Below are 55091 nucleotides of genomic sequence, written 5' to 3'. Positions count from 1 at the left end.
CTTCTTGCTCACAAGCGAACTCCGGATCGGGGAACAGCAATGATCGATGATGTAGCACTCATCCGCCTGCTCGCCAAACAGGCTGCTTTGACCATTTGATCGGTATCAAGGCGCGGCCCTTCGCAGAATGCAAATGACGAGGCATTCCGCTTCCAGGCGAGGTGCCCGAATGTCCTACAAAACGATGGTCGTCAACCTAGCCGTTGATGCAAACCCCGCGGCGATCCTCAATCTGGCAACAGAGCTCGCGCAGGGCTTCGATGCTCACCTGATCGGCCTCGCTGCCGCCGACGTTCCGCCGTTGGTCGCAACGGGGGAAGGCATGGTCCACGAAGGCAAGGTGATGCAGATCCAGCGCCTCGAGATCGAGAAACGTCTCGCCGAATTGCGCGAGCTATTCGAGAAGCTTGTCCCGCCCTCGGTCAGCAGCGAATGGAGACAACACGTATGCGGCCCGACGCGCGCTCTGGGCCTGGCAGCTCGTTCAGCCGATCTCATCGTAACAGCGGATGGCGGGGAGGATGTCTACCGGGAGGTTGATATCGCGAGCGTTGTGCTCGGCGCCGGCCGGCCTGTACTGGTCACTGCGGCCAATGCCGAGCATTTTTTGAGCAAGACTGCCCTTGTCGCCTGGAAGGACAGCCGGGAAGCACGTAGGGCCCTGTCTGATGCCTTGCCCCTCCTGGCTAAAGCAAGCGAGGTAGTCGTCGCCACCATGGAATCCGACTTCGGAGAGGATGTTCGAAACAGCCTCGCCGACATCGTTGTTTTCTTGGAGCAGCACGGCATCACCGCACGAAGCGAGGTGATCATAGGCGACGCGGACGGCGGCAAGCTCGTGACTTTTGCGTTCTCGATCCATGCCGACCTGATCGTTTCAGGGGCCTATGGTCACAGCCGACTGAGGGAATGGGCTTTTGGCGGTGTCACGCGCTCGCTAATCGACGAGAGCGGCATCAGCCGCCTCCTGTCGAACTGACGGATGGCCATCGGGCAAAATCTTGGACAGGAACCAACTCGTCACAGAGCACTGGGATTGACGATCATGGTCTGACGGGAGTCAACGCAAGCGAGACCTCCGCGATCAATAGGTCGACATCCACGGGACGAAACAGCTTGAACAGTCTCCATCTTCTTGAAGCATTTCTGCTTTTTGCCGCGCCGGGGCCGACCAATGCACTCTTGATGGTGGGAGCGGTCAAGCGAGAGAAAGCGATCGCCCTGTTGATCGCCCAGGCATGCGGGTACGGGGTCGCATCCGCCTGCTGGTTTTCGCTTCGTCCTTTGGTGTCGCCCGGCGCCGTCCTGATGATCAAGCTGGTTGCAGCCGGATGGCTGGTTGTTCTTGGCCTGCGTCTGATGTCTGGCGTTGGCGCCAACACATCCAAAAAGGCCGACGCCATTTCAGTTTTCGCGACAAGTGCCATCAATCCGAAGGGATTCATCTATTGCCTGGCAATGGTGCCGACGGACGCCGAGCCCCAGGCGCTGGGTGTGTACTGGGTCGTGCTGCTGGCGACCACGGCTGTCACGGGAACCTTTTGGATCCTGCTTGGCAGCAGGTTCAGCGGGGGCCGAACCACGGTTGACTGGGTTGCTGGCGCAGCGCTGATAGCATTCGCCGTCTTGCTTCTTGGACCACTGATCCCGTTGGCGCCTAGCCCCGGCAGAACCGGAACCGCGGTGTGGCTCCGGCAGGCGTTCTTCTAGGAGACAAGCACCACCGAAAACGGTTCCGCACAGAACAGGCTGTCCTTGACCGCCTTCACGCCGTCGACGTTTTCGGCCGCCACGACCGCCGCCTTGCGCTGGCGCTCGTCAAAGATCGCGCCACTCAATTCGACAGCCCCGTTGTCCACCGTCACGCCGATCAAGTCGCCACCACTCCAGGATTGGCTCTGCAATTCAGCGACGACGCTCCTGCGGATCAACTCGTCATCGGCGGTCGTCGCGCCCGATTTCGGCAGGACACGAGCCAAAGCGCGCAAGAGGTCCGAGCGCGTGATGATGCCGAGAATCTCGCCAGCTTCGACGATTGGAACGTTCTTGATGTTGTGGCGGGTCATCAGTTCAACGATTTCGGCGAGCGAGGCACGAGGCGACGCCGAGACGACATCCGTTGTCATCACCTCGTCGACCCGCCGTCCGTTGGCGCGAACATATTCGTCTGCGATCTTGCCGGGGCCCAGGAGGAACTGCAGCCAGCGTGCGCGGGCGCGCTGGGTGCCAAGCTCCGCTCGACGCAGGAAGTCGCCTTCGCTGACCATGCCGGCCAGCGTTCCGTCAGCGCCGACGACCGGCAGACAGCTGATCTTCTTAGACAGCATCAGTTCGACCGCGCCGGCGACGGGGGTTGCCGCGTCAATCGTGATCACCGGGGTTGTCATTATGGCACTGGCCTGCATGTACGCCTCCATCGTTTCTCGCATGTTTAGAGGCTTCCAGGCGGGCTGCGCCTTGATCTGCCTCATTTTCGGCGCGCGATTTCGTTCTCCATGTCGTCCGGGTCGATCAGGATCCGCTCGGCAGCCCCATCAAGGTCCTCGTACTGTCCGCTGCGCAGCGCCCACAGGAAGCCCGACAGGCCGAGCGCGCCCAGGAAGAGGGCCACAGGAATGAGATAGACGAGCGTGGTCATTAACGGGCCGCTTCCACGATGTCGGTGCGGTGCTGACGACGGTCACGTTGCTGGGGAGCGGCCGTCGTCGCGGCTCCCCTCAGCCGCATCGCGTTCGCGATCACGATCAGCGAGGACGCTGACATTGCGACGGCTGCGATCAGCGGCGTCACATATCCGAGGATGGCGATCGGCACGGCAAAGGCATTGTAGACGATCGCGATTGCGATGTTTTGGCGGATGAGCCGGCCTGCCTTGCGCGACAGGTCCAAGGCAAGCGGCACCGCCAGCAGGCTTTCGCGTAGGAATACGAAGTCGGCCGCCTTGCGGCCGACGTCGGCCGCGGTGGCAGGCGCCATGGACACATGCGCCGCCCCAAGCGCGGGCGTGTCGTTGAGCCCGTCGCCGACCATCACAACCTTGTGGCTGGCGCGGGCCAGCGTCTCGATCCACTCGACCTTGCCCGAAGGAAGGAGCGCCGGCACAAAGCTGTCGATGCCCAGTGAGCTGGCAACCTCGCCGCAGGCTCTCTCCGTATCGCCAGAGAGCATTTCGACCGACACGCCGGCGCGCTTCAAGCTCTCGATAGCCGCATTGGCATCGCACCGGGGCGCGTCCTCGAAGGCAAAGCACGCGACGATCGTGCCGTTTCTTGACAGAACAGTTCCGCCATAACCGCCGAGCTTGCCTTCACCTCCGGTCCCGGCCTTCCATCCGGCCCAGCCGCGCCGGCCAAGGCGCCAGATGTCGCCGCCGGCTTCGGCCTCGATGCCGAAGCCGGGTTCTTCCCGCACCGAGACAAGCCCCGGCTGGCCGGAAAAGCCGGTATGGATCGCCAGGGCCTTTGAGAACGGATGACGCGAATGCGCGGCCATGCCTGCCGCCATCGAGAGCATCGTCGGATCGATCGATGACGCATTGATGAGCCGCGGCCGACCCAGGGTCAGTGTTCCGGTCTTGTCGAAGACAGCCGCATCGATTGCGGCCAGGCGCTCCATGGCTGAGCCGTCCTTGACCATGATCCCGGCCTCGAACAGGCGCCGGGCCGCCACGACCTGCACGATCGGCACCGCAAGACCGAGCGCGCAGGGGCAGGTGATGATGAGCACGGCAATGGCGATGGTCATGGCTCGGTGCCAATCACCGGATGCCATCATCCAGCCAAGGAAGGTCGCGAAAGCCGCGATATGGACCACCGGCGCGTAAAGCGCCGATACCCGGTCGGCAATCCTTCGGTATTGCGAGCGCCCGCCTTCCGCGGCTTCCATCAACCGGACCATTTCCGCCAGGAAGGAATCCTTCGCCGCGGCGGTCGCCTTCATCGTCAGCGGGCCGGTGAGGTTCAGCGTGCCGGCCTGGACATGCGTTCCGGAGCTCACGGTTTTTGGCGTGCTTTCACCCGACACGAGCGAGCAGTCGAGGTCGGAATTGCCGCTGACTATGGCGCCGTCCACCGGTATCCGCTCTCCAGCCGCGATAAGCAGGCGCATTCCCGGCTGCAGCTCGGCGACCGGCACGTAGTCGCGCGCGCCGTCGTCGCGCAGGACCACCGATCCCCGTGCCGCAAGGCGCGATAGGCCGTTGACGGCCGTCCGCGCCCGTTCCCGCATGACGTGATCCAGCGTGCGGCCGATCAGCAGGAAGAAGAGGAGCGATGTCGAGGCATCGAAATAGGCGTGCTCACCGTGGGTTATGGTTTCGTAGAGGCTCATCGCATAGGCAAGCGACACGCCCACCGCTATCGGCACGTCCATGTTCATGCGGCCGTGACGCAAGGCGTTCGCGGCGGAGCGGAAGTAGATAGCTCCGGCGAAGACCAGGGCAGGGGTGGCGATCAGCGCCGACAGCCAGTGGAACAGGTCCCGCGTCGGGCCCTCGGCGCCAGACCAGACCGAAACGGACAAAAGCATTATGTTGCCAGCGGCGAAACCGGCGACTGCGACGGCCCGGATCAGTTCCGAGAGGGCCTTGTCCTTCTCGTGTGTTTCCGGATCGAAAAGATGTGCTTGGTAGCCCAGCCGACCGAGCACGGGAAAGAAAGGTGGGACCCTGCCGCCATGCCAGCGAACCGTTGCGCGTTTCGTCGACAGGTTGACGCGCGCGGAGTCGACGTTCTCGATCTTTGCAAGGGCGGCTTCAATCGTCTTGATGCAGGCCCCGCAGTGAACGGCCGGCACCGACAGTTCGGTTTGGTGTACGCCACCGCCCAGGCTGCGGCTGGCGAGCTTGATCTCGTCACTCGAGGGCGAAGCAGACGCCGCATCGGCGATATCCAACGCCATTTCGGCACCCGGTGCGCAGCAGCTCATTGCAGGGCTCCTTTCGAGATCATGAGGCGACGAACATCGCGAAACGGCAATGTCAGCCCGGCGTCGGCATCGATCTCGACGATCCAGACGCCGTCCTTCGGTGTATGCCGGGCGGCGAATCCCCCGGTCTTGGAAGCAGCGCCACCAGCGGCCGCGGCGAGCGTCATGGCTTCGTCCTCGGTCTCGTAGGCCGGATGCCGGAATAAGACCTTGACGCCGTGAAGCGGCACCGGATTTCCCTGTGCATCGGCAAGGCTGTAGCGGACCTCGCCGGAGGCGATGGTCAACTTGCCTTTCCAGCCGAGCGCGGCTTGTGCGCGTCCTTCCCTGGCCCGCTTGTTGAACTGCTGGCTGGCAACATAGGTGTTCTCGACGACCAGACCGGTCCAACTCCGGCGGGCGAGAGTTGCCATGGTGAGGTTCACGCCGATAACGACCGCAAAAAAAGCGAGGATCGAGGCCAGCATGTGCCTGCCAGTGAACTCGCGCGGCTTTCGTGTATCGGTGTTCATTTGCGGTTCTCGGGTGCGTTGAAACTGGCGGTGTATCGGGCGGATTCGGAACTCGCGTTGTCCGCGATGCGGAATTCGAAGCTTTGCACGGGCTCTTTGATCAGCTCGGTTGGTTGGCGGACGAAGACCTTGAGAACTTTCAACCGGTCGGGCTCGACCGCGACCGCAAATGAGCGGCTCGGAGACTGGTCGATGCCGACGATGCTCATCTCGCCGCCGTCCAGCCCTTGCAGCATGACTTCGATCGTTCTCGGCTCGGGGATCATGTTGAGCAGCTTGACGGTGTAGCCGTTGCGGATCGAGCCGTCTGACAGCGTCACGAATTGCGGATTGCGGTCGTGCAGCACATTCAGATCGAGCCGCTCGCGGGTCAGCAGCGAATAGACGAGGACAATCCCGATCGCCAACCAGGCGCCCAGATAGATGTAGGTGCGCAGGCGGAAGATCTTGCTCAGGTGGAAATGCGCCAATCCGTCGGCGAAGCTGCCGCTCGGCGTTCTCACCAGCGCCGGATTGACCGGACTAGTGCCGCCCGCGTTCGCCACCGCCATGTTGGCATTGTAGTCCGCCAGCGTGGCGTAGGAGATCAGGCCGCGTTCGCGGCCGAGCTTGTCCATGACACCGTCGCAAGCGTCGATGCAGAGCGCGCAGGTGATGCATTCCAGTTGCTGGCCGTCGCGGATATCGATGCCCATCGGGCAGACGGCGACGCAGGCGTTGCAGTCGACGCAATCGCCGACCAGCTGTCCGGCGGCCAGTGCCTTCTTGGCGTGACGCGAGCGAGGTTCGCCGCGCCAGTCGTTATAGGTCACGGTCAACGAGTTTTCGTCGAGCATGGCGGCCTGTATGCGCGGCCACGGGCACATGTAGGTGCAAACCTGCTCGCGCATCAGCCCGCCGAACACATACGTAGTGCCAGTGAGGACAGCGATCGTGACATAGGCAACGGGGGCGGCCGTGCCGGTGAAGACTTCAGCGAGCAACGTCGGCGTATCAGCAAAGTAGAAGATCCAAGCGCCGCCGGTGGCCATGCCTATGGCCAGCCAGATGACGTGCTTGATGGAACGCAGGAACAGCTTGCGCGCCGTCCAGGGAGCGGCGTCCAGCTTCATGCGGGCATTGCGGTCGCCTTCGATCGCGCGCTCGACCACGAGGAAAAGGTCGACCCAGACGGTCTGCGGGCAGGCGTAGCCGCACCAGGCTCGCCCGACCGTGGAAGTGACCAGGAACAGGCCGACGCCCGCCATCATGAGGAGGCCGGCGACGTAGTAGAATTCCTGCGGCCAGATCTCGATGAAGAAGAAGTAGAAGCGGCGGTTCGCCAGATCGACAAGCACAGCCTGGTCGGGAGCGAAGGAGCCGCGATCCCAGCGCAGCCACGGCGTCAGGTAATAGATGCCCAGCGTGATCGCCATCACCAGCCACTTGAACTGGCGGAAACGGCCCGAAGCGCGCTTCGGAAAGATCTTCTTGCGCGCGGCGTAAAGAGGCTGGCGCGTCTTCGCGGAATTCACCGCTTCGGCCTCGAGCCGTTCTACCTGCGTCTGGTCGAGCACATGCATCTCCAACGGCGGCAAAGGACGGAGCCGCTCTCATCGGGCAGTCTTGCCGGATGTCTCATCGCAGCGCGTTGACCCAGGTCAAAAACCGCCGATGGAACAAGTCGAGGCCCGGCTCGGCCGGGCCTCGTCGCTTGCACGCCGAGGGCCGAGAATAGGCCCCGCTTCCTATTCTCCGCCGCCAAGCGAATGAACGTAGACTGCCAGTTCCTTGACCGTCGCCTCGCCCAGGCGCCCGCCCCAAGCGGGCATCACCCCGTTGTGCGGCGCGCGGACCTGCGCCGCGATCGCCGCTTCGCTGGACCCATAAAGCCAGATGGCGTCGGTAAGGTCGGGCGCTCCAAGCTCCCGGTTGCCCTTTGCATTCTCGCCATGGCACGCGGCGCAATTGTCGGCGAAGACCTTGGCGCCGGGGCCGACCAGGTTCTTGTCCTGGACAGGGCCCGAGAGGCTGGCGACATAAGCGCTGACCTCAGCGATCTGGTCAGGCTTCAGCACATCGGCGAAGGCGGTCATCTCCGACTGGCGAGTATCGGCATCGGTGGCGAAGCGAACGCCGTGCGTGATCGTCTGCTGGATCTGGTCGGTCTTTCCACCCCAGAGCCAATCGTCGTCGTTGAGGTTCGGAAACCCTGTCGACCCTTGCGCGCCGGAGCCGTGGCATTGCACGCAGTTGACCCTGAACGCAGCGCCGCCCGCGGCGACGGCGAACTCGCGCAACGCGTTATCGGCGGCGATCTCGGAGACGCTCTTGGCCTGGATCGCCGCGACATACTGGGCCTTGGCCGTTTCGGCGGCGGCCATCTCGTTCTTGACGTCGTTGCGGCTGGAGAAGCCCAGAACACCCTCGGTGGCAGAGCTGATCATCGGCCACGCCGGATAGGCGATCGTGTAGGCGAGAGCCCACGCGATGGTGATGTAGAAGGTGATCACCCACCAGCGCGGCAGCGGATTGTTGAGCTCCCTGATGCCGTCCCATTCGTGACCGGTCGTCGCGATGCCCGAGATTTCGTCGATATGCTCGCTGCTCATGATCAGCCGTCCTTGAGTGGAATCTGTGCGGCCTGGTCGGCGTGCGCCTTGCCGCCGGGGCGGAGCGCGAAGGCAACGCAGCCGACGAAGAACAGCGCCATGGCGAGCAGGCCCCAGCTGTCGGCAAACTCCCGCATCAAATTGTAGTCCATCGGTCACTCTCCTCAGCGATAGCCGGCGGCTTCGTCATAGGTCTTGAAGTCGACCAGCGTGCCGAGCATTTGCAGATATGCGACGAGCGCATCCATCTCGGTAACCTGCTGCGGATTGCCGTCGAAGTCGCCGATCTTGGCCTTGGGATAGCGCGCTTCCAGGCCCGACGTGTCGGCGCTGGGATCGGCCTGCGCCATCAGGTCCGCATTGGCGTTGGCAATCATTTCGTCCGTATAGGGAACGCCGACGCGCCGGTTCGCGACCAGATGTGTGGAGAAGTCCTTCACGTCGACCGGCGTGTCCTTCAGGAAGGCGTAGCCGGGCATGATCGATTCCGGCACCACCGAGCGGGGGTCGGCAAGGTGCTGGACGTGCCAGTTGTTGGAGTAGCGGTCGCCGACGCGGGCAAGGTCCGGTCCGGTTCGCTTGGAACCCCATTGGAACGGGTGGTCGTACATCGACTCGGCCGCCAGGCTGTAATGGCCATAGCGCTCGACCTCGTCCCTGAACGGCCGGATCATCTGGCTGTGGCAGAGGTAGCAGCCTTCGCGGACATAGATGTCGCGTCCCGCAAGCTCGAGCGGCGAGTAAGGCCGCATGCCTTCGACCTTCTCGATCGTGTTATCGAGGTAGAAGAGCGGCGCGATCTCGACGATGCCGCCAATGGTCACGACCAGCAGGGACCCGACGAGAAGAAGCGTGGCGTTCCTCTCGATGAGCGCGTGTTTGTCCATCAAGCCCATGTCTGGCTCCTTATTCGGCAGGCTGGAGGGCGGGCGCGGAGCCCTGCTGGGATTGCTCCTCGCGCTGGTACCCTAGAATGGTCATGGTGATGTTCCATGCCATGATCAGCATGCCGGCAAGGTAGAGAGCGCCGCCCGCGGCGCGCATGACGTAGTAGGGGTGCATGGCGGCGACCGTCTCAGCGAAGGAATAGACGAGGAAACCCTGCTCGTCGTACTCGCGCCACATCAGGCCCTGCATGATGCCGGAGACCCACATGACCGCGGCGTAGACGACGATTCCGAGCGTCGCCAGCCAGAGGTGCCAGGTGACGAGCCGCAGCGAATAGAGCCGCTGACGGTTCCACAGCTTCGGCACCATGTAGTAGATGGCGCCGAACGAGATCAGCCCGACCCAGCCAAGCGCGCCCGAATGGACGTGGCCGATTGTCCAGTCCGTATAGTGGGACAGCGAGTTGACGGCCTTGATCGACATCATCGGGCCTTCGAAGGTCGACATGCCGTAGAAGGCGATGGCCGCGACCATCATGCGCACGATCGGATCGGTGCGGATCTTGTCCCAGGCGCCTGACAGGGTCATGAGGCCGTTGATCATGCCGCCCCAGGACGGCATCCACAGCATGATCGAGAACACCATGCCGAGCGTCTGAGCCCAGTCGGGCAGGGCGGTGTAGTGAAGGTGATGGGGGCCCGCCCAGATGTAGAGGAAGATCAGGGCCCAGAAGTGGATGATCGAGAGGCGATAGGAGTAGACCGGCCGGTTCACCTGCTTCGGCACGAAATAGTACATCATGCCGAGGAAGCCGGCGGTGAGGAAGAAGCCGACGGCGTTGTGGCCGTACCACCATTGCGTGAGCGCGTCCTGGACGCCGGAGAAAGCCGAATAGCTCTTCGATCCAAGGAAGGAGGCCGGCATCGCAAGGTTGTTGACGACGTGCAGCATCGCGATGGTGATGATGAAGGACAGGTAGAACCAGTTCGCGACGTAGATGTGCGGTTCCTTGCGCTTCAGGATAGTGCCGAGGAAGAGCAACAGATAGGCGACCCAGACGATGGTCAGCCAGATATCGACATACCATTCGGGTTCGGCGTATTCATGGCTCTCGGTGATGCCGAGCAGATAGCCGGTCGCGGCCATGACGATGAAGAGCTGGTAACCCCAGAAGACGAACCAGGCGAGATTGCCGCCGAACAGGCGGGCGCGGCAGGTGCGTTGCACCACGTAGAGGGAGGTGCACAGAAGCGCGTTGCCGCCGAAGGCAAAGACGACAGCAGAGGTGTGCAGCGGGCGCAGACGGCCGAAATTGAACCATGGCGCGACATTCAGGTCGGGATAAGCGAGCTGCAGCGCGATAATCACGCCGACCAGCATCCCGACACCCCCCCAGAATATGGTTGCGATCGCGCCGTAGCGGACCGGACCGTCCATGTACGCGCTGGGGTCAACGGGGATCGCCGGCTTGAAGTCCGTCGTGCGCAACAGGATCGCGGTGAAGCCAACCAAGACGAAGAACAAGACCCACATATGCTGGCGAAAGGGTTCGTCCACGCCGAAGCCGGCGGCCACAAGCGCCGCAAAAGCAAAGAGGCTTAGAAGAACGAGCTCCGTGCCAAATCTCATCGCAAGTCCCCGATCTCGAATTCCGGCGGATGCCGACGGCCGCATGAGTTCCTCAATCGGGGACTGTCGGCTTTGATCTAGGTCAAAGCCCTGTCGTTTCGGTTTGGGCAGCCTCGATGCCAGTTCGGTCAGGAGGCGGATCGTTGGGCAGGAAAAGGCACGCCGGCACGGCGCCTTGGCAAGACTGCGGCCAACTGTCCCAAGCCGCTGGGTTCGGTGATGAACCAGTGCCGGGCGCCATGATGAGACGGGCACATCGGGAAAAGCTGCGGCTTTGCGATACGCTCGAGCAATTGGCCGACGCCCTGCCGCATGTGGATCGCCTGCAATGCCTTGGCGTGGCCAACAGCATCGTTCCGCTGCTACGCGCCATTCACCGCTATGAGGAAACGGTCGTCTTCCCGGCCTATGAGGCGGCTCTCACCCTGGCTGAGTCCAATCTTGCCTCCATCAGCCGGCTGCGCGCGGAGCATATCGAGGACGAATGCTACGCTGACGAATTGACCGAGGCCCTGCTGACGATCGGCCACGGAGACAGGATCGAAAACGCTGAAGCCGTCGGTTTCATGCTGCGCGGCTTCTTCGAGAGCATGCGGCGCCATATCGCGTTCGAGCGCGAGCACATTCTTCCGAGGATCGGACTGAGCGACTCTTAGAGCGCTCCGCCAACCGCGCTGGCGCGATCAGTCACCACAGCGTTGTTGCAGGCGGCTGAGGCTGTCCACCGTGACATGGCGGTTGCTCTCGATCCGGATCACATCGTCGGTGCGCAGTCGCGTCAGCTGGCGGCTGACCGTCTCGATGGTGAGTCCGAGAAAATCAGCGATGTCGGCACGCGTCAGCGGCAAGTCGAAGCTGGCCGACCTGGCTGCCGGATCGGACGCCGGGTCTATATTCCTGGCAATCAAAAGAAGGAAGCTGGCGACCCTTTCGGACGCTGTCTTGCGCCCCAGCGCTACCATCCAGTCTCGCGCTTCATCGAGGTCGTTCAGAGCCTGCTTGAGCAGGCGGTGTTCGAATCCCGGAGAAGCCCTCATCATCCGTTCGATCACCGTCCTTGGAAACGAGCATAGTGATACTTCCGTAGCCGCTTCGGCATTGATTGCACTTTCGGACTTGAACGGTCGCCCCAGGAAATCCGGAGCGAACTGCAGGCCGACGATCTGCTGGCGCCCGTCCGAAAGGCTCTTTGTCAGTTTGACAACCCCGGAGAGGACGTTCGAATAGCGTTCTACGACTTCGGCATCGCCCATCAGCTCAGCACCCGGTGACACGCCGTGCCTTAAGGCTGTCTTGGATAGCTCAACCAGCTGATCGGGTTCGAGCGCACCACATAAACCACGGTGCCGCGCTTCACAGGACTGGCAAAGCACAGGGATACCGGCACTATGGATGTCCTGTCGAACGTTCATCGCATCTGAAGCCAAAACAAAGTGGGGCCGAGCCCAACAAGGTTGGCAGGGTATCACCTTTGCATTGTGGGATTGTTGCGTCCTTTTGTCCTTTGGTCCGCATTGATTGAAATCAAGGCTTCACGAGACGAGCGCGGCTAGGTTGCGGCATGCAACAGAAAACGGCGAACGATATCCGCATGGCCTTGGCCAACAGCTCGGCCGAGAACGTGCCGCGGTATACGAGCTATCCGACGGCGCCACACTTTCACCCTGGCGTCGACCCAGTCGTCGTTCGGGGCTGGCTGGATGGGCTGGAAGGCGATGACGAGATATCGCTGTATCTGCACATCCCCTACTGCGACAGGCTGTGCTGGTTCTGCGCCTGCCATACCAAGCAGACACGGCACTATGCGCCGGTGGCCACCTTCCTGCGCTCGCTGCACAGGGAAATCGAAACCGTCGGTGGCCTTGTCAGTGGCCAGGGCAGGGTGCGCGCCGTTCATTTCGGCGGCGGCTCCCCGACGATGCTGAAACCGGACGACATCCTGATGCTCGGAAGAGCGTTGCGGGATCGGTTCGACTTTCTCGATGACGCCAGTTTCAGCGTCGAGATCGACCCGAGCGACATGGACGAGGGGCGGCTCGATGCTTTCGCCGCGATCGGCATGACGCGGGCGAGCCTCGGCGTCCAGGACTTTGATCCCAAAGTGCAGAAGGCGATCAATCGCGAGCAGAGTTTCGCGCTGACCAAAAGCATTGTTGATGCTGTGCGCGCGCGGGGCGTGAGATCCGTCAACCTGGACCTGCTCTACGGTTTGCCGCATCAGACCTGCGAGAGCGTCGCCGCGACAGTCACCCAGGCGCTGACGCTGGCGCCGGACCGGCTTGCCCTATTCGGCTACGCGCATGTGCCATGGTTCAAGAAGCACCAGACGATGATCGATGAGGCCTGGCTGCCCGATTCAGCCGCACGTCTGGCGCAGTCGCAGCTTGCCGCACGAATGATTGTCGATGCCGGCTACGAGGCGCTGGGACTGGATCATTTCGCAAAGCCGCATGATGCGCTGGCGGTTGCCGCGCGCGGCGGCAGGATCCACCGCAATTTCCAGGGCTACACCGAGGACCCGTGTGAAACCCTGATCGGTCTTGGGCCCTCCGCGATCAGCCGGTTCCGCCAGGGTTATGCCCAGAACATTGTCGCAACTGGTGAATACGCAAAGGCTGTCGATGCCGGACAACTGGCAACGGAGCGCGGCATTGAGCTTAGTGTGGATGATCAGGCGAGGGCCTGGCTCATCGAGCGCCTGATGTGCAACTTCACTTTCTCAGCGATAGAACTTGTCGAACGCTTCGGGAATATCGGCCAAAGGCTGCTCTGTGAGGCGAGCCGATTGGCCATCAGCGGAGCAGGCCAGCTTCTTCGGCTCGATGGTGAATACTTCATCGTGCCCGAAGAAAGCCGTCCGCTGGTCAGGACGGTGGCGGCGAAATTCGACAAGTATTTCAGAAACGGAACCGGCAGGCACTCGTTGGCGGTCTGAGCGCAAAGCTGGGCCTAGCACTCAAAAGTGCTCGCCCGCCTTGAACGGACCGATACGGGTTCCGGCCGCAATCAGATAGGCTGTTGACCAGCCGATCAGCAGAAACCCGTTCACGCCTTCCAGAGCAGCCAGGACACGCCAACCGTGGGCGGGTATGACGTCGCCATAGCCGACCGTGGAAAAGGTGATGGTGGAGAAGTAGAGCGCAGTCTCGAAGTCCGGGAGGACGCCGAGTAGTCTGTACATTCCGGCCCAGAGCCAAACTTCCGCTGTCATGACAGCGAAAAGCCCCATCACGACACTGATCATGGCGAGGATGCGGCTGCGGCGGCCGTGCATGCGAAAATGCGCCACGAGGTGCGCCATCACGTGAGTGATCGCGATCAGGCCGAAGGTGTGAATCAGGACCGTCAGGCTGATGACGCTCGTGCCGACGCAGAGATTGAGGATCATTCGACGAAGCTATGACCCCCGACGGGCCTAGTCTTTGCGTAAAATCAAGTCGGGATCAGCCTGCCAAGGTTCCAGGACAATCAACCAGCCGGGCCCGACTATGGCCTACCTGCACGCTGCCGCCCGATCCAGGCGAAGGAACATGGCGAGCTTCAGGCTCGCTGCTATTCGCTCCGCGCGCTCGATGAACGCCGCCGCGGTTTCGGGCTCGAACTGGTCCGATGCCGTCGCCCGGAAGAGAGCCAACCAGGTGTCGAAGTCGACTTCTGTGACATCCTCCAGTTTCAGGTGAGCCGGCACCTGACGTCCATGATAGTCGCCGCTCTTCAACATGACGGAGCACCAGAAATTCGTGCATCTTCTCGAGGTGAGGTCCCCAGTCGCCAGTGATCTCCCGGGTGAAGATGGGTCCGAGCCGCTCGTCCTCTCTCACTCTGGCATAGAATTTGCGCACCAGTGCACCTATCGAAGCACGATCCACACCGGGGCGCATCAGAGGCTGTTCGGTGACAGGGCGAATCCTGTCAGTCAAAATTGACTTCGATGTCATTCATATTCCTTGTCAGCAGGCAGTCAGGTCAGGCCAAGGCGACGAACCACGGCCCTCAGGAAGCCTTCGCGGTCGCGGACAAGCCGGAAGCCCAGATTGTCTGGTGGTGTGCCGACCGCGCAGCCGCCGCTTTTGCCATCGCGGATGAAGTTCGACATGTAGGTGCGGTGGAAACCTTCCACAACATGGACACCGCAATAGGTGACCACACTGGCTACGACCTCGCCGGACACACGCGCGTGTGTGTAGCAGGTCGATGTCCACTCCCAGACATTGCCGGCAATATCGGCAACGCCCTTTGAATTGAGACCAAAGGATCCGCTTGACCGCGGTTCGGGATCCGGTTTGCGATCGAGCGCGGCCTCATTGCGATAGCGGGTGAGCCATCGCCTTGCCGGATTGGCCGGGTCGCCTTCACCGCCTTCTATATCTGCCCGAAATCGCTCCGCCGCCGCGTAAGCCCATTCCACGTCAGTCGGCAGCCGCCACACTTCGCCCGTCTTTGCCGACAACCAGTTCGCATAGGCCTGCGCATCGAGAAAGCTGATCCCAGTTGCTGGAACATTGCCGGCAAGATTTGACTCAGCAGGCCTGCAGGCGCCGTCCGAAACGCAACGGTCGTAGTCCGTTGCGCTCACCTGGAACTTCATGATTTCCACCGGCGCTTCGATAGTTTCGGTCAAGGCAGGCGCTGGGGCAGGATGGTTGTCCTTGAGGAATTCGCCTGGCTGCGGATGCTTGAATGAACCGGGTGCCAGAGCCACCAGCTCGCGTGGTGCAGCCGCGATCGCCGCGCGCGAGGACATGCCATCGAGCGCCTGGCTGACCCCCAGGCCGATGACGGCGGCAGCCCCGATAACACCGAATGTGAAGATAGGATCGAAGGACATGCTGCACCCCCCGGGGAGCAGCGCAATCCGCCAGAAGCGGGCTGCGCTGCGATTCCGCTCTGCTCCTAGGAGGCAATTGCCCTGGGAGCTTCGACCTGTTTCATCAGATCGTCGTCCCAGCTTCCTTCAACCATGAAATGCGCGGTCGCGCCGAGCTCGACTGCCTCGATCAGGTTGTGATTGACGTAGGCGTAGACGCCCGGCTGCAGGAAGGTGTAGAGCGCGGCACCCGCCGACCCGCCGCGGATGAACCAGGTTTCCATGTCCTTGGCAGGCGGGTTGGCGAACTTGCCGCCTTCCCAGACAAAGTCGCCGTGACCGCCGATCAGGTGCGGACGTGTGTCGCGATTGGCTTGCGAGTGGACGATGAGGACAATTTCGCCAACTTTCGCCTTCATGGCGTTTTCGCCTGTCAGCGACCCAGCCTTGCCGTTGAACACGACATGCGTCGGGATCAGGCCGCGCATGACCTTCATCGTCTCGTCGTAACCCTCGCCGGCCGACTCGTACCTCTTGAACTTTCCCTGCTCGTCGCGCGGGATGTAGAAGTCGTTTTCACCGATATAGTAGATGCGGTCATAGCGGACCGGCTCGCCCCTATCGTCCTTCAGTCCGTCGCGCGGCAGGATCATCACCGCTCCGCTCATTCCCGACACAACGTGCCAGGGTATCATCGCTCCGCCGGGCGCGCAGTGATAGACGAACGTTCCCGTGCGTGTTGCCTTGAAGCGTAGCGTGACCTGCTCGCCCGGGTTGATCAGTGTAAGTTCGCCGCCGCCGAGCGCGCCGGTTGCCGCATGGAAGTCGATGTTGTGAGCGAGACTGTTAGTATCGGGATTGATCAGTGTGAGCTCGAGATAATCGCCCTCGTGCACGACCATGAGAGGCCCCGGAATAGATCCGTTATAGGTCATGGCGTTGAGCTGCGTGCCGTCAGCATCGATGACGATCGGCTTTTCTTCGATGGTCATGGTGAACTGGACGACTTTGGGACCTCCCTTAGCCACCTGATCGTGCGGATGCACCAAAGGCGGCGCGACCAGGGTCACCTTCTCGCGCGGCAATCCGGCGACATCCTGTGCCTTGGCGCCGGCCATGACCGGCGTCGCGCCGACGGCAGCGACGGCTGCTGCGGTAACAACAGAACCTAACAAAGCTTCGCGTCTCGTAAGCATTTCAGTCTCCCTTTGGTTTCGACCATTCGAATGCCGTCAGGATAGCGGTTGCGACGGGTCTGTCTTTGCGCTGGCGCAAATCCGATGCTGCTAAATTGATTTCTTTTTGAGAGGCTTGAGGGGTTCGAGAGCGGTCAGCGGGGGCATGATTGCGCGACGAAATCAACCCGCGCGCCGACGCTGCGCCGATGCAGCAGCCGGCACAAAAAGGCCGGACAGACCTCTCCCCAGGTCCGCCCGGCCGGTGCCTTCGGCCCCCCATTGCCGAAGACAGTCTCAAATGGCGGTCACATCAATTGGAGGCGACCTTGCTCGCCTCGGCGAGCAGTTCGGCAAAAACAGTCTTGGCCTTGCCGACCTGCTTGACCGCCTCCGCCGCAGAGAGGTTGACCGGCTTGCCGACGACGATCAGCGCAACCATGCCCATGCCGTAGTGGGGAGCGCATTTCACGCCGTAGACACCTTCCTGGGTCAGGGCCACGTCCACTTCCTCATTGAACTTTCCTTTGAAAGGCAGTGCGCCGTCCGGGATCATGTCCTTGATGCTTTCGGCGTTGTGAGACTTGTCCGTCGGGACGAACTTGATCGTATCGCCCGGTGCTGCCCGGACAAAGGCGGGCTGGAAGACCATCGAGCCCTTCTCGCCCTTGTTCAGCATCTGCACGACATGTTCTTCTGCATTTGCGGCGCCGGTAACTGAAAGCAAGGCGATCGCCGCGGCAATCAGGGGGAGTTTCATTGGAGAGTTCCTTTCTTTTATTTCACCACGGCACTAACCGTGCCGTCTTTGTAGTTCATGAGACGACCCGGCGATTTGCGCTGGCGCAAATTGCTCGACGAAAATGACGGCGATCCGGGGTGGAAATTGGAGATTTTTGGCATTGCCCGGCGAGCTTCAGTTCTCGCGGCGTGCCCCAAGACGCGGCCGCACCAGCATGCCACCGAACAGAACCGCATAGCCGGCGAAGGCGGCCACCCAGAACGCGGCCGAGACATGAAGGAGGACTGCGAAGGAAGGAGCCATGCTGGCGGCCACGCGCAGGATAGCAGCAATGACGATCGCCGCGAAAACCGCGCAGGTTCCGCCGCTGGCCCTCAATTCACGGCCGGTATGGCCGAAGGTGGCGCGGGTCATGACGGCAAGCGTCATGCAGGCGATCGCTCCCACCGCCAGCGCGTGTATCCCTGCCGCCATGGGGACCGTCTGCGGGGCAAAAGCAGACAGCCCGGCAAGCAGAAGCCCAACGGGCACAAAGCTGAACGCGACATGCAGGATCACCACCAAGGGATCGGACAGTGTTCGGTTGCCCGCCCAGCGGGCGAGCCGGACGGCATTCAAAACCGCGCCGGTGACCAGCAGAACGCCGGTTGCTGTGGCGTCGAGAAAAATGGTCCATGCCGCAAGCCCGGCCGCAGAAAGGGCGATGGTGCCGATATCGAATCTGCCGAACGATACTGGCAGCCTGCCGGGCTTCTCGCGAACGAGCCAATTGCGGGTGAAGCTCGGAATGATACGGCCGCCAATGATCATGACGAGGATGACCACCGCGCCCAGACCGAGACGACGGCTCGCGTCGGAAACCCCGTCGTAGTGAGCTTCGACATGAAACATGCCATTTGCCGCCACAAGGGTCGCAACCGGCAGTAGCACCTTGAGGTTCCGCCAGTTTCGACCGACGATGATTTCCGTGGCGGCTGCAACGACCACGGCAAGAAGGAAGGAGCAATCCACGACCGCGGCCAGGAGCCAGCCGGTCTCCTGCGAGAAGAACACGGCAAGCCGGCCCAGGATCCAGAGCGATACCAGCACCAGCAAACGAAAGCCCTGGACGGGCAGCCGTCCGGTCCAGTTCGGAATCGCGGTGAGCAGGAACCCTGTAACAACAGCCGTTAGATAGCCAAACAGCAGTTCATGAATGTGCCAATCGATAGCCACGAACAGGCTCAGCGTTGCGAGCTTGCCGTAGTAGAGAGGCAGCCACAAAAGCATGGCGACGCCGGCTTGCAGCGAGCCGAGCAGAAAGAAGGGCCGGAAACCGTAGGAGAGAATTGCAGGATAAGCGCTTGGCAGCTGCGTCCGCGGAATTGCCATCATATGCCTCTCTGGAAAGCGGGCAGGGTGCCCAGCTTAATTTTTTATCCTGTGTGCGACGGATGAAGTTTGCTCCAGCGCAACCAAGGCTTGGTTCGCGGCGTCGAACAGGAGGTGTCACCTTGTGGATGGACCGTCGTCCGTGACACAGTCTTCCGGATGCGGGGGCGCTTGGATTGGCGAAGCCGGGGAGGACGGTGCAGTTGGCAAATCTCGACCGATCGCTGATTGCGGGACTGGGTGTCTTCGAGGGTACGACTGCCGCGGATCTCGACCGGATAATCGGGCAGGCAAGGTCTATGCGAATTGCCCGGGACCAGACGGTTTTCGAGCAGGAGCAGGATGCGCATTCCTTCTTCCTGCTGCTCGACGGCCATGTGCGCGTCGTGAAATCCACCCCGGACGGGCATGAAGTTACCGTGCGGTACATCAGCCCGGGTGAGTTGATGGGCATCGCCAGCGCGCTGGGCCGGACCACCTATCCGGCAAACGCTATCGCCGCCGTCGACTGCGTGGTGCTCGCCTGGCCAAGTCAGCTCTGGCCAGCATTCGCGACGAGTTTTCCGAATTTCAGTGCCAATACCTACAAGACCGTGGGCAGCAGGCTGCAGGACGCCCATACGCGCGTCATCGAAATGGCCACCGAGCAGGTGGAGCAGCGCGTCGCGCACGCGCTGCTCAAGCTCATCAAGCAATCGGGAAGGAAGACCAACGAAGGGCTCATGATCGATTTTCCGCTTTCCCGTCAGGATATTGCAGAAATGACAGGCACCACCCTCCACACCGTGAGCCGGCTGCTTTCGGCCTGGGAAGACCAGGGCCTGGTCAAGAGTGGACGCCAGAGGGTGGTCGTGGTCGAACCCCATAAACTGCTTTTGGTCGCCGAAGGTCGCACGGCGAAAGGCTAGTCTAGTCCGGATTATCCAGGTCCATGGCCGCCTCCAGATCGCGACGGAGCCGGTCCTCGTCCAGATCGTGCTCGCGTGCCGCATCCGAAATGGTGTGAAAGGAAGCGATCGGGCAGCCGACGCAGAGCATGCGGTGCTGAAGCACGACACGGATCGCCGCCGGCGTGCCACGCATGATCCCGTCCATTGTCGCATCGTCGTCGAGTTTGCGTTTCATGCCGCTCTCCACTTAGGAGGCGGGCATGTTGCATCCTATTCCCGGGATGCTCGTTGCGCTGAGACAAAGAGCGCGCGGTTCGATGCCGTCCCCTTCACATTCGAACAGTGCACATCGTCGAGCGTGTCAGGAACCGCTTCTCGCGTCCGTTGTCGAGCGAGAACATACCGCCACGGCCAGGCACGACGTCGATAATGAGATCGGTATGCTTCCAGGCCTCGAATTGCGATGCCCCGATATAGAACGGCATCTCGGCGATGTAGCCGAGCAGCACATCCTGCTCGCCCACGATGAACCCGCCGCGCGGGTAGCACATGGGTGATGAGCCGTCGCAGCAGCCGCCGGATTGATGGAACAGCACCGGGCCATGCTCGGCAACAATTTGGGCGACAAGCTCGAGGGCAGCCGGCGTTGCCGTGACCTTCGCTTGCATGGACTTTCCCCATCCTTCACTTGTAGGCGCGGCTTCCTTCGAACCCGCGCCTATGAGCAAGAGCGGCGTTCAGAAGAACCCGAGCTTCTTCGGGCTGTAGCTCACCAGCATGTTCTTGGTCTGCTGGTAGTGATCGAGCATCATCTTGTGTGTCTCACGGCCGATGCCGGACTGCTTGTAGCCGCCGAACGCCGCATGCGCGGGATAGGCGTGATAGCAGTTCGTCCAGACGCGCCCGGCCTGGATAGCGCGACCGAACCGGTATGCGCGGTTTCCGTCACGCGTCCAAACACCCGCGCCAAGGCCGTAAAGCGTATCGTTGGCGATGCCGAGCGCTTCGTCATCGTCCTTGAAGGTCGTCACTGAAACCACCGGCCCGAAGATCTCCTCCTGGAAGATGCGCATCTTGTTGTGCCCCTTGAACACGGTGGGCTTGACGTAGTAGCCGCCCGCCAGATCGCCGGGCAGAAGATTGCGGGCCCCGCCTGTAAGCACCTCCGCTCCTTCCTGGCGGCCGATGTCGATATAGGACAGGATCTTTTCCAACTGCTCCGACGAAGCCTGCGCCCCGATCATCGTTGCCGGATCGAGCGGATCGCCCTGCACGATGGCCTCGACCCGCTTGAGGACACGTTCCATGAAGATGTCGTAGATTGACTCCTGGATTAGGGCGCGGCTTGGGCAGGTGCAGACCTCCCCCTGGTTCAGCGCGAACATGACGAAACCTTCGACCGCCTTGTCGAAGAAGTCGTCGTCTTCGGCAACGACGTCCTTGAAGAAGATGTTCGGCGACTTACCGCCCAGCTCCAGTGTGACAGGGATCAGATTCTGGCTGGCATATTGCATGATCAGCCGGCCTGTCGTGGTCTCGCCGGTAAAGGCAATCTTGGCGATCCGCGGCGAGGAGGCGAGCGGCTTGCCGGCCTCAAGGCCAAAGCCGTTGACGATGTTGAGCACCCCCGGCGGCAACAGGTCTGCGACAAGATCGGCCCACAGCATGATCGCGGCAGGTGTCTGCTCGGCAGGCTTGAGCACGACGCAGTTTCCGGCCGCAAGCGCGGGAGCAAGCTTCCAGCACGCCATAAGCAGCGGGAAGTTCCACGGGATGATCTGGCCGACCACACCGAGCGGCTCATGGAAATGATAGGCCACGGTGTCGTCATCGATCTGGGAAAGGCTGCCTTCCTGGCCGCGCACGGCACCGGCGAAATAACGGAAATGATCGATCGCCAAAGGCAGGTCGGCCGCGGTCGTTTCACGGATCGGCTTGCCATTGTCCCAGGTTTCGGCGCATGCGAGCAGCTCGAGGTTTTCCTCCATGCGATCGGCGATTCGGTTGAGGATAAGCGAGCGCTCCGCGACGCTGGTGCGCCCCCAAGCATCCTTCGCGGCATGGGCGGCGTCCAATGCCGCCTCAATGTCCTGGGCGTCCGAACGCGCCACTTCGCACAGCAACTGACCGTTGACGGGTGAGTAGTTCTCGAAGTAGCGGCCGGAATGCGGCTCAGACCATTTGCCGTCGATGAAATTGCCATAACGTGCGTCGAACGGCAGCTTGACCGAACGCGAGAACTCAATTTTGTTCATGTGTCTTCCTCCCAAGGCTGACGTCGCGGGATGCGACGCTTCGAAGAGAAAGACTTGCGGTTTCCTCCGCTGTTGTCACCGCGCCGAACGCAGTTCCTGGGCAGGATGTGGCGCAAAATTGCGACACTTATGCGCGGACTCTGTCGATCAGTGAGGCCTGTGGAGGTCGAGGCGGTTGAGCTTCCGGTGAAGCGTCGCGCGGCTGATGCCAAGCGCCTGGGCCGCGGCCGAGACGTTTCCGTCTGCCCGGGCCAGCGCACGTTGCAGGACGCCGCGCTCCGCCTCCGCGAGGCATTCAGGGCCTTGCTCCGCCCAACCAAGCAGATCGGCCGCGGGCATAGGCTTGTCGAGACACTTTTGGGTAATTCCAAGCGCCAGGCGAGCCGACCGGGTAGCGCCGACAACGAAGTCGTCCCCATCGACGGCAATCAGCGCGCCTGAGCCTTTATCGGCGACTGGCGCCAGCAGAATCCGCGCCTTAGGGAAAGCAATCTTGAAATTCTCCGCTTCGATCCGGCGCGCCGCTTCGACCACCGCGACCGAGATTATATTCGCGAACGCCTCGGTAAGATCGGCCCGGCAGGAAGACACGTCGAGCGCGGCCACAAGATCACCCTGGTGATCGTAGATGGGGGCGGTTGTGCAACTCAGCCCCGTGTTGCGCGTATGAAAATGCTGATCGCGATGGATCGTCAGCGCTCGCTGCTCAACCAGGCAAGTGCCGATGCCGTTGGTGCCTTGGCTCTCTTCGTTCCAGACAGAACCGGTCCACAAACCCCAGGAATGAAAAGTGTCGTCATCCGCCGAAGCGCCACGCCGTTCGACCGGCACGCCTTCGCGGTCAGCCAGGAGCACGCAGCATCCTACGCCACCCACAGCAAGATAGAGCCGGTCGAGACTGGGCTGGGCAGCCCGGATGAGCGGTTCGACCCGTTGGCGAGCGCGTCCCAGTTCCAGCTCCGTCAGGTAACGAGCCGGGCTGCGGTCGGCTGGATCGAGCCGATGCAAATTGGAAGATCGTCGCCAGGAGGCGACCAGCGCGGACGTTGCCGCCGCGTCCGAGGCGATCGCGGCCTGAATTCTGTCCGCATGCTGACCGGTCAAATCCTCGTCCTCCCAGAGTTTGCCCCGCCTCTCGACTTTCTCAACCGGTCCGGTTGAGGGCTGCGCCGTTTGGATGCAATTTCTGATGCAATCAGCGCCCCAGTCAATCCGACAGAAGGAGCAGGCAAACGCGAGATGGGTGTTTATTGGCGCGCGAGGCCGCTGTTTGGCCGGGCGTCATCGAGACGGTTTCAACCGGACCGGCCGGGAAGTGGTCGACACCCAGAGTTCGCAAGTCGCTTTCATTGTCGTCCAGAGTAATGCGCGGGGGCGACTGGCCGCATGGCATCAATCACCCATCGCAAGCAGCGTATCCCACTTGAGGATTTCGACGCTGCGCAGGCTGAGCAGCCGGATCACGCGTTTCTCCTTCAGGCGGGTGAAGACGCGCGAGACGGTTTCGATCGTGAGGCCGAGATAGTCGCCGATATCGATCCGCGACATCGGCAATTCCACCTGCCTGAACTCGCCCTGGCGCTCCGAAATCTCGACCAGGAATGCAGCAACTCGCTCGATGGCGTTCTGACGGCCAAGCACGAGAAGGTGCTCTTGCGCACGGGTAAGGCTCTTGAGAGCCAGTGGTAGGAGCTGGCGGGACATGTCCATGCCCGAAGGAGTGCGAAAGACCCGCACGCCGGTTGCGTTGATGGCTTCGGCGAAAAAGTGGTGAGTGGAGTCGGCCTCGAAGCCGAAAGTCTCTCCCGCCATGTGGAAGGCGCTGATCTGTCTGCGACCGTCGGCGAGCAGGCGGTAAACTCGGACCGCGCCGAATTCAACTTGGTAAAGAGCGCCCGCCTTTTCGCCTTGTGCGTAGATCTCGGCGCCCGCCGGGAAGAAGCTAACCGGCTGCATTGTCGCCCCGTCAAAGACGGGTGCCGGGCTCTGACGAGGAACATATGACGAGAGTTCGTTCTTGGCGGAAGCTTGAGCGTACATGGCTGTGGTCCCGGTGAATTTGTGACAACAGTAATCGCGCAAAGCCGGCCAGGCCGAAATTCGGTTATCTCCCTACGGGAAACTACTTAGCGGCTCGGCCGAGCCAACCCCCGCGGGGCGCGTCCCTTGTTCCAAGCGTCGGGGAACTATGGCTTCGGTCGTCATGTCCGACCGCAGCCTGTCAAGAGCAGGCTCTCCCGATAAAAGCGGGTGCCGGATCAGTTCGCCGCTCTTCACCGGCTACACTATAGATGGTGGCTTCGCCAGCCATGTCGTTGCCGACGAGCATTTCGCTTTCGAGCTCGATGGCACTGCCGATCCGGTGTCACTGGCGCCGCTCCTGTCCGCAGGGCTGATCGGCTGGCACCGGCCAGCGACTGGGCATCTATGGCTTCGGTGGCGCCGCGCATATCATCACGCAGGTTGAGATCTGGCAGGGACGTGAGGTCTTTTGCCTTCACGCGGCCGGGCGATATTCGGGCCCAGCAATTCGCGCGCTCGTTGGGCGTTGTCTGGGCAGGCGCGTCCGATGAATTGCCCGCCGTCGAGCTTGACGCCGCGATCATTTTCGCACCGGTCGGCGCGCTTGCACCCGCGGCGCTGCGGGCTGTGCTCAAAGGCGGCCGCGTGGTCTGCGGCTGCTTCCGCATGAGCGACATTCCATCGATGCCCTATAAACTTCTTTGGGAAGAAAGGGAGCTGGTATCGGTCGCGAACCTGACCCGCCGCGACGCGGAGACGTTCTTCGCGATCGCGCGGCGCGCCCAGGTGCGCACGCAGACAAAGGTCTATCCGCTGGAGCAGGCCAACCAGGCGCTGGACGATTTACGGATGGGCAGGCTGAACGGCGCCGCTGTCCTGTGGCCATGATGGGCCGGCTGACTAGGCCGCGCGCTCGCCAAGCCGTTGCATCTGCTTGAGCCCTTTTCGCTTCGCTGGCGTTCGCGACCATGCCGAACAAGGTCTCGCGCACCTGCCTTATACCGACGAAGTTGAGGATGCCGCGCCGCATGCCGGCAATCCCGTGGCTCAGGAACCAGATCCGGTAGATCGGTGTGGGCATGCCCATCGTCACGACCAAGCGCGCGGAGCGGCCGCGCAGCAAGGATTTTGCGAAACCCTCATCCTTTTCCGGGTAGGCGAATGCCGTGCCCGGCCGCATGATTTGCTCCAGGAATGCTTTGAGCATGGCTGGCATGGTGCCCAGCCAAAGCGGGAAGACAAAGACGACATGCTCTGCCCACGCGACTGCCTCCGCCGGTTCCTTAAGGGTTGTCTGGGATGGTTCCGTGCTCGAACTCCTGCATTGTCCGAAGCATCGGAAACGCCAGCAAAGCCAGGTCGATCTTGCGCACGGCATGGCCGGCTCCTTCCGCGCCTTCGGCATATGCCGAAGCCAAGGCCCGGCAGAGCCGGTCAGGCGACGGGTCCGGATGGCCGATGACAATGAGTATGCGGCGTGGCATGGCCTGGCCAGCTTCCCAGAGAATCCCTACGGTTGCTCGACGCGAGCGACCTGATAGGTGTGCAAGGCTCCGTTGCGGTTTATGGAAACATACTCACCGGTAACGAAGCGCTCCTCTCCGAAGTGAAAGCCGACCTCGTCGTCGCGGTCGCCCTCGGCGTAGTCGAAATACCATTGGCCACCCGGCTTGCGACGCAAGCGGCCGACAAGATCGTCTTCGCCGGTCCGGAAGTGGCGGACACGGCAGACCGTCCGGTGCGACTTCCATTCCTCTGCGTCCAGCCGTCCTTCGTCGGTGAGTGGCGCCAGCACGTCGTAGCCTTCTTCGCGGTCGCCTTCCGGTTGACCCTTCTCGCGAGCGAGAAGCAGGCGGATGTTTTTGAATTTCGGGGTGAGGTCGTGCAAAGTGGTCATGGCAAACTCCTTCGAGGCCATTCCTACCGCAGCGGCCGGAGGGGACTTTGATCAGGGTCAAATAGTCCTGGTTCGACGGAAGGTTCAGTTTTTGCCAGTCGGCATATTCCCGCGAGCCCAGCTGACGATCTGGCTGGTGCTCATCGCCCCCGAGATGCGCCCGATTTCCTGCTGGCGATGAAACAGGATCATGGTTGGATGCCGCGAATGCCCAGCCTCGCAGCGAGGGCCTGTTCTTTGTCGGAATTCAGCCTGACCAGCCGAAAGTGGGAGCCGGGAGCCATCATCTTGCACGCACCATGGAGCCCAGACGTCGACGAGGACGGGCAGGCTGCCGCGTCCAATCTGACGATCAAAGTTCAGCGCGTCGATATCCTGTGGGGATCCCGAAAACAGTGGGCGCCAAACTTGCCGCATTGCGCGTCGGCGCCATTTCGGTTGGGCGGCAGGCGGTTAACCACGCCGCATTTGGTGCAAACCACCAGCTGCGTCATGACCGCTCAATTCTCCAATCTCAATCGTGTTCGGAGCGCCCGTCGCCAAGCGCACGCAGTGCATTGAGGATGACGGCGACGTCTATGCCCTCCTGAAGTAGCGCTCCCGCCACTGGCGTTATGTGCCCCATGGCGGCAGAGATCATTGCCGCGCCCGAGAGTGACAGGCCGACGATAATGCTCTGCAGGGCGATTCTGCGCGTACGTCTGGCGATCCGCAACGCCTCCGCGACAGGCTGCAGTCGGTCGGTCAGTACGACAACATCGGCCGCCTCCGATGAAGCTGTTCCGCCGCGAGCTCCCATCGCAATCCCTACGCTCGCAGCGGCAAGGGCAGGGGCATCGTTGATGCCATCGCCCACCATCATTGTCGGCGCCGTCGCTTTCTCGGCCTTGACGGCTTCGACCTTGGCTGCCGGTATCGCATCGGCAATCACGGCATCAAGATCGAGCAAATCTGATACCCTCTCGGCCGCTGCACCGTCATCTCCGGTGAGCATGAGTATCCGGCTTACGCCAGCCGAGCGCAAAGCTCCGACGGTGTCGCGTGCATCCTGTCGTATCGGATCTCCAAAAGTGAAGATGCCGGCGAGCGTTCCGTCGAAAGCCAGAAATACCCTGAGCACCGGCGCATCGCGGTGTCGTTCTTCACCACCTTCCGCCCACTGAGGCAGCGGCCTGTCACCGAGGACGAGCGGCCTCGACCCTGCCTCGACCGAAACTCGGTCTACCTTACCCTTAAGGCCTTCTCCTCGATATTCGCGGACAGCATGAGGCTGGGACAGCGCCAGGTTTCTATGGTGAGCGATGCGGATAATTGAATCCGCAAGCACATGATGCGAAGCCTGTTCAAGCGAGGCCAGCAGCCGCAGCGATTCGTCGACTTCCTGGCCCGGGGCGACATCGATCTCGATCAGTTCGGCGCCGCCGAGAGTCAAGGTCCCCGTCTTGTCGAAGATCGCGGTGCGTATCCCGGCGAGTGCCTCCAGCGCCATGCCGCCTTTCATTAGAATGCCGGCGCGTGCCGCGCGTGAAACGCCTCCGATGAACGCAACAGGCGCGGCGAGGATCAGCGGACAAGGTGTTGCGACCACCAGGACGGCCAGTGCTCGGACCGGGTCACCCGAAAGATGCCAGGCGATACCTGCGACCAGGAACGTGAGAGGAAGGAGCAGCAGGGCGAACCTGTCCGCCATGCGTATGAAAGGCGTCTTGGCGGTCTGCGCGGCAGCGACCATGCGCACGATCGCGGTATAGGTGCTCTCGTCGGCGATAGCCGAGGCGCGCATGACAAAGGCTTCGCCGGCGTTGACGGTGCCGCTGCGCAGGGTGTCGCCTGTGCTTCGCCGCTCCGGCAGGGGTTCTCCGGTAACAGTCGACTCATCGAGTAGGGCCGAAGCGTCGATCAAGATGCCGTCGACGGGCAGCAATTCGCCTGCGCGCACCAAAAGCTCGTCGCCGACCGTTACCTGACTGACCGGGATGGTCTCGGCGCCGCTCCCGGACTTTCGATGCGCCACACGCGGTGCGCGGTCAGTCAGGGCCCTGAGGTTGCGCTCCGCGCGGCCGCGTGCCAGATCTTCCAGCACAGTGCCACCGGCATACATGATGGCGACAACCACCGCCGCCAATGTCTGGCCAAGCAGCAGTGCCGCCGACATCGAAACAACAGCGATCGCATCGACACCGATCCGGCCGATCCAGAAATCCCGCAGGATCGAGATGGCCAGTGTCACAACAACAGGCAGGGTCGCCGCCGTCCAGATTGTATTGGGCGAGAGGGGGCCGATACCGCTTCGCCAAACACCTAGTCCAAGCACAAGGCCTAGGATGGCAGTAGTCAGCAAGACACGCCGCAGCACGAGCTCGTTCATGGCAATTGCTATCAAAGCTAGCCGATCATTTCCTGCACCGTCCAGCTTGACCTTCATCGTGTGCTGGACATCGATCCTTGGCAGGATACCGAAGCCCTTGCCGGAGCTTCCTGGTTACATGTTCGATTGCCGCGGCGAACGGCATCTCGAGGCTTTTTGCTGAGATAGTAGCTCATCAGGTTCTCCATCGCGGTGATCTTTGCCGGAAGTGACAGCTTCGCTTTAGGCCACGGGTTCGGCCGATGCTTTGATTCAGCGCAATGAATGCTCGGCGCCTTCGGTGAATGTGGCGGGCAGGAGTCTTCCGCGATGACAATCCGAAATCTTGAGTACTCGGTCTCACCGAAATCCGTGGCTGTCGTCGGCGCGACCGGCTGACGGGGTCGTGGAAGCCGTCCTGCATAGGGCGGGAGTGCTTCGCGGAAAACCGCCGAGCTGTTCGACGCCGCCGAAACGATCGCGCGCTACCCCAAGTTTGAACGTGGCCGCGTCGGCATCATCACCAATGGCGGCGGCCCCGGCATTCTTGCCGTCGAAAAGCTAGTCGAAGGAGGAGGCGAGCTGGCTGAACTTGCGCCGTCGGCGATCGAGCGGCTCAGTCATGTGCTGCCACCGACATGGTCGCATGCAAACCCGGTCGATATCGTCGGTGACGCGGCGCCGGAGGCGCGTCCTGTCGGGTCGGTCCCGACGCAAAGAGCCCGCGCGCGGAGGAGGTGGGGCTCTCCTGCTAACCAAAGTCCCCCAGCCCTCGCGACAGGCCGGGTCCGCTTTCCTTGCGCAGCCTGCATCACCGGGCAAGGGGTGATGACGGACGGCGGTTCAGGACGCTCTCGTCATCAAGCGCGTAAGGGCACCGGCAGGTAGGCATTGGCCATCAGCGATTCCCCAACGATCGTTCTGACGAGCTCCGCCTTGGATAGGCCCATTTCCGCAGCCAGGCCTGCCAACGCTTCCTCGACCTTCGGATCCAGGAGAGCCCCGTCACATTCCTCAGCATCATGGCGGCCCTGCGGAGCATCACCTGAAGGTCGGCTCTCGAGATCTCTGCAATCTGGTCGGCTGCAACTTCCAGGTCGGTTGCTATCGTCTCACTTATCATAATGTGCCTCCGCTACAGGTAGCGTTCCCCCTCACCACGGTGCTGAAAGCAAAACCAGTGGGATGGCTGCCTCGGGCGAGCAAAGCCACAGCCCGCATCTTTCCCACAACCCTCGCGCTCGCAGGCGTGGCCGACCGGCCCGCGCTCACACGTCTGGGCGATTTCGCCGGGTCGTGTCGGCTCGTCGCTCATTCGGGCTCGAAGTATTCCAGGATGATCACATAGCCAGCGTCGACCTTCATGCGAGGGTCGTAGTCGGTCTCGTGATTGATTGATTCATGCTCCTGCTGCCAGATGACGTTCAGGACGCGGCCGCCATTGTCGGCGGCCTCGTTCAGCTTCATGTGCAGCACGGTTGGGTTATTCGGGCACGTCTCGACGGCATAGCGCAGCGGCATGTGCATCTCCCCTCAGCTGCAAAAAGATTCCACAGACCGCCTTGACGATCAAGGAATTTGTTCCCTTTTTGTTCTTATAGCGCATGAGATGATCTACACGCGGGACCGGCACAATATGCTTTTGAAGGTGGAGTGCGCCTGCGGAAAATGTGCGCTACTGCCGCTCGGCTGACCTGATGATGGTCTATGGCGGCGGCGCCAACCCCTTCCGCCTGAGTTCGACTGCAGCCGCTGCAAGCCCGACATCAAGGTCACTCTCGTCGAAGTCCATCCCGAACACCTGCCCAGGAAGCTTGTCATTCACAAGCCGATGAAGGTCGACGGCAAGATCGTCTGGCACACGGAAAGGTTCCGGCCATGAGCAGCGCTGGTGTGTCGTCGCTCAACAAGAAGACGACCGCCGAGCGGGGCGGGGGACCAGGGTGTGTCGACGGTCGTCGGAGGACAAGGGGCCATATGATCAGCAAACAGCGTTGCGATAGGCCCTGGCTCATTGTGGCGTAGATCACCCCCATCCACATTTACATTTGTTATTCCCTCCGAGCCGGACTCTCGACAAGGTCGTTCACAGGTACGCCTTGCATCGGCGCGCCACAAATCGGGGGCGGCCAATCCTCGAAACCGCATGCATTCGCCACGGGGACAGGGCAACGACGCGCGCGAAGGCCTTCGCAGGTAGTGGCTCTATTCCAATTCGCATCCAAACTGGCAACGATCCGGCAACAAAAACGGTGTAGCTCTCGGCCGACCGGTGTAGGCTGGAGCACGTGTCGAGCCCGTTTGGAACCACATTGGCAACATCGGGCCAAAACGGCGCAGGGTGTGAAAGGGGGCCGCTACGCCTTGCAATTCAAGGCGTCTGCGGTTATTCAGACGCCCGTTGCTGCGGTAGCTCAGTGGTAGAGCACTCCCTTGGTAAGGGAGAGGTCGAGAGTTCAATCCTCTCTCGCAGCACCAGCCTATCCCCTTGATTGGGAAGAGTTATCTGACTTTCTGGTTTTTTCGCCGCCTGTCTGGCGTACAGGGGTGGTGTTAGCTCGAGACTGTCTGGACCCTGGGCGATGCAAGACGACCGGCGTCTGTTACCTTCGACAACGCGCCCCCCCAATTTGAAGATTTTCCGCTGGACGGTCGCTCGGTATTCCCGTGGCGAAACCACAAGAACGGTTAAAACCGGGGCAACCGTCAGGTCAGCCTCGATACAGAAGGCCCCCAAGAGGCCAAGAAGCGCCATCCATCACGCTCAGCACTTGAGAGGCGCGGACGTGCGGAATACATCTTGACCTTCTCACACGTCAGCTCGTTGAAGGAGGAGACCGGTATTGCCCCTATGCCTGCCGATCATGCGCCACCTGAAATCCCCTGACCTGTTCGGCGCAATCGACCGGGTGCCGGCGCTTGGCACGCCGGTTGGCAGGAGCACGTTCGAGGTCTTCAATCCATCGACGGGCGAATTGCTGGCGGAACTTCCCGACATGGGGATTGCGGAGACGCGCGCGGCGATCGACAAGGCCTGTGCCGCACAGGCCGAATGGGCGGGGCTGACGGCCCGGGAGCGCAGCGAAATGCTGTGGCAGTGGCATCAACTGATCGTCACCCACACCGACGATCTCGCGGCGATCCTCACCGCGGAGATGGGCAAGCCGCTCGCCGAAGCCAGATCGGAAGTCTCGCATGCGGCGGCGTATCTGCAGTGGTATGCCGAGGAGGCCAATCGCATCTATGGCGAGACGATCTCGGCACCGTCGACGGACCGCCGCATGCTGGTGATCAAGCAGCCGATCGGCGTCGTCGGCACGATCACACCATGGAACTTTCCCGCATCGATGGTGGCGCGCAAGATCTCGCCGGCGCTGGCGGCAGGCTGTGCCATTGTGCTTAAGCCTGCCGAACAGACGCCGCTTGTCGCAGGCGCCATGTTCGCGCTCGCCGCCGAGGCCGGCTTTCCCGATGGTGTCGTAAATCTCATCTATGCTTCGGAGGGTGCCGCGGTGGGGCGCGAGCTCTGCCACAATCCCAAAGTGCGCAAGATCAGTTTTACCGGCTCGACCGAGGTCGGACGCCTGCTCATGCGCCAGTGCTCGGACCAGATCAAGAAGGTCAGTCTCGAGCTCGGCGGCAATGCGCCTTTCATCGTCTTCGACGACGCCGACATCGATGCCGCCGTGGATGGGGCGGTGCAGGCGAAGTTCCGCAATGCCGGCCAGACCTGCGTTTCGGCGAACCGACTTTACGTCCAGTCGGACGTTCACGATGAGTTCGTCGACAAATTCGTCCGTCGCGTCGGCGAGCTTCAGGTCGGTGACGGTTTCGATCCCGGCGTCGCCATCGGCCCGCTGATCGACAGCCGGGCGCTCGCCAAGATCGAATCCCACATCGCCGATGCTGTGGCAAAGGGCGGCGCGATCCGGTGCGGCGGAGGCCGGATCGCCAAAGACGGCACGTTTTTCCAGCCGACGGTCCTTACCGACGTCTCCAGCGCGATGACGGTGGCGCAGGAGGAGACATTCGGGCCGTTGGCCCCCGTCATCCGTTTCGAGGATGCCGATCAGGTCGTGTGTGAGGCCAACGACACGATCTATGGCCTCGCCGCCTATTTCTATGCGTCCAACCTGAAGCGCGTCTGGCGCGTGGCGGAGGCCCTGGAATACGGCATGGTCGGCATCAACACCGGGCGCATGTCCTCGGAAGCGGCACCCTTCGGTGGCGTCAAGCAGTCCGGCATCGGACGGGAGGGGTCCCGCCACGGCCTCGAGGATTACCTTGAGATGAAATATCTCTGCATGGGCGGCATCTGAGACGCAGGGATTTGAACCGCAGCTCCCGCCAGGTTGTCGGCGGGGTTGGCCGCTGGTCGCGCCGCTCAGTTGTTGAAATGGGACAGGTGAAAGCCGGTCTCGTCCTGCAACTCGGACAATCCTTCCTCGGCCGAGCGGAACATGTCTTCGAAAGCCAATTCATGTTCGAAGACGACGCCGCCGACGCGGATGGCGAGCACGTCCTTGTCGCCTTTCGGCGCGAAATAGATCTGCCCGACCGCTTCCCGGACGCGCTTGCCGATCTCTTTGGCGTCTTCCTCGGTCGCGCCCGCGAGGAAAACACCGAACATCGCCGTTCCGATGCGGCCGATCAGATCCTCCTTGCGCACCGAGGACCTGATGGCGGTGGCGATCAGCCGCAAGGCTTCGTCGCCCCATTCGAGGCCGAAGCGCAGATTGATCGCCGATAGATGCTCCGGATGGATGACGAGAAAAGCGCCGGAGCGCGGCCCGGCCGGTCTGGCGGCTCGCCTGTCGACCATCGACGTGAACACGGCCCCGTTGAGGCAGCCGGTCAGATGGTCGTAGGTGCCGGATCTGGTGAGCTCCTGCCGGTAACGGCGGATCTCGACCTCTCTCCAGCCGAGTAAGGCAAAAAGCGGCAGACCGATGATAATGGGCAGAAGGGCGGCCGTGATGACGCTGCGGCCGAACGGCGTCAACGCGTCGCTGAGCAGCAACAGATAGTTGAGGCCGAGCGACAGGCCGACGCAGCCGGCGGTGCCCAGCAGGGTCAGCCAGACGACATGCTTCCAGGCCTCTGCCGGCGCGGTCTCGTTTTTTATACTCACTGGCCAATCTCCTGTTGGACGCATTGGCATAAAGGCGGTGTGTTACGATTTCCGTTTCAGCGTGGCCTACAATTTGAAGGAAATCAGTGTCTTTCTCCCTGGATGGCGTCGGCGGCTGCGGCCCGGTTCTCGCTTCGATGTGATTCGTCGCTGAAACTGGTCAGCGTTTGGTAGGATCGCCGAGCTGCTTTAGCCATTCCGTTTTTACGCAATGCCGCAGGCTAGGCCGTTGCGCGCCTTTTTCGGGTATGCCCTATTGCGGCGGGCCGAAGACACCCATCTCGGCAGCCCTGGCGACGGATTCGGCTTTGCCGTAGATGCCCGAGGGGGACGCCATCGCCCAGCCATTGGCAACCAGCCAGGCGCCGACATCCTGTTTGCCGAGCATGCACGGCGCTGCGATGGCAAAACGGTCGGCATCGGGCGGCAGGACGCATTTGAGCGCCCGGCCGCGCAGCCAGGCATTGAAGGCGGCGCGGGCGCGCTGCCCGCAGGGCCAGATGACGTCGCCGAACGTGCAGGTTTTGGCGGGATCGATGTCGACGGCCCCGCTGACGATCACCGTGCGCCCCATGGCCTCGAAGATCGCCGACGAGGTGGCGACCGGACGATAGAGCAGCGTCTCATGCCAGTCCTGCGGCATCGGCGTCTTCGGCGGCACGGCGAGTCCGAGCTCGCCGAGCGGAGGGCGGGGCTCGATGCGCTCGATCCCCGCCACGTCGAGCGGCGGCGGCGCGATGAGGTGATCGGCTATCCTGCGCGCCGGCTGGCCTGGCCGTCTGTCATGGATGGCGACGCGAGAGGCAGGTCGGGCCTCGCTCGCGACCTGGGCAGGCGGGGAGGGCAGGTCCGGCGGCCACCAGTGCCTCGACGCGGCAACCAGCAGCGCGCCGGCGACCAGCCCGAGGCTGCCGAGCGTCGTGGCAAGCCGGCCGGTCGATTTCGCCTCGCCCAAAGCGCGCCTCGTCGTTTCACCGGATCATACATTAGGCGCCGATGACATCGCTTGAAAAGCAAGGCTTTGCGTTAAGTCTCGCGCAACCAATGCTGCCTACAATCGAGCATCGGATCTCGAGGGGGATGACATGACGCGCAAGCCGACACTGCTCTTTGCCTTCCCGGCTCTCATGCTGTTCCTGCTGGCGGCGGAACGGACGGCGACGTTTCTGCTCGGAACCTATTCGGCCAGCCCGACCATGTGGCGCATCTGGCTCGAGCTGCGCCCCTTCTCGACGATGTTCTGGCAGCAGGTGGACTTCTATCTCGGCGGCTCGATGGTGCTGAACGCCGCGATCATCTTCGTCGCGTCTGCCGCCTGCTGGATGGCCTGCCAGGCCAAGAGATCGGCCGGTTTCTTCCTCGCCAACCATGGCGCGCTGATGTTCGCCGGTCTGATGATAGCGGCCGGCAGCCGTTCGGAAACGGCGAGCACGATCGCCAATTTCACGGCGCCGCGCGGCTTTCAATTCTCGCTGGCGATCGACTTCAGCTTGAAAAACTGCATGGTGCTGTGCCTTGGCCTTGCGGCCTGCGCCTATTGCCATGTCGCCTTCCTGCGCGAGGCGAGGCTGCGCGCCGAAGCCCGCGCCGTCCGCATCCTGGCGCTGCAGCGTGATCTGTAGACCCCGCTGATCGGAATGCCTTCCGCTATCGCCCGATGCCGCGTCAGTTGATCTTCTTGTAGTAGACTTTGCCGTCGGCCTGCTGGATGCGCTGATAGGACGGATTGGGTCCGGGCGGCGCGGCCTTGCCCTTGAATGCCGGCGCGCCGACGGAGGGGTTTTCACCTGCCGAGGCCTCGGCCACGGTCGTGTTCGCGAAACTGGGCTCTGGCGCCCGCGGCGGCTCGGCGTCGGCGGCGACGGGCTGGCCCTGCTCAAGCCGGGCAATATTGCCGTTCATCTGGCCGAAACTCGCCTGCAGCTGCCGGTCCAGCGTCTCGAACCGGCTCTGGAAGCCGTTGTTGACGGTATCGATGCGCGCGCCGATCCGCTGCTCGAACTGGCCGAGCTGGTCCAGCCGCGCCTCCAATGCCCGAAGGTCGTTGACGCCGCGATAGAGATAGAAGGCGGCGGTGACGTTGATGGCGGTGACGAGGACCGCGCCGGCCGCGACCACGCCGATGGTTCTCGCTCGGCTCGGCCTGCCCGGCGCCTTTTCCTGTTCGCTGAGTTCGATTGCCGGAATATCCGCCTCGCTGATCATCGTCATTCAACCACCACCTTTGCGCCCACCGCGACGCGCTTGAAGAGATCTATCACATCCGTGTTCGTCAGCCGAAAACATCCGGACGTGCCGTCGAAGCCGACACCTTTGGGATCGTTGGTGCCATGGATGCGATAGAGCGTGTCGCGCCCGTCGCGCGACAGATAGAGCGCCCTGGCGCCGAGCGGATTGTAGGGGCCGGCGGGCACCATCGCTGGTAGCTCCGGCTGGCGGACGCGCATTTCTTTGGGCGGGCGCCATTCCGGCCATTCTGTCTTGGCGGCGACCTTGACGGTGCCGGTCCAGCCGAAGCCGTCGCGGCCGACGCTGATCTGGTAGCGCAGCGCCTGGCTCTTGTTCGTGACCAGATAGAGCGCCTTCTCGTTTTTGCGGATGATGATCGTTCCTGGTTGCTCGCCGGTCTGGAAGGCGACCGTCTTGCGCAGGCTGGGACCCATGGCGGGAAGCGGCGGCAGTCCCGACCCGGCTTGAGCGAAATCGCAAGGCACCGCCAGCGCGATTCCGATCAGGCAGGCGCCGGCGAGGCCTGTCGCTATCCGCCGCTTCGGGCTAGCGCTGGGCATTGTCCAGCCGCTCCTTGAACATGCGCTTCAGGTCCTTGTTGAAGCGGGCCCGGCTGTCCACCTCGGAGGGCAGGATGGCGCGGTTCAGCGCATCGGCGAGCAACGCGTTGTCGAGCACCAGCGACTTGATGTGCGGCGCCTTGAAGATCTTCTCCAGCTCGCTGCGCGAGAAGTGGTTGCCGAACCATTTGCGCTTGTGCTTGTTCGCGACCAAGGTGATCGAGACGCCGTTGCCGCGCAATTCGCGGATCTTCTTGTAGAGCCGCTTGCCCTGCCTGAGCGAGGCGACGTTGAGCTCGAAGACGATGAAGATCTCGTCGCTGGTGCGCAGCACCGACTCGTGCCACGGCGTCTCGATGTTGGGCAAGTCGATGACGATGTCGTCGAAGCGATATGCGACGAGGTCGAGCAGCCGGAAGACGAAATCCGCGCCGCGCGGCTCGAACGGCAATTGCGGCCGCTCGAAGGAATAGAGCGTGAGGCCGGACGGCCGCGACAGCTTGATGACATCCATCAGCTCGACATCGAGCCGCTCGGGCTGGCCGATGATGCCGGCAAGGTCGAACTGGTTGAACTGGTTGAGATAGGCGCCGCAATTGGCGCTCTGGAAGTCGAGGTCGACAAGGCAGGTCGAGGCCGCCCGCTCGGCCGATTTCGAGGCGAGATGCTCCGCCGCCGAGATTGCCAGCGTCGTCGCGCCGGCGCCGCCGCTGGCGGCAATGAAGGTGACGATCCGGCTCTTCGTGCCCTGGTTGCCGGTGTCGTGGAAGGTGACGGCGTTGAGCAGCTCCTTGGGGTCGAGCGGCTTGTGCAGCCAGTCCGACGCATTCATGCGCACCAGCACCCGCGTCTGCTCCGACGTCAGCTCGCCCGACACCGCGATCAGCGGCACCGAAGCCCAGGCCGAGCGCGCCTCGACGATCGCCGCATTGCCGAGCAGTTCGCCATCGCCGAGATCGAGGATGATGATGCCCGGCCGCGCATCGACCGGCGGCCCCTTAAGGAACTCGACCGCTTCCGAAACCTTGACGTCATAGATCGCCAGCGCGTCGAGCCGGGTGGTCACGTCATGCCTGAAATTCGCATCGGACGAAAACAGCGCGACCTGCTTGCGTTTCGTCGGCAGCACTCTGGTGTCGATGGCGTTCATGGCGATGTACTCTTTAAATCTTCACCCGTTACTGTACTCAGCATCGAAGGCATCGTCATATTGCCGAACCCGAGCAGACCGCCCAGGAAAAAGAACTGGAACTGATGGTTGACGATGCTGACCGTGATGGTCGGCACCGGTCCGCCTGGGCGTGTCCAATAGCCCAGGCCAGATGCCTGATATTGAATCCTGACTTCGGATTTCTGGAGCATCGGCAAGAATGTCTGCATCCCGGCACGGGTGGTGCTGCCACTGAAGATCAGGTCAAAGGCGGCCTGGCTCACAGTGAGGTTTTGGCATGTTGCACCTGTTCCGCAGGTGCAAGAGGCAACTCCGGCAGTGTTGGCGGTGCAGATGTAGTTATACGTGTTTAGCGCGACCGCAGTGCCGACTTTGGTCGTATCGCTTTGGGTCAATGTCTCGAGTGAGAGGCCGCTAGGAACGGGAGCGGAAATTTGTGCCAGCCGGGCGCCGGCCTGGACCGCCTTGTTTGCAGCATTCCATTGGTAGAAGGCATAGCCGAAGTCGACGAAGCCAAGCAGCAGGGTCAGCAGCAACGGCATTGCGATAGCGGCTTCGATCATCGCCGCCCCCGACTGACAGCTCCAAAACGGGTTGCGCGGAGTCACCATCCGAAGACACGCTCCTGATGGGCCACGCTGAGTGCGAAATTACCAAAGCCGAGATAGGACCAGAATCCGAGATCCGGATACGTATACGAAGTGCTGACCGTCACCACGTCGACGGTGCTCTTGCTGCTGAGATAGATCTGGGTAGGGGGCGTGGTGGTCGTATCGGCCGCCGCAGTGGATGTCTTTGTAATTGTGACTTGTGCCGGAAGCCAACCGGTCACCCTGGCGCTGGTGCCGTCGACCGCGCCATAGGCCGCGAGCTTTTGGGCCAGCCCCTTGCAAGTGTCCCAATCGCTGCTGCAGCGCGCCATGTAGCGAGCCGCATCCTTGACGCCAGCCTCAAGCAGCAGACGCGTGTTCAGGATATTGGAGAACTCGAATACGCCAGCTGACAACAAAAGCACGAAAGGTGCGACGATCGCCATTTCGACTAAGGCTGTGCCGTCCTCGTCGCGGCGGAACAGTTGGGTGATGTGGCCGAGCTTGGTCATGAGACTCACCGGTAGAGTTGTGCTTCGTTCCGGAGAGCCTTGTCGAGAGTGCCGTTTCCTAGCGGACCGTCGACGTCGACGATTTCAAGGCTGATGGGCTTTTCGGCAGCGGTGGAGTCTTCATCGCTTTTCGTGTTGTCTTGCTTTTGCACAGGACTATTCACAAAAACGCTCGCATATCCATCCGGCTTTAGCTGAGTGTGGCCATTTATTTTGGACTGGTTGGCGATGCAGTCGACAATTGCCATGTTCAGCAACCGTCGGTCAGGATCGACAGTAGGCGTATCACCCTTGAAACATGATGGGGTGCCGCTCTCCTTAGATGGGCTCGGCGACTTGTCGCCGACAAGATTTTGGGAAATCTCGTACTTGTAGACGTCGTACCGAGACGCGGGATGGGTCGTGTCTCCGGTCGGGTAGCTGGCGCTCGGGATCGACGGATAAGCGGCGCCGTTGTGGTTTATGCTCCAGTATGTGCTCCAAAAGCTTTGGGCGCTGATTGGATCGCTCATCCCCGTAGAGCTGTTATAGTTATCACCGGGGGGGAGACCCATTGCCGAGCCGTCGGTGGCTGCGGTGAACTTGTTGCAATTGCTGGTTTTATCGGCACCCTTGCGAACGTTGCTTGCAGGGCGATAGTTCCAGTCCTTATTGTACTTGCTCAATGAGCTGCTATAGATATCGAAGCGGACATTCAGGCCCGCGTTAACCTGGCCCAGGGTAACACCCGTCTTCGTTGTCAGCTTGTCGCGCTGATAGCAGGTGCCGGCTGTGCCCATTGCGATTGCGTCTCGCAGCGAAGTCAGGCTGTTGTCGATCAGCCCAAAGTTGCCCGGACCCGGATTTGAGTCCACTTTCAGAATGCGAAATTCGCGGCTGTAGGTATCGCCCGAAGCGAACGCTTCCTGAATCGTCTTGCTGGTTGCGGGTGTAGCTGTCTCAAACGGGTTGCACATGAAGATCGGCACGGTTTCGCAGATGGACTGGGTGAAGCCGGCCACCGCCTGCGGATCAATATCCATCGTGTCGCTGCCACCATTGAAACTGGCTGGAAAAATCGTCGCGAAGGCCCCCGCGCCGTCAGTGAGGCCTGAGGGGTTCACCGTTACTTCCGCGAATGACACAGCCTTTGGATCCGTGCTGGCCCAGTTCACGCCGTTCGAATCGACACCGGCGGCGCTTAGTCGTGTGTTGTCGCTGGCCGGTATTCCAGTCAGATAAGTTACCGTTACATCGGTGAGGGCGAGTTGGTGATCGCCTGCTGTCGAAAACAGCGTTCTGTTGGCAAGGAGATTGGCGACGGCCCTGTTGGCCCTGGTGATGCTATCCGATCTGCCGTCAAGCTCCGCCGCGGCGGCTAGAGCCAGCGCGTCGACACCTTTCTGCAGATCGTTGTGAAGTCCGTTTGCTCGGCTCATATCGATTGCAAGAACAGCAAAGCCGACAAGCACCGGCAGCATGATGGCGACGAGGATCATCGCTATGCCGCGTTGATCGTTCCAGAATTCACGAATGGGCGTCAACATGATCTACTCTCTGTTCCATTCGTGCCAGGCGCCTCGCTCGCCTGACGCACCGCATCCTTCTCCTTAATTCACTGCGTTCCGGACGGGCCGACATTCACCGTCATGTTTGTCGTTGGCGCCGGCGCTGGCGGGAACTTGTATCTCTGAACGACGCCGACGGACCGCGCCCCATTGCCTTCGATCTTGGTATTGTTGGAAGCCGGGTTGTAGGGATCGACCGTCTGCAGCAGCTGGTTGGCTTTCTGCGAGTCTCCCGCAGCCAGCGTCATCGTGTCGTAATTGTTCAGATAGTCCGCCGCGCAGCCCGCAAGCAGGCTGGAGCCGAGAAGGACGAGCAGGAGCTTATTTCTTGACATAGACCAGCTTGTCCTTCGATTTCACATCCAGCATGTGGCCGTAAGGGCCAGTGACGCCGTCGCCATGCTCGTACTTCCGGATCATGTCCTTGCTGACCTCGAGCTGGCCGAGCAGGAACAGCTCCGGATCGTTGGCGGGCTTCGTCTTGTCGAAAGGCGTCGCCAGTTGCTGACCAGGCTTCACTGGCCGCACGATATGCGGCGTGACGATGATCACCAGTTCGGTCTCTTCCTTCTGCGTGCTCGAATTCTTGAACAGCGCGCCGATAATCGGCACCTGGCCGAGCCAGGGCACCTGTTCCTGCAGCCTGGTGTTCTTGCTGGAGAGCAGCCCACCCACCGCGAAGCTCTGGCCGTCACGCAGGTCGACCGTGGTCTGCAGCTTGCGATTGGTGAAGATCGGATCGCCGGCAGGGGTGAAGCCGGTCAGGTCGCTCACTTCCGGCGCCAGCTTCATATGGATCTTGCCGTCATCGAGCACGACAGGCGTGAAGTTCAGATTGACGCCGAACTGCTTGAATTCGATTCTCACCGCGTCATTGAGGACGGTGCGGATTGGCACCTCGCCGCCGGCGTTGAAGCTCGCGGTTTCACCAGAAGCCGTGGTGAGGTTTGGTTCGGCCAGCGTACGCACGACTCCTTTCGACTCCAGCGCCTCGATGATTAAGTCCACTTTGATGTTGCTGTCGATGACGCGGGTGATCAGCGCGCCGAAGGGATTCGAGGTCGATAAAAGCCCGGTGACCAGATCTCCGGGGCCGAGCACTACATTGTCCTTGTCGACAGCCGCGATGCCGGTACCCGTCCGCGTCGTACCGCTCCCATTTGTGCTCCTGATCGACACCCCGAGATCGCGGTCTGCGTTGCGTTTGGCTTCCAGAATGCGCACCGAGAGATTTACCTGCTCGCTGTCGTCGATGGTGACGGCGTTGATGATGGCGTCAGGACCATATTGCTGCGTCACCTCGACGATAGATGCGAGCGTCGCAGCGTCCTTGACATGGCCGCTCAGCCGAACCTTGCCGTTGATCGAACCGATTTCGATGCGGGCTTTCGGCGCCACCTGTCGGATCGCGGCCGCCATGTCGCTGACATCCTGGCCGACCTCGATCTGGATGGCGCCCAGCGAGCGCTTGTCCTCGGAAAACAAATTGACCGTAGTGGTGCCCACGCTCTTGCCGATGATGTAGAGCGTCTTGTCGGTCATCGGCTGGGCGTCGGCGATCTTTTCGTCGCCGACGACAATATCGCCAAGCGTGGCATTGACCTGGATCGTGGCGGATTGCGAAACGGGCACGAACACGCGGTGCAGCGACGGGCTCGACACATCGATGAAGCGGTCAGCCGCGTGAGCCATTGGGCTCAACGGCAACAATGCCCAGGACCAGGCCAGTGCAGCCGCGGCCAGTGATCCCCGGAAAATGCGCATCTGGATCATCCCCCTTACAGACTCACTCGGATCCCCTATCCGAATGCGCCGTTTTCTATTTTTGCCGCGGTACGTCGTATGTTTCGAGCTTCACGCCGCGAAACACGCCGATTGTAGCGCGGGCGGGAGGCTCCGGCTGCACATATTTGACCACTTCCTTTACAACTTCCTTAGCTTGTGGCGCGGGCGCCACAGCGGGGGCCGGTTTCACCTTGCTCATCTGATCGAGTTGACTGCCGACGCGCTCCACTGCTTTGGCGAGGCCGTCCATCTTCTCGTCGGCCTGCTTGCGTGCGGCTTCCTCCGCGGCCTGCCTGTCAAGCTCGGCCTGCCGCTTGGCCACATCGTCCGGCGTGTCGCCGGTCAAATCGGCCAGCGTTACACGTTCGGTCGTTTCGCCTTTGCTGCCCGCGACCTGGCGAAGCGCCAGCGACAGCTGGCCGGCGCCGGCCGCTAAAGTCAGCTTCTGCGCATCCTTGGTGCTCACTTCCACAGTAACCGCTTTCACCACTTGCGGATTTTCCTTGCTCTCGTCGGCGACCTGGTCGACGGCAAGCACTTTCACGCTTTGCAGCAGCACGTCTACAAAGCTTTTGTCGGCGCCTTGATCGCTGCGCACGGTGCGAGTGAGCAGAATATCCACCCGATCACCAGGGAAGACAAATCCTGCAACGCCCAGCACGTCGTTCACGCGAATGGAAACGGCCTTCATTCCTTCAGCGAGTACGGCTGACAGTGTTGCGCGCTGTCCGGCGCCCGTGATCTTGCTGGCCAGAATCGGCTCGTTGACGCTGATCGGCTGCAGGGCCTGACGGCTCCCGTTGCCGGCCAGGGCCTCTTTTACTGTCTTGAAGGCTCCCGCCGGCACCGCTCCGGCCGGCCACACAATTTCGCGCAACTTATCGGCGCTCAGCGTGTCGCCGAATTTCAGCGGCATTGCCGCGACGACAATGCTGCCTGCTTGCACGCCGTTGGATTGCGCAAGCGCATTGCGCTGGCCCGCGAGCCAAATGTTGACGAGGACGACCGCCAGCACACCGAAGATGCCGGCGAGAACGATCATGACGATTGTGTTGGCGCGCATAACCCCAAGCCCCGAGCCAATGAGCGGGACAGGTCCCGCCACCATTAAGTTCAGGCCCGGATTACACAATCCGGGCCTGATTCTTCAAATGATCAAGAACCCGCACCGCTGGCGCAGGAACCGATGCCCGAGTTGTCCATGGCGCTGCACAGACCCGAGAAGCGGCCCGTCACCCAGCCCCCGATACCGATGACGAAGCCGATCGCGGCGACCGCGATGATGCCGATCAGGATCGAATATTCGACCATAGCAGCGCCGTTTTCATCGTCGCGGAACTGCCGGGTCATCGTCATGAGCTTTTTCATGCCAATTTCTCCCTTTGGAGGTTTGAACCCGACGAGACAGAGCCAAGGAATGAACCCCATACCCAAGCATCCCCCGTCACGTGCAATCCTTGTCCCGCAAAAAAGCCGAGTCAAACGGATTAACAGTCCGTTAACCTTTCAATACTCGATCTGAGGGTTTCCGATTTTTTACAAGAGCTTGATTCGGTTGATTTTTCAAGCGATCTTAACCATTCGTTCATAATTCTGCCTCGTTCAGCCGAAGGTTCCGCCACATTAGGGATGACGCATAAAACATTATATCTGGCAACTTACCCGAACAGGCAGGCCTTAGGCGACCAAGGTCCTAAGACTTTGGTCTGGCACACCGGGAGCGAGGAGAAATAGAACAATTTCCCAATACGGTTTTCTTAACTATGTCCCAAGTAATACGTCTAGTGTGTCCTCTACGCCGCTTGTGCCCCTCGTGGTTAATGCTTAGTTTCGATGTTGGGGAAATCAGAAGGGGATCGGCGGCATGTTGGGTCGCTTCATCAAAGGGCCGGGAGAGCAGCGCGTGCCGCCGACCACAGTTGTCGCAACAGCAAATGGACCGGCCGTTGTCCCAGCCGCGGAAGCAGAACCAGAAAGTGACGATTTCCTGACGCTCAAAGTCGAACTGCATCGCCATCTTATCGACCGCTTCAACCTGACCGCTCTTGAGAATGCCACTAAGGACGAGATTCTCAATGAGATCCGGCCGATCGTTCGTGAATTCGTGCGCGGGCGAAATGTACCGTTGAATGCGCGGGAGCTTGATCAACTGACCAGCGATACGGCGGACGAGATGTTGGGCCTGGGTCCGATCGAGCCGCTGCTCAAGGACGACTCCATCACCGATATAATGATAAATACGCATGAGCGCGTCTTCATCGAGCGCCGCGGCGTGATCGAGGAGACCTCGATCCGTTTTCGCGACGAGCCGCATCTTCTTCGCGTCATCAACAAGATCGTCTCTAACATTGGCCGGCGCGTCGATGAATCGTCGCCAATGGTCGATGCACGTCTCGACGACGGCTCGCGCGTGAATATCGCGGTGCGGCCGATCTCTGTTGACGGCCCGCTGGTGTCGATCCGAAAATTCTCAAAAAATCCGTATTCGCTCGAACGATTGATGGCATTCAACTCGATCCGCCAGCCGATGATCGACATGCTGCGAATTGCCGTTCAGGCGCGCAAATCAATCCTGGTCTCGGGCGGCACCGGCAGCGGCAAGACGACGCTGCTCAACGCGTTGTCGAGCTATATCCCGGCCAAAGAGCGCCTGGTCACCATCGAGGATGCTGCGGAGCTGCAATTGCAGCAGCCGCATGTAGGCCGGCTGGAAACGCGCCCGCCTAATGTGGAGGGTAAGGGCGAGGTTCGCCAGCGTGAATTGGTCAAGAACGCGCTGCGCATGCGGCCGGATCGCATCATCGTCGGCGAAGTGCGCGGCGAGGAAGCATTCGACATGCTGCAAGCCATGAACACCGGCCACGAAGGCTCGATGACGACAATCCATGCCAACACGCCGCGCGATGCCATATCGCGCCTGGAGCAGATGGTCGGCATGGCCGGTATGCCGATGACTCATGAGTCTATCCGCGCTCAGATCGCCTCCGCCATCGATATCATCGTGCAGACGCAACGACTTTCCGATGGCGGCCGGCGGGTGGTCTCCATCTCGGAACTGACCGGTATGGAAGGCAATGTTGTCCAGTTGCAGGAAATCTATCATTTTGTCAGGCGGGATCTGGCCGCCGACGGATCGATCATAGGGGATTTCCGGGCGACCGGGGTTCGTCCGCGGTTCGCCGCCGAGGCTGCTACGCTTGGTCTCCACTTCGGCAAGGATGTGTTCAATCCGCAGGTTCCCTTGTAATGCTCACTGGACAGGCGCTTCTCTATTTTATCTATGCCGTTGCGGCGGCTTCCGTCATTCTTGCCGGTGAAGCCTTTTATCTTTCGCTGGCCGGTCGACGCTCACGTTTCGCCGCGGTCAATCACAGGCTTCGCCGCCTGGCTGATGAAGCGCCGGCGGAAAAGACGTTAAAAGGTTTATTGCGTGAGCGCGGCCTGACCGAAACCGGAGACTTTGTATTCGGCTTCGTGTGGCTCAATCGGCTGTATACACAGTCCGGAATCACCGGGAATCCGCTGATTTTTGCCGCGGTCTTCCTGCTGGCCGGGTTCGTGATTGCGCTGGTGCTGACACTGTTTTTCAGCTTTTCGGTTGTCGGGGCGGTGATCGCGTTTTTGGTCGTGGGTCTTGCGCTGCCCCTCCTTGTCCTTCGGCGCGCCCGCGGCAAGCGAATCCAGAAGTTCGCCAAGCAGCTCCCCGATGCCTTGGACATGATTGTTCGTTCGCTGCGCGCTGGGCACCCTGCTTCTGTTGCCATAGGTCTCGTTGCTCGTGAGATGCCGGACCCGCTCGGAACAGAATTTGGCATCGTCGCCGACGAAATCACCTTCGGGCTCAGCATGGAGCAGGCTGTAAGGAAGCTGTCGGAACGCGTGGGTTTCGAGGGACTGCATTTGCTGACAGTTTCCTTGTCGATCCAGTCGAAAACCGGCGGAAACCTCACCGAGATACTCGCCAATCTTTCGTCCGTTCTTCGCGAACGGCAAAAATTGCGGATGAAAATCAGAGCGCTCTCGGCTGAAGGGCGAGTCTCGGCATGGGTTATCTCTCTGTTTCCCCTTGCAATGTTCCTGGTGCTGCAGGTCATTGCGCCGTCGTACTATGGAAAGATTTGGCATAGTCCGGTTATCTACCCGGTGTTTACCGTCTTCGGCGGGTGGGCCTTGCTCGGCGACTACATCATGTATCGCATGGTCAATTTCGACTTCTAGGAGTGACCATGGGCCTGCTGTCGAACATGAACGACCTGACCTTTCTGGTCTCACTCGCCGTCTTCGCGGCGGCGGTGGCTTTGTTCCTGTTCGCCGCACTGGTCCTCATGCCCGCAATGCAGACCAGGAAGCTCGTTTCGGATAGCCTTTTGGGCGAGGGCTCAGTCGACCCGCGGTCCATTCTCGGCCAGGATCAGCGCGCCAGGCTCGCAGCGCAGAAGCCGATCGATGCCTACTTCAAGGCGGTTGAAAAGGAACACATGCAGCCGGACGCGCTTGAGGCAAAGCTTTTCCGTGCTGGTTTCTATCAGAAGACTGCACCTTTGATTTACACCCTCAGTCGCCTCGCCTGTGTTTGCGTGGGCTTTCTGATCATGTATGCGCTCTTGTCCTGGGTGCTGCCCCCGCGACTGCCCGGTTTCGTTCCTTTGGCCGGCTCCGCGCTGCTCGGCCTGGCTTGCGTCGTCATACCGAGCATCATGCTGGATCGTTTCGAGAACACGCAGAAGCAGATCTATCGTCGCGCCTTTCCAGATTTCATGGACATGATGATCACCTGCGCCGATGCGGGCATGAGCTTGGAGGCAGCGGTCGAGCGGGTCAGCCACGAACTCGCCGGCACCCATAAATGGCTTGGCATCCAGCTCTCGATCATGAACCTGCAGCTGCGGGCGGGCAAGCCGCTGCGCGAGGCGCTTCGTGAGCTTGCCGATCGTATCGGCTTGGAGGAGGCGAAGGCCTTGGCGGTGCTCTTCCGGCAGTCCGAAGAACTCGGCACCAGCCTGACGGACGCTTTGCGGGTCTATAGCGCCGAGATGCGCGACCAGCGCATCCTCCAGGCGGAAGAGCGCGCCAATTCTTTGCCCGTCAAAATGATGATTCCACTGGGACTTTGCATTTTCCCTGTGGTGATGATGGTGATAATGCTACCGGTCATCATTCGTATGAAGGGCATTTTCTTCTAAACCGTCATATGCTTTAGGTTCTGAAACTGAGTCGGAGGGCTCCTTGGGGCAAAAGATGACAAGGCCGACGCGCCTCGCCGCCGCAGCCAGCGTGCTGCTGGTCATGCTCGCCGGCTGCCAGTCGACCGACGCCACCGGCGGCGTCGTGCGCACCAACGAGCCGGCAAAGGGCGACTACACGGCCTTTGGCGACACCTTCGACGGACTGAAGACGATCAGCGACGTCGACTACTATGCTTCGGACCAGGCGGTCACCGAGGCCAAGACACAATTCCGTTCCGAGAACTACGGCAACGCCGGCGCCCTGTTCTACAAGGCGACGAGATTGGCTCCCAATGATGGGGTCGCCTGGCTGGGTCTCGCTGCCTCCTGCGACCGCATTCGGCGCTTTGATCTTTCCGACATGGCCTATAGCCGGGCCTATCGCCTGCTCGGCGCGACGCCGGAGTACTACAACAACGTCGGCTATTCCTATCTGCTGCGCGGCAAACTGCAGGAAGCGCGGACGAATTTCCTGAAGGCCTATGAGCTCGCGCCCAACGATCCGACCGTGGCCAACAATCTGAAGCTTCTGTCGTCCAGTGTGAAAAACATAGAGCGGTCATGAGCCTTTTGCTTGCCGCGTCGCTGTTGCTTAGGGCGCTCGCCATGCCGCTCCTCGGCAAGATCGCCTGGACCGATTTCACGACGCAGAAGATCGCCAACCGTGACGTGCTGCTGGTGATATGCCTCGGTCTCGGTTCGCTCCAGCTCGTGTCCGTTCAGACCGGATCATGGTGGGACATGGGCCTGAGCGCGATCGGCTGTATCCTGCTGTTCGTGGCACTGTTTCCATTTTGGGTTCTACGCAAGCTGGGCGCAGGTGACGTGAAGCTGATGGCGGCCGTGCCGCTTCTGATTGGCGGAAACGGCCTTGTCGTGTTCACGATTTTCCTGCTGATCTTCGCGCTGGCGACCGCGGCATTGGTGAAGAATCCCTTTCTCCTGCCGGCGGGTGCCTTCCGCCTCTACGTGCAGCATATGGATAGGAAAGGTGTCGTGCCATTCGGCGTGCCGATCTCGGCCGCCGCGATCTGCGCGATCCTGTTCCAGATCTATGGCGGTGTGATGCTGGCCAGCAGCTCGGGGGTTCTGCAACAGCTTAACTAGCGTTTAGGTCCGGGGGGTCCTTTCATGTCAATAGCGAGGCTGGCGGTTCGCAGCAGTTCGGCGGCGTGGCGCGCCAATCAACCATTCTTCGTGACGGTGCTTGCCTATATTCTGATCGCACTGACAGCAGCGGCGCATTGGAAAATTGTTGTTGACGTAAAACTTTACAATAAAAATTTCTTGTTTTGTGGGTCTGTAGTGACCCTGATCCTTGTTGTCGTGGTTTGCGGTCGGTTGATCATTGAGCGGCCAGTGCAACCGTTGCGCGCCATAAAGAATGTTATGCTCTCCAATAGGCTGGCGGACCGAATTACAGTCGGATTGCCGGTTGCGCTCGTCCTGCCGATCTTTTTCTCGATGTTCACCAGCATTAAGGAAGGTATCAACAAGATTCAATTATTCTATGCCGACGCGCCTCTGACCGCGATCGACAGGGTAATTCATGGTGGGATCGATGCCTGGAGATTTTTTCATCCTTTGCTTGGCTTTGGCCCGGTCACTTTCTCGTTGAACCTTCTTTACAACCTCTGGTTTGCTGAGGTTTTCATCGTTTTGTTCTGCGTCGTTTTTTCGACCTGGAACGAGCGACTGCGTTCACAATTTCTAGTCGCATTCGTCCTCACCTGGGTCTTGCTTGGCAACATTTTGGCGGCGGCCTTCGCTTCAGTCGGACCGGCATTCGTCATGCCCTTCTACGGCGACGGTACGTTTTCTCCGCTGATGGACTACCTTAAGGCGACCGATATCACCTATCCCGTTTTGGCGCTGGATACGCAGAGCTATCTGCTGACGAATGCCGGACTTGATGGTCCACGTCTGGGCAGCGGCATTTCGGCCTTTCCGTCGGTTCATGTCGCTACCGCGACCTTGAACGCGATCTATCTCTGGCGTTTTGGCCGAGTGCTGAGGTGGGGCAGCATCGCGTTTCTAATCGCTATTCAATTGGGATCGGTGCATCTCGGCTGGCATTATGCTGTCGATGGATATGTTTCAATCCTTGCAACATCCGCCATCTGGGCCGCCGCCGGTTGGCTGTCGAAAAACTGTCCGCGCCCAGAGGCTTGATGATCGCCAAGTTCATCTCAAGAGCTCCGAAGACGCCGATGGTCGGTCTTCAACATGTCTGTTCGGATTCCTGGCACGCCAACCGGCCATTCTTCGTGACACTGGCGGCTTACGCGGTGGCGATCGCCTTTGCTGCGAACTATTGGGAAATTCCACTCGATCCTCAGATCTATAGCCAACCATTCCTGCTGTTCGGGGGCGGAGTTGCGTTTATCCTCTTTGCCACCGTCGCGACGCGGGTAATGCTTGAACGGCCAGAGCGGCTGTTTCCTGGTCTGATCCGTCGCTTGTTGGAAAACGACTTGCCCAACAGGCTCGTCATAGGTTTGCCGGTCGCCTTGACCTTACCTGTTTTCTTTTCTCTTTTCACCAGCATGAAGGGCGGCCTCAGCAGGATAGTGCCCTTCTATGCCGACCCCACGATTGTCGCCATCGACAGGATGATCCATGGCGGCCGGGATGCCTGGAGGATATTGCATCCTCTCCTCGGAGCAGGGCCGCTGACCTTTGCCCTGAACTTTCTCTACAATCTCTGGTTCGTCGTGATGCTCGTCGTGCTGTTTTGCGTCACGTTCTCGACAGGCAACAAGCGTCTTCGGTCGCAATATCTGGTGGCTTTTGTCCTGACCTGGGTGCTTCTGGGGAACGCAGTAGCGACCATTTTTGCTTCGGTCGGACCTGCCTTCATCATGCCCTTCTATGGCGACGATACGTTCTTCCCACTGATGAATCATCTTCAGGCGACAAGCGCGGTCTATCCCGTGTGGGCTCTTCACGCGCAGGGGAATCTCCTTGCCAACGCCGCCCTCGATGGTCCACGCCTGGGCAGCGGCATATCCGCATTCCCTTCGCTCCACGTGGCGGTTGCCATGCTCAACGTGATCTATCTATGGCGTTTTGGCGGGATACTGCGTTGGGCCGGCGTGATCTTCCTGATTGCCATTCAATTGGGCGCCGTGCACTTGGCATGGCACTACGCCATTGACGGGTACGCCTCCATGCTGGCCACGCCGGTCATCTGGATCCTAGCGCGGCGGCTTTCAAAAGATCCAGTCATGGCTACCGCAAAATACGCGAGATCCGATTTCGATTTCGGCTGACCTTTTTCAAGGCGCCCATCTCGACGGACCTGCGCCGCCACCGATGCGCCGCCCACTCTGGCGCCATATCACCGCGGTCGCGATGATCGAGAAGTAGCCGTCAATGGCATAGTGCCAGCCGAAATACACTGAGCCGAAGAGGATTATGCCTGCATAGATCCACGCTACGGCACCCACCCGCCGATTCAAGCTCGAAAGGAAAAGGGCGTTCAGCACGGCAATAGCGACGTGGAAGCTGGGCATTGCCGAAATACCTGTCCCGATCGAGGCCTTGTGGGCCGTATACGACGAATATAGATAATCGGTGATGCGAAGGGTGTCCGGTCCGGAATCGCTTGCCTTAAGCGATCGGATAAGGTCCTCGAACATATCCGGATCGAACAGCCGGTCGTAAAAGATCGGCCCTGCGGACGATGCCGCCAACCTCACGGCCATGCCCAGAATGACTGCGCATGTGATCAGCGACAGGAAATAGCGCTGCCGCTTTGGGGCGTCGTCGAGCCAGGCCGCCACGACTACGACAGCGGCAAGCACAACGAACCAAAGCTGCGAATACAACATGTAGAGTGCCCGATCCGCAACGTCTGGAACCGGCACGGCGCGCGCCCATCTCCATGGAGCGCCGAAATGCAAAGCGGTGTCGATCCTTGCCAGGAATTGATCGGCGAAGAACGGCACCAGCTGCGAGAATTCATGCTTATACGCAGTGAATGCGGCCAGGCAAAGTATGAAAATTCCAAGTGTGATTGTTGCGCCCGGGCCGCGCGACGCCAGTTTGTACCGTAGCCAGCTTGCTGGAGCTCGCGGTTGGCTGATGACTGCTGCAACGATCAGCCCGATCAGGATCAGGAAGGGCAGCAACAGATAAAGCAGCTTCAGCCTGCCTGTGCCAAGCGCAGAAAAATAGGTGACTGGGAACAGATAGGCCGCAAGGCCGGCATAGCACAGGCCAAAGACCGCGAGCTTCGCGGAGACTGAGAACCGCGATCGTTCGGCCGCTATGTCAGACGCCATTTCCATCGCCGCACCGGCTTTTTCTTGATAACGGGCAGAGGCGGCGGCTCGCCGGAGACAGCTGGTCTCGGGTCTTCAAACATCAGCCGTTCGGCAAGCGCGACGGCGCCAGCCCCAACCGCGCCGACAACAGCCAAAATCAAAAGCTTTCTGAGAAAATCCAACGGCCACACCACCCGAGTGAAATTTCAAAACCCCGCGGTCTGTTTCTCCACCAGCTTCAGTCTACCCTTTTCCACCTTGAAAAACGGCATCGATCTTTGGCTCGAGCCGTCAGCGCGGAAGCGGAACAGGCCGGTCGAGCCGCGGAAGCCGCTGGTGTTTTCCAGCACCTGCTTGGAGAAACCGTTCGGGCCGACCGAGCTTGCTATGCCGGCCGACAGCGCCACCATGTCGTAGGCGTAGGCGACGTTGACGTCGGGCTGGTAGTTGTAGGTCGCTTTGAAACGGTCGGCGATCGGTCCGGTCTCGCTCTGGTCGAGCGTTGCGATATAGGCGCCCTCATAGAGCGGATCGATCGGGCGCTCGAGCCAGCGCTCGGTGCCGATCAGGCTCACGGCCTTGCCCGGAATACCCTTCGCCTTGAGCGCCGCCAGCACGGCGACAGGGCTGCCGTCGCCGCTGGCGACGACGACGGCGTCGGGCGCCTCGACCAGCGAACCCATGTCCGACACCACCTTGGCGGCGTCCGACGCCGAATAGGGAAGCGTCACGGCAAGCGTCGCGCCATAGATGCTGAGCGCGTTCGCGACCCGCGCCTCGAGGGCGCCGGCGTTCGCGCCCGCCGGCACCAGGAGCACGAATTTCTTGGCGCCCTTGCTGGCGACCGCTGCCGCGCCCGCCGCCGCGCTGTCGGCTTCGCTGAGCCGCACCGAATAGACGCCGGGGCCGCCGGCGAAATTGTCGGCCAGCGCCAGCACCGGCGGCCGCTGCGTGCCGGAGAGTTTGGCAAGGTGCTGCGCCGCCGCAAGCTCGGCCGGCCCGATGACGACCTTCACGCCGCCCGAAGTGATCGCCTTCACCGCCAGGTCCTTGGCATAGCCGCTGTCGCCGCGCGTGTCCTCGATCGTCAGCGTCACCAGCTTGTCGCCGAGATCGGCCATTGCCAGCCGCGCGGCATCATACATCTTCCTGCCGTTCTCGCCCGCGCTGCCGGGGGCGGAGAGCGGCAAAAGCATGGCGATCTTGGTCGAGCCCGTGCCGAGCGTCAGATTGGCCTTGGGGGCGGTTGCTGCGGAACTGGCGGTCAGCTGCGCGGGCGCGGCGGTGGTGGCTCCGGCCTGGCTTGCCGGAACGGCGATCGCCGCGGGATCCAGCACCTCCGATGCGCCGTTCTTCGACTGGCAGCCGGAGATCGCCGCGACCACGGCAAAGGCGAGCGCCGGGGCCAATCCAGGAAAAGTGCGCAGCGGTTTCCCGTCCGCGATTGCGCAAAAACGCATAGCCGGACCAGTTCGGCGTTTCCCGGAAACGATGAACCGCTCCAACGCTCGCGAAAACCCGCGTCGGAAACGCCGCGCCACGCCGGCATGCGTGGCGACCCACGCCGGTCGCACGCAAGCGTCGGCCTCGGCGCAGGCTCTCTTGGCCATCATCGCAGCTGGTCGGCGCGCCCGTCAGCTCAGTGCATGTACTCGACCATGCGGTCGTGGAAGCATTCGCACTTGTTGAGGTAGTCCTCGTCCTTGTAGTTGGTCTTGAGATAGCCATAGGCCTTGCCGCAGGCGACCTTGGCTTCCGAGGCCCAGACGAAGGCGGGGCGCGACGAGTTGATCCATTCCGGGCTGTTGGCGACGGCGACCGATTCGTCCATCAGCTTCACCACATGGTCCTTGAGCTCGACCATGTTGTCGGTCAGCACCAGGTCCGAGGTGCCGACGGTGCGGCAGTAATTCACCGCCGGCTCGCCGATGATATCTGCGGCAAAGCCGGTCGATCCGGCGAGCAGCACCGCCACGGCCGAAGCCAGCAGTCTTGCGGAATGTTTCATGTAAGCCCCTCTCCAAATTGCGAATTCACGGTTCGCTAACGCTTAGCATAGCAGCACGGCCGCGCATAAGCACTAAATCGTGGCCGTGTGCTGTTGATGGTTCGTGTCGTCGTAAAGGATGTTGATTGTTCCGGCCGCAGGCGCGTTCTGAAGAACGGCGACATCGACGAAGTTGGCGGGATTGCCCGAGCCGCTGGCGTCCACGCTCACCGTATTGGTTTCGCTGTTATAGTGGACGTAGTTGTTGATATTGCCGGCAGGCGCGGTGTCGAACAGGGCGCTGAGGTCGATCTTGTCGCCCTCCGAGCCGTGGTAGTCGGTGATCAGATCCTTGATGTCCAGGCTGTCCAGCTTGAACGTATCGGCGCCCGAAGTGCCGGCCATGGTCGACGCAGCTCCGGAAGCGGCGCTATCGAAATTGCCGAGTCCGATATCGGCGACCGCGCCCGTCTCGCCATTGGCGGTCGTAAAAGTTGCTTCGCCATAGGTCAGGACCGAGCCGTCGGCCGACACCGAATGCTGGTTGTTGCTTTCCAGTCCGATCTCGACGATGCCCAAAGCGGCAAGGCTCTTGAACTCACCTGGGTCCGACACGCCATTGCCGTTGGCATCCTGCCAGACACCAAATTGCGCGAAGTCGTGGTCGGCGGCGGTCAGCTTGCCGTCATGATTCGTGTCGTAGACCTGCTCGAGCGCGGCAAGGTCGGTCGCAGCACCCACGGCGTGCTGGGTGAAGACGATTTCCGAACCGTTGTTCACCTTGCCGTCGCCATTGAGGTCGATCGCCAGGATACCGTCATGCGAATCTACCCAGGCGGTCTTCGAGGCGACACCATCGCCGTTGTAGTCGAACGAAACGGTGGAGTGCGTGAGATCGGTGGTCTGGATTCCGTCGTGGTTGAGGTCGAGCACCACCGGGGTGGCGACGGCGAAGGGCGTCAAGCCGTCTTTTACGTGAACAGTGAAATTCGCCGTTCCAGTCTGGTCGCCGTCACCGTCCGTAAGCTGCAGCGTCACCGGAATGGTGTGGTCGACCGTGGTCGATGTCACACCGACGTCCGTGAGGTTGAGCTTGGTCTTGCCCGAAGACTCGTATGCGTCGACCCAGGCGATCTGCAGGCCTGCAGGCGAATTGATCGTCAGCGACGTCGCACCGGTAGTTGGAATGAAGGAAGCGGTGCTTCCGTCGGTGTAGTGGGCGACGAACTCGACCTTGTTGCTGGCGCTCACTGCGTCGAACGAAAATTTGGCATAGCTGACATTCGCCATGGTGATGGCCGGGGGCGTATAGCCGCCGGCGCCGTCGTAGTCGTTCGGCGCACCGAAATCGAAGCGCATGAACTCGCCCGCGTCGAAGTTGTTGTTGCCAAGTCCCCAACCGGCGGTCGAGCCGTTGACGTTGGACGTCTGCGCGAGCGACGGATCGCCGCCCGCCAGCCAGGCAGCCTCATGAGCTCCAGTGAAGATGCCGCCGGCATCCGTGGGCGCCCAGCCGGTCACCATCACGATGTTCTGACCGCCGGCCGTCACGACGATGGAGTTGCTGGGGCCGGCGCCGAATGAACCGCTCGAGGCAATGGAGACATTGCTTGTCATGCCGTCAAGTTTGGCCAGCAGATCGAAGGTGTATTGCCCCGAGGTGCCGGCCGCGGTGTTCACCGTGACCGTGAAGACCGCCGTGTCGCCGGCGTCGTGGCTTCCGTTGTTGTTGTTGTCGGCGTAGGCCGTCAGCACGTTGCCGACCTGCTCTGTGACAAGATTGTGCCCATTGGAGGTCAACCCGGTTGTATTGACCGTGATCGTCATGGCCGCGCCGGCGCCGTCAGCACCGGGAACGAAATTGATGGCCCCGACGGCGGGCGTCTGCGCGGGGTCGTTGCTGGCCTGCTGGCTCTGCACGCTGTTCAGCGTCGGCACGTCGTCGATGATGTTGGCCGAGAGCGTGCCGGTGGCGTTCTGGCCGTCCTGGTCGGTGAGCGAGACGGTCATGTTCTCGAACAGGCTGTTGGTGCC

57 protein-coding genes, 1 tRNA gene and 3 pseudogenes are annotated in these 55091 nt (G+C 61.3%); 17 read left to right on the top strand and 44 right to left on the bottom strand.

The annotated features are described in order from the left end of the window. The first annotated feature begins 169 nt into the window (after nt 1–169). Together P9254_RS22705 and P9254_RS22700 are read left to right on the top strand one after the other, a co-directional pair. On the top strand, nt 170–979 hold the full coding sequence (locus P9254_RS22705) for a universal stress protein (protein ID WP_278055413.1): 810 nt from the start codon (nt 170–172) through the stop codon (nt 977–979). Nucleotides 980–1116: 137 nt separating this feature from the next. Beyond that, the gene (locus P9254_RS22700) at nt 1117–1710 is read left to right on the top strand and encodes a hypothetical protein (protein ID WP_278055410.1); all 594 of its coding nucleotides are present in this window, start codon (nt 1117–1119) and stop codon (nt 1708–1710) included. On the opposite strand, the gene P9254_RS22695 is transcribed toward P9254_RS22700, so the two are convergent. The 9 genes from P9254_RS22695 to ccoN all read right to left on the bottom strand — a co-directional run bounded on the left by P9254_RS22695 (nt 1707) and on the right by ccoN (nt 10546). Beyond that, on the bottom strand, nt 1707–2471 hold the full coding sequence (locus P9254_RS22695; protein ID WP_336619668.1) for a CBS domain-containing protein: 765 nt from the start codon (nt 2469–2471) through the stop codon (nt 1707–1709). The genes P9254_RS22700 and P9254_RS22695 overlap by 4 nt on opposite strands. Further along, the gene (gene ccoS, locus P9254_RS22690) at nt 2468–2638 is read right to left on the bottom strand and encodes a cbb3-type cytochrome oxidase assembly protein CcoS (RefSeq protein ID WP_278055409.1); all 171 of its coding nucleotides are present in this window, start codon (nt 2636–2638) and stop codon (nt 2468–2470) included. The genes P9254_RS22695 and ccoS overlap by 4 nt, the downstream gene beginning before the upstream one ends. Continuing rightward, nucleotides 2638–4926 (bottom strand): cation-translocating P-type ATPase, encoded by a 2289-nt coding sequence (locus tag P9254_RS22685; RefSeq protein ID WP_278055407.1) that lies wholly within the window; start codon nt 4924–4926, stop codon nt 2638–2640. Before P9254_RS22685 ends, ccoS begins: the two co-directional genes overlap by 1 nt. Then, entirely contained in the window at nt 4923–5438 is a 516-nt protein-coding gene (locus tag P9254_RS22680; protein ID WP_278055406.1) for a FixH family protein, read from the bottom strand. Before P9254_RS22680 ends, P9254_RS22685 begins: the two co-directional genes overlap by 4 nt. Continuing rightward, complete coding sequence (gene ccoG / locus P9254_RS22675; protein WP_442920337.1) at nt 5435–7000, bottom strand: cytochrome c oxidase accessory protein CcoG; 1566 nt, start codon at nt 6998–7000, stop codon at nt 5435–5437. The genes P9254_RS22680 and ccoG overlap by 4 nt, the downstream gene beginning before the upstream one ends. A gap of 165 nt (nt 7001–7165) precedes the next feature. Beyond that, entirely contained in the window at nt 7166–8029 is an 864-nt protein-coding gene (gene ccoP, locus P9254_RS22670; protein ID WP_278055403.1) for a cytochrome-c oxidase, cbb3-type subunit III, read from the bottom strand. 2 nt (nt 8030–8031) lie between these two features. After that, the gene (locus P9254_RS22665; protein WP_127239746.1) at nt 8032–8181 is read right to left on the bottom strand and encodes a cbb3-type cytochrome c oxidase subunit 3; all 150 of its coding nucleotides are present in this window, start codon (nt 8179–8181) and stop codon (nt 8032–8034) included. 12 nt (nt 8182–8193) lie between these two features. Then, nucleotides 8194–8925, bottom strand: a complete 732-nt coding sequence (ccoO, locus tag P9254_RS22660) for a cytochrome-c oxidase, cbb3-type subunit II (protein WP_278055402.1) — start codon at nt 8923–8925, stop codon at nt 8194–8196. A gap of 10 nt (nt 8926–8935) precedes the next feature. Next, nucleotides 8936–10546, bottom strand: coding sequence for a cytochrome-c oxidase, cbb3-type subunit I (ccoN, locus tag P9254_RS22655; RefSeq protein WP_278055401.1), 1611 nt, complete (start codon nt 10544–10546; stop codon nt 8936–8938). Between the two features lie 242 nt (nt 10547–10788). On the opposite strand from ccoN, the gene P9254_RS22650 reads away from it, so the two are divergent. Then, the gene (locus tag P9254_RS22650) at nt 10789–11202 is read left to right on the top strand and encodes a hemerythrin domain-containing protein (protein ID WP_278055703.1); all 414 of its coding nucleotides are present in this window, start codon (nt 10789–10791) and stop codon (nt 11200–11202) included. A 27-nt stretch (nt 11203–11229) separates the two neighbouring features. Here the strand turns inward: P9254_RS22650 and P9254_RS22645 are convergent, their stop codons facing one another. Then, a complete protein-coding gene (locus P9254_RS22645) occupies nt 11230–11958 on the bottom strand; it encodes a Crp/Fnr family transcriptional regulator (RefSeq protein ID WP_278055400.1) in 729 nt (242 codons plus the stop codon). A gap of 149 nt (nt 11959–12107) precedes the next feature. Between P9254_RS22645 and hemN the strand changes: the two genes are divergently transcribed. Then, nucleotides 12108–13481, top strand: a complete 1374-nt coding sequence (gene hemN, locus P9254_RS22640; protein WP_278055399.1) for an oxygen-independent coproporphyrinogen III oxidase — start codon at nt 12108–12110, stop codon at nt 13479–13481. 21 nt (nt 13482–13502) lie between these two features. On the opposite strand, the gene P9254_RS22635 is transcribed toward hemN, so the two are convergent. The 6 genes from P9254_RS22635 to P9254_RS22610 form a co-directional block, all read right to left on the bottom strand. Continuing rightward, entirely contained in the window at nt 13503–13934 is a 432-nt protein-coding gene (locus P9254_RS22635; RefSeq protein WP_278055397.1) for a potassium channel family protein, read from the bottom strand. A gap of 105 nt (nt 13935–14039) precedes the next feature. Continuing rightward, a complete protein-coding gene (locus P9254_RS29005) occupies nt 14040–14267 on the bottom strand; it encodes a group III truncated hemoglobin (protein ID WP_336619666.1) in 228 nt (75 codons plus the stop codon). Nucleotides 14268–14507: 240 nt separating this feature from the next. Further along, nucleotides 14508–15374, bottom strand: coding sequence for an SUMF1/EgtB/PvdO family nonheme iron enzyme (locus P9254_RS22625; protein WP_278055396.1), 867 nt, complete (start codon nt 15372–15374; stop codon nt 14508–14510). Nucleotides 15375–15439: 65 nt separating this feature from the next. Then, nucleotides 15440–16549, bottom strand: a complete 1110-nt coding sequence (gene nirK / locus P9254_RS22620; protein ID WP_278055395.1) for a copper-containing nitrite reductase — start codon at nt 16547–16549, stop codon at nt 15440–15442. 292 nt (nt 16550–16841) lie between these two features. Then, on the bottom strand, nt 16842–17288 hold the full coding sequence (locus tag P9254_RS22615) for a pseudoazurin (RefSeq protein ID WP_278055393.1): 447 nt from the start codon (nt 17286–17288) through the stop codon (nt 16842–16844). Nucleotides 17289–17444: 156 nt separating this feature from the next. Next, a complete protein-coding gene (locus tag P9254_RS22610) occupies nt 17445–18641 on the bottom strand; it encodes an NnrS family protein (protein WP_278055701.1) in 1197 nt (398 codons plus the stop codon). A gap of 203 nt (nt 18642–18844) precedes the next feature. On the opposite strand from P9254_RS22610, the gene P9254_RS22605 reads away from it, so the two are divergent. Continuing rightward, complete coding sequence (locus P9254_RS22605; protein ID WP_278055392.1) at nt 18845–19549, top strand: Crp/Fnr family transcriptional regulator; 705 nt, start codon at nt 18845–18847, stop codon at nt 19547–19549. A 1-nt stretch (nt 19550) separates the two neighbouring features. On the opposite strand, the gene P9254_RS22600 is transcribed toward P9254_RS22605, so the two are convergent. From P9254_RS22600 to P9254_RS22580, 5 genes are all read right to left on the bottom strand, one after another. Then, nucleotides 19551–19766 carry a DUF1858 domain-containing protein gene (locus P9254_RS22600; RefSeq protein WP_278055390.1) on the bottom strand — a complete coding sequence of 72 codons (216 nt, stop codon included), beginning with the start codon at nt 19764–19766 and terminating at the stop codon, nt 19551–19553. Nucleotides 19767–19860: 94 nt separating this feature from the next. Next, the gene (locus P9254_RS22595; RefSeq protein ID WP_278055388.1) at nt 19861–20199 is read right to left on the bottom strand and encodes a DUF779 domain-containing protein; all 339 of its coding nucleotides are present in this window, start codon (nt 20197–20199) and stop codon (nt 19861–19863) included. A 69-nt stretch (nt 20200–20268) separates the two neighbouring features. Continuing rightward, on the bottom strand, nt 20269–21786 hold the full coding sequence (adh, locus tag P9254_RS22590; protein WP_278055386.1) for an aldehyde dehydrogenase: 1518 nt from the start codon (nt 21784–21786) through the stop codon (nt 20269–20271). 147 nt (nt 21787–21933) lie between these two features. Continuing rightward, nucleotides 21934–22890, bottom strand: coding sequence for a GAF domain-containing protein (locus P9254_RS22585; RefSeq protein WP_278055385.1), 957 nt, complete (start codon nt 22888–22890; stop codon nt 21934–21936). Nucleotides 22891–23178: 288 nt separating this feature from the next. Continuing rightward, a complete protein-coding gene (locus P9254_RS22580) occupies nt 23179–23826 on the bottom strand; it encodes a helix-turn-helix domain-containing protein (RefSeq protein ID WP_278055699.1) in 648 nt (215 codons plus the stop codon). A 223-nt stretch (nt 23827–24049) separates the two neighbouring features. Between P9254_RS22580 and P9254_RS22575 the strand changes: the two are divergent. Continuing rightward, nucleotides 24050–24696 (top strand): annotated as a pseudogene (locus tag P9254_RS22575) (alcohol dehydrogenase); the annotation flags it as partial. 49 nt (nt 24697–24745) lie between these two features. Here the strand turns inward: P9254_RS22575 and P9254_RS22570 are convergent. The 4 genes and pseudogenes from P9254_RS22570 to P9254_RS22555 all read right to left on the bottom strand — a co-directional run. Beyond that, nucleotides 24746–25292: pseudogene (locus tag P9254_RS22570) on the bottom strand (NAD(P)H-dependent oxidoreductase); the annotation flags it as partial. Nucleotides 25293–25318: 26 nt separating this feature from the next. Then, the gene (locus P9254_RS22565) at nt 25319–25705 is read right to left on the bottom strand and encodes a hypothetical protein (protein WP_278055384.1); all 387 of its coding nucleotides are present in this window, start codon (nt 25703–25705) and stop codon (nt 25319–25321) included. A 359-nt stretch (nt 25706–26064) separates the two neighbouring features. Beyond that, nucleotides 26065–26199 (bottom strand): hypothetical protein, encoded by a 135-nt coding sequence (locus P9254_RS29000; protein ID WP_336619665.1) that lies wholly within the window; start codon nt 26197–26199, stop codon nt 26065–26067. Between the two features lie 20 nt (nt 26200–26219). Next, complete coding sequence (locus P9254_RS22555) at nt 26220–28073, bottom strand: heavy metal translocating P-type ATPase (RefSeq protein WP_278055697.1); 1854 nt, start codon at nt 28071–28073, stop codon at nt 26220–26222. 435 nt (nt 28074–28508) lie between these two features. Between P9254_RS22555 and P9254_RS22550 the strand changes: the two genes are divergently transcribed. Next, a complete protein-coding gene (locus P9254_RS22550) occupies nt 28509–28940 on the top strand; it encodes a hypothetical protein (protein ID WP_336619669.1) in 432 nt (143 codons plus the stop codon). On the opposite strand, the pseudogene P9254_RS29130 reads toward P9254_RS22550, so the two are convergent. Both P9254_RS29130 and P9254_RS22540 read right to left on the bottom strand, forming a co-directional pair. Further along, a pseudogene (locus tag P9254_RS29130) lies at nt 28913–29175 on the bottom strand (hypothetical protein). The gene P9254_RS22550 and the pseudogene P9254_RS29130 overlap by 28 nt on opposite strands. A 188-nt stretch (nt 29176–29363) precedes the next feature. Continuing rightward, nucleotides 29364–29573: a hypothetical protein gene (locus P9254_RS22540; protein ID WP_278055383.1), complete on the bottom strand. Its 210-nt coding sequence runs from the start codon at nt 29571–29573 to the stop codon at nt 29364–29366. Nucleotides 29574–30455: 882 nt separating this feature from the next. Between P9254_RS22540 and P9254_RS22535 the strand changes: the two genes are divergently transcribed. After that, nucleotides 30456–30530, top strand: a tRNA-Thr gene (locus tag P9254_RS22535). A 386-nt stretch (nt 30531–30916) separates the two neighbouring features. After that, nucleotides 30917–32371, top strand: a complete 1455-nt coding sequence (locus P9254_RS22530) for an NAD-dependent succinate-semialdehyde dehydrogenase (RefSeq protein ID WP_442920339.1) — start codon at nt 30917–30919, stop codon at nt 32369–32371. Nucleotides 32372–32436: 65 nt separating this feature from the next. On the opposite strand, the gene P9254_RS22525 is transcribed toward P9254_RS22530, so the two are convergent. Next, on the bottom strand, nt 32437–33183 hold the full coding sequence (locus P9254_RS22525; RefSeq protein WP_278055381.1) for a GGDEF domain-containing protein: 747 nt from the start codon (nt 33181–33183) through the stop codon (nt 32437–32439). Nucleotides 33184–33436: 253 nt separating this feature from the next. Further along, on the bottom strand, nt 33437–34138 hold the full coding sequence (locus P9254_RS22520) for a thermonuclease family protein (RefSeq protein WP_278055379.1): 702 nt from the start codon (nt 34136–34138) through the stop codon (nt 33437–33439). A 130-nt stretch (nt 34139–34268) separates the two neighbouring features. Here P9254_RS22520 and P9254_RS22515 point away from each other — a divergent pair, with 130 nt between their 5' ends. Next, nucleotides 34269–34805: a hypothetical protein gene (locus P9254_RS22515; protein WP_278055377.1), complete on the top strand. Its 537-nt coding sequence runs from the start codon at nt 34269–34271 to the stop codon at nt 34803–34805. A 43-nt stretch (nt 34806–34848) separates the two neighbouring features. Here P9254_RS22515 and P9254_RS22510 read toward each other — a convergent pair whose 3' ends face one another. The 10 genes from P9254_RS22510 to P9254_RS22465 all read right to left on the bottom strand — a co-directional run bounded on the left by P9254_RS22510 (nt 34849) and on the right by P9254_RS22465 (nt 42945). Next, nucleotides 34849–35394 (bottom strand): hypothetical protein, encoded by a 546-nt coding sequence (locus P9254_RS22510; protein WP_278055375.1) that lies wholly within the window; start codon nt 35392–35394, stop codon nt 34849–34851. After that, the gene (locus P9254_RS22505) at nt 35391–35972 is read right to left on the bottom strand and encodes a L,D-transpeptidase (protein ID WP_278052770.1); all 582 of its coding nucleotides are present in this window, start codon (nt 35970–35972) and stop codon (nt 35391–35393) included. Before P9254_RS22505 ends, P9254_RS22510 begins: the two co-directional genes overlap by 4 nt. After that, nucleotides 35959–37122 (bottom strand): AAA family ATPase, encoded by a 1164-nt coding sequence (locus P9254_RS22500; protein ID WP_278055374.1) that lies wholly within the window; start codon nt 37120–37122, stop codon nt 35959–35961. Before P9254_RS22500 ends, P9254_RS22505 begins: the two co-directional genes overlap by 14 nt. Then, nucleotides 37119–37706 carry a TadE/TadG family type IV pilus assembly protein gene (locus tag P9254_RS22495; protein WP_245475426.1) on the bottom strand — a complete coding sequence of 196 codons (588 nt, stop codon included), beginning with the start codon at nt 37704–37706 and terminating at the stop codon, nt 37119–37121. The genes P9254_RS22500 and P9254_RS22495 overlap by 4 nt, the downstream gene beginning before the upstream one ends. 41 nt (nt 37707–37747) lie before the next feature. Continuing rightward, nucleotides 37748–38245, bottom strand: coding sequence for a TadE/TadG family type IV pilus assembly protein (locus tag P9254_RS22490; RefSeq protein WP_127248288.1), 498 nt, complete (start codon nt 38243–38245; stop codon nt 37748–37750). Between the two features lie 5 nt (nt 38246–38250). Further along, on the bottom strand, nt 38251–39771 hold the full coding sequence (locus tag P9254_RS22485; RefSeq protein WP_127248289.1) for a TadE/TadG family type IV pilus assembly protein: 1521 nt from the start codon (nt 39769–39771) through the stop codon (nt 38251–38253). Nucleotides 39772–39839: 68 nt separating this feature from the next. Next, nucleotides 39840–40127 (bottom strand): hypothetical protein, encoded by a 288-nt coding sequence (locus P9254_RS22480; protein WP_127248290.1) that lies wholly within the window; start codon nt 40125–40127, stop codon nt 39840–39842. After that, nucleotides 40114–41556 carry a type II and III secretion system protein family protein gene (locus P9254_RS22475; RefSeq protein ID WP_336619664.1) on the bottom strand — a complete coding sequence of 481 codons (1443 nt, stop codon included), beginning with the start codon at nt 41554–41556 and terminating at the stop codon, nt 40114–40116. The genes P9254_RS22480 and P9254_RS22475 overlap by 14 nt, the downstream gene beginning before the upstream one ends. Before the next feature lie 55 nt (nt 41557–41611). After that, nucleotides 41612–42640, bottom strand: a complete 1029-nt coding sequence (gene cpaB / locus P9254_RS22470) for a Flp pilus assembly protein CpaB (protein ID WP_278055371.1) — start codon at nt 42638–42640, stop codon at nt 41612–41614. Nucleotides 42641–42732: 92 nt separating this feature from the next. After that, on the bottom strand, nt 42733–42945 hold the full coding sequence (locus P9254_RS22465; protein ID WP_095776422.1) for a Flp family type IVb pilin: 213 nt from the start codon (nt 42943–42945) through the stop codon (nt 42733–42735). Nucleotides 42946–43441: 496 nt separating this feature from the next. On the opposite strand from P9254_RS22465, the gene P9254_RS22460 reads away from it, so the two are divergent. From P9254_RS22460 to P9254_RS22430, 7 genes are read left to right on the top strand one after another with little or no spacing between them, the layout of a single operon-like run. Further along, nucleotides 43442–44824 carry a CpaF family protein gene (locus P9254_RS22460; protein ID WP_095826899.1) on the top strand — a complete coding sequence of 461 codons (1383 nt, stop codon included), beginning with the start codon at nt 43442–43444 and terminating at the stop codon, nt 44822–44824. After that, nucleotides 44824–45795: a type II secretion system F family protein gene (locus P9254_RS22455; RefSeq protein WP_278055370.1), complete on the top strand. Its 972-nt coding sequence runs from the start codon at nt 44824–44826 to the stop codon at nt 45793–45795. The genes P9254_RS22460 and P9254_RS22455 overlap by 1 nt, the downstream gene beginning before the upstream one ends. 8 nt (nt 45796–45803) lie before the next feature. Further along, nucleotides 45804–46760 carry a type II secretion system F family protein gene (locus P9254_RS22450; RefSeq protein ID WP_179294423.1) on the top strand — a complete coding sequence of 319 codons (957 nt, stop codon included), beginning with the start codon at nt 45804–45806 and terminating at the stop codon, nt 46758–46760. A gap of 55 nt (nt 46761–46815) precedes the next feature. Further along, the gene (locus P9254_RS22445; protein WP_095826901.1) at nt 46816–47367 is read left to right on the top strand and encodes a tetratricopeptide repeat protein; all 552 of its coding nucleotides are present in this window, start codon (nt 46816–46818) and stop codon (nt 47365–47367) included. Continuing rightward, nucleotides 47364–47909, top strand: coding sequence for an A24 family peptidase (locus tag P9254_RS22440; protein WP_095776419.1), 546 nt, complete (start codon nt 47364–47366; stop codon nt 47907–47909). The genes P9254_RS22445 and P9254_RS22440 overlap by 4 nt, the downstream gene beginning before the upstream one ends. A gap of 24 nt (nt 47910–47933) precedes the next feature. Then, the gene (locus P9254_RS22435) at nt 47934–48974 is read left to right on the top strand and encodes a phosphatase PAP2 family protein (RefSeq protein ID WP_278055368.1); all 1041 of its coding nucleotides are present in this window, start codon (nt 47934–47936) and stop codon (nt 48972–48974) included. Next, complete coding sequence (locus P9254_RS22430; protein WP_278055366.1) at nt 48974–50074, top strand: phosphatase PAP2 family protein; 1101 nt, start codon at nt 48974–48976, stop codon at nt 50072–50074. The genes P9254_RS22435 and P9254_RS22430 overlap by 1 nt, the downstream gene beginning before the upstream one ends. A gap of 6 nt (nt 50075–50080) precedes the next feature. Here the strand turns inward: P9254_RS22430 and P9254_RS22425 are convergent, their stop codons facing one another. The 5 genes from P9254_RS22425 to P9254_RS22405 all read right to left on the bottom strand — a co-directional run bounded on the left by P9254_RS22425 (nt 50081) and on the right by P9254_RS22405 (nt 54977). Continuing rightward, nucleotides 50081–51094 carry a phosphatase PAP2 family protein gene (locus P9254_RS22425; protein WP_278055365.1) on the bottom strand — a complete coding sequence of 338 codons (1014 nt, stop codon included), beginning with the start codon at nt 51092–51094 and terminating at the stop codon, nt 50081–50083. Beyond that, nucleotides 51073–51252 (bottom strand): hypothetical protein, encoded by a 180-nt coding sequence (locus P9254_RS22420; RefSeq protein WP_143749002.1) that lies wholly within the window; start codon nt 51250–51252, stop codon nt 51073–51075. The genes P9254_RS22425 and P9254_RS22420 overlap by 22 nt, the downstream gene beginning before the upstream one ends. 24 nt (nt 51253–51276) lie before the next feature. Then, complete coding sequence (locus P9254_RS22415; RefSeq protein WP_278055364.1) at nt 51277–52530, bottom strand: penicillin-binding protein activator; 1254 nt, start codon at nt 52528–52530, stop codon at nt 51277–51279. Nucleotides 52531–52709: 179 nt separating this feature from the next. Further along, nucleotides 52710–53078, bottom strand: coding sequence for a hypothetical protein (locus P9254_RS22410; RefSeq protein ID WP_095826434.1), 369 nt, complete (start codon nt 53076–53078; stop codon nt 52710–52712). Between the two features lie 72 nt (nt 53079–53150). After that, the gene (locus P9254_RS22405) at nt 53151–54977 is read right to left on the bottom strand and encodes a type I secretion C-terminal target domain-containing protein (RefSeq protein ID WP_278103902.1); all 1827 of its coding nucleotides are present in this window, start codon (nt 54975–54977) and stop codon (nt 53151–53153) included. Between the last annotated feature and the right edge of the window lie 114 nt (nt 54978–55091).

Source organism: Mesorhizobium sp. WSM4983 (genome assembly GCF_029625765.1).
Lineage (GTDB): Bacteria > Pseudomonadota > Alphaproteobacteria > Rhizobiales > Rhizobiaceae > Mesorhizobium.
The sequence above is the reverse complement of the archived record's forward strand: the minus strand, read 5'-3'. Positions and strand labels throughout refer to the sequence as shown.

What these genes read in the sequence shown, in the direction of transcription:
- P9254_RS22705 (WP_278055413.1), top strand. Translation starts at nt 170, where the DNA reads ATGTCCTACAAAACGATGGTCGTCAACCTAGCCGTTGATGCAAACCCC.
- P9254_RS22695 (WP_336619668.1), bottom strand. Translation starts at nt 2,471, where the DNA reads ATGAGGCAGATCAAGGCGCAGCCCGCCTGGAAGCCTCTAAACATGCGA.
- ccoS (WP_278055409.1), bottom strand. Translation starts at nt 2,638, where the DNA reads ATGACCACGCTCGTCTATCTCATTCCTGTGGCCCTCTTCCTGGGCGCG.
- P9254_RS22685 (WP_278055407.1), bottom strand. Translation starts at nt 4,926, where the DNA reads ATGAGCTGCTGCGCACCGGGTGCCGAAATGGCGTTGGATATCGCCGAT.
- P9254_RS22680 (WP_278055406.1), bottom strand. Translation starts at nt 5,438, where the DNA reads ATGAACACCGATACACGAAAGCCGCGCGAGTTCACTGGCAGGCACATG.
- ccoG (WP_442920337.1), bottom strand. Translation starts at nt 7,000, where the DNA reads ATGCATGTGCTCGACCAGACGCAGGTAGAACGGCTCGAGGCCGAAGCG.
- ccoP (WP_278055403.1), bottom strand. Translation starts at nt 8,029, where the DNA reads ATGAGCAGCGAGCATATCGACGAAATCTCGGGCATCGCGACGACCGGT.
- P9254_RS22665 (WP_127239746.1), bottom strand. Translation starts at nt 8,181, where the DNA reads ATGGACTACAATTTGATGCGGGAGTTTGCCGACAGCTGGGGCCTGCTC.
- ccoO (WP_278055402.1), bottom strand. Translation starts at nt 8,925, where the DNA reads ATGGGCTTGATGGACAAACACGCGCTCATCGAGAGGAACGCCACGCTT.
- ccoN (WP_278055401.1), bottom strand. Translation starts at nt 10,546, where the DNA reads ATGAGATTTGGCACGGAGCTCGTTCTTCTAAGCCTCTTTGCTTTTGCG.
- P9254_RS22650 (WP_278055703.1), top strand. Translation starts at nt 10,789, where the DNA reads ATGAGACGGGCACATCGGGAAAAGCTGCGGCTTTGCGATACGCTCGAG.
- P9254_RS22645 (WP_278055400.1), bottom strand. Translation starts at nt 11,958, where the DNA reads ATGAACGTTCGACAGGACATCCATAGTGCCGGTATCCCTGTGCTTTGC.
- hemN (WP_278055399.1), top strand. Translation starts at nt 12,108, where the DNA reads ATGCAACAGAAAACGGCGAACGATATCCGCATGGCCTTGGCCAACAGC.
- P9254_RS22635 (WP_278055397.1), bottom strand. Translation starts at nt 13,934, where the DNA reads ATGATCCTCAATCTCTGCGTCGGCACGAGCGTCATCAGCCTGACGGTC.
- P9254_RS29005 (WP_336619666.1), bottom strand. Translation starts at nt 14,267, where the DNA reads ATGTTGAAGAGCGGCGACTATCATGGACGTCAGGTGCCGGCTCACCTG.
- P9254_RS22625 (WP_278055396.1), bottom strand. Translation starts at nt 15,374, where the DNA reads ATGTCCTTCGATCCTATCTTCACATTCGGTGTTATCGGGGCTGCCGCC.
- nirK (WP_278055395.1), bottom strand. Translation starts at nt 16,549, where the DNA reads ATGCTTACGAGACGCGAAGCTTTGTTAGGTTCTGTTGTTACCGCAGCA.
- P9254_RS22615 (WP_278055393.1), bottom strand. Translation starts at nt 17,288, where the DNA reads ATGAAACTCCCCCTGATTGCCGCGGCGATCGCCTTGCTTTCAGTTACC.
- P9254_RS22610 (WP_278055701.1), bottom strand. Translation starts at nt 18,641, where the DNA reads ATGGCAATTCCGCGGACGCAGCTGCCAAGCGCTTATCCTGCAATTCTC.
- P9254_RS22600 (WP_278055390.1), bottom strand. Translation starts at nt 19,766, where the DNA reads ATGAAACGCAAACTCGACGACGATGCGACAATGGACGGGATCATGCGT.
- P9254_RS22595 (WP_278055388.1), bottom strand. Translation starts at nt 20,199, where the DNA reads ATGCAAGCGAAGGTCACGGCAACGCCGGCTGCCCTCGAGCTTGTCGCC.
- adh (WP_278055386.1), bottom strand. Translation starts at nt 21,786, where the DNA reads ATGAACAAAATTGAGTTCTCGCGTTCGGTCAAGCTGCCGTTCGACGCA.
- P9254_RS22580 (WP_278055699.1), bottom strand. Translation starts at nt 23,826, where the DNA reads ATGTACGCTCAAGCTTCCGCCAAGAACGAACTCTCGTCATATGTTCCT.
- P9254_RS22565 (WP_278055384.1), bottom strand. Translation starts at nt 25,705, where the DNA reads ATGACCACTTTGCACGACCTCACCCCGAAATTCAAAAACATCCGCCTG.
- P9254_RS29000 (WP_336619665.1), bottom strand. Translation starts at nt 26,199, where the DNA reads ATGACGCAGCTGGTGGTTTGCACCAAATGCGGCGTGGTTAACCGCCTG.
- P9254_RS22555 (WP_278055697.1), bottom strand. Translation starts at nt 28,073, where the DNA reads ATGAACGAGCTCGTGCTGCGGCGTGTCTTGCTGACTACTGCCATCCTA.
- P9254_RS22540 (WP_278055383.1), bottom strand. Translation starts at nt 29,573, where the DNA reads ATGCCGCTGCGCTATGCCGTCGAGACGTGCCCGAATAACCCAACCGTG.
- P9254_RS22530 (WP_442920339.1), top strand. Translation starts at nt 30,917, where the DNA reads ATGCGCCACCTGAAATCCCCTGACCTGTTCGGCGCAATCGACCGGGTG.
- P9254_RS22515 (WP_278055377.1), top strand. Translation starts at nt 34,269, where the DNA reads ATGACGCGCAAGCCGACACTGCTCTTTGCCTTCCCGGCTCTCATGCTG.
- P9254_RS22510 (WP_278055375.1), bottom strand. Translation starts at nt 35,394, where the DNA reads ATGACGATGATCAGCGAGGCGGATATTCCGGCAATCGAACTCAGCGAA.
- P9254_RS22505 (WP_278052770.1), bottom strand. Translation starts at nt 35,972, where the DNA reads ATGCCCAGCGCTAGCCCGAAGCGGCGGATAGCGACAGGCCTCGCCGGC.
- P9254_RS22500 (WP_278055374.1), bottom strand. Translation starts at nt 37,122, where the DNA reads ATGAACGCCATCGACACCAGAGTGCTGCCGACGAAACGCAAGCAGGTC.
- P9254_RS22495 (WP_245475426.1), bottom strand. Translation starts at nt 37,706, where the DNA reads ATGATCGAAGCCGCTATCGCAATGCCGTTGCTGCTGACCCTGCTGCTT.
- P9254_RS22490 (WP_127248288.1), bottom strand. Translation starts at nt 38,245, where the DNA reads ATGACCAAGCTCGGCCACATCACCCAACTGTTCCGCCGCGACGAGGAC.
- P9254_RS22485 (WP_127248289.1), bottom strand. Translation starts at nt 39,771, where the DNA reads ATGTTGACGCCCATTCGTGAATTCTGGAACGATCAACGCGGCATAGCG.
- P9254_RS22480 (WP_127248290.1), bottom strand. Translation starts at nt 40,127, where the DNA reads ATGTCAAGAAATAAGCTCCTGCTCGTCCTTCTCGGCTCCAGCCTGCTT.
- P9254_RS22475 (WP_336619664.1), bottom strand. Translation starts at nt 41,556, where the DNA reads ATGCGCATTTTCCGGGGATCACTGGCCGCGGCTGCACTGGCCTGGTCC.
- cpaB (WP_278055371.1), bottom strand. Translation starts at nt 42,640, where the DNA reads ATGCGCGCCAACACAATCGTCATGATCGTTCTCGCCGGCATCTTCGGT.
- P9254_RS22465 (WP_095776422.1), bottom strand. Translation starts at nt 42,945, where the DNA reads ATGAAAAAGCTCATGACGATGACCCGGCAGTTCCGCGACGATGAAAAC.
- P9254_RS22460 (WP_095826899.1), top strand. Translation starts at nt 43,442, where the DNA reads ATGTTGGGTCGCTTCATCAAAGGGCCGGGAGAGCAGCGCGTGCCGCCG.
- P9254_RS22455 (WP_278055370.1), top strand. Translation starts at nt 44,824, where the DNA reads ATGCTCACTGGACAGGCGCTTCTCTATTTTATCTATGCCGTTGCGGCG.
- P9254_RS22450 (WP_179294423.1), top strand. Translation starts at nt 45,804, where the DNA reads ATGGGCCTGCTGTCGAACATGAACGACCTGACCTTTCTGGTCTCACTC.
- P9254_RS22445 (WP_095826901.1), top strand. Translation starts at nt 46,816, where the DNA reads ATGACAAGGCCGACGCGCCTCGCCGCCGCAGCCAGCGTGCTGCTGGTC.
- P9254_RS22440 (WP_095776419.1), top strand. Translation starts at nt 47,364, where the DNA reads ATGAGCCTTTTGCTTGCCGCGTCGCTGTTGCTTAGGGCGCTCGCCATG.
- P9254_RS22435 (WP_278055368.1), top strand. Translation starts at nt 47,934, where the DNA reads ATGTCAATAGCGAGGCTGGCGGTTCGCAGCAGTTCGGCGGCGTGGCGC.
- P9254_RS22430 (WP_278055366.1), top strand. Translation starts at nt 48,974, where the DNA reads ATGATCGCCAAGTTCATCTCAAGAGCTCCGAAGACGCCGATGGTCGGT.
- P9254_RS22425 (WP_278055365.1), bottom strand. Translation starts at nt 51,094, where the DNA reads ATGGAAATGGCGTCTGACATAGCGGCCGAACGATCGCGGTTCTCAGTC.
- P9254_RS22415 (WP_278055364.1), bottom strand. Translation starts at nt 52,530, where the DNA reads ATGCGTTTTTGCGCAATCGCGGACGGGAAACCGCTGCGCACTTTTCCT.
- P9254_RS22410 (WP_095826434.1), bottom strand. Translation starts at nt 53,078, where the DNA reads ATGAAACATTCCGCAAGACTGCTGGCTTCGGCCGTGGCGGTGCTGCTC.